Here is a 57,671-nt window from a genome sequence, read left to right as displayed (position 1 = left end):
CGACTGGTCGCCGTACAAGGGCGAGAAGGTGGCCGAGGCCATCACGCTGCAGCAGGGCAACCGCTGGTACGACAACGCGTACGTCGGCCCCTGGACCTTCGTCGCGCACGACCCCAGCGGCGTCCTGACCTTCAAGAAGTGGCAGGGCAAGCCCTACGGGCAGGACGCCGGCAGCACCCTGCGCGCCAAGGGCGGTGACTGACATGACCCATGGAACCCGTGTGGACGACGCGCAGCCGGCGACCGCGGCGCATTCGTCCGGGCCGCCGCGCACCGTCGGAGTGGTCTGGGGCCTGCTGATCCTCAACACCCTCGGCTCCGCGGGTGCGCAGACCATCGTGCCGCTGCCCCGTTCGCTCATCCAGATGGTCACGATGGGTTCGCTGGTGCTCGCGTTCGTCCTGGCGCTCGCCCTCAACCCGCGGATCCGGCTGCGGCCCAGCGCCTACGTCCTGCTGCTCACGCTGCTGCTCGTGCCGAGCGTGATCTCCAGCGCCGAGCTGGAGTCCGGGTTCGGCGCGCTGTTCCGCTGCGGCCGCTTCGCGCTCTTCGTGGCCACCCTGTGGCTGCTCACGCGCTGGTGGGACGGCGGCCTGACCTTCGTGCGCAGTCACATCCGGATGTACTTCGCCGTGCTCGGCTCGGTGGCCGCCGGTCTGCTTCTGTCGCCGGGGGCGGCGATGCCCGACCTGTACGGGGGACGGCTCGTCGGCGCGTTGTGGCCGCTGACGCCCCCGCAGATCGGCCAGTACGCGGCCGTCATCACCGGCCTCACCGTGCTGCTGCTCATGGGCCGGCGCACCGACCGGGCGAGCGCGGCCGTGATCGTCGTGCCCTCGCTGGCGCTGCTCGCCCTGACCCACACCCGCACCGCCACGCTCGGGCTGCTCATCGGACTCGTCCTGGCGATCGGCTCGCTCCTCCTGACCAGCGCGGCCGCCCGCCGCTTCTTCGCCTGGGCCGTGGTGTGCGCCGTGGTGGCCGTGCTGGGGTTCGCCTCCGCCCTGGAGGCGTGGTTCCTGCGCGGCCAGACCCAGGAGTACTTCACCAGCCTCACCGGCCGCGCGAAGGTCTGGGACGCCCTGCTCGCCGAGCCGCGCACCGTCTCCGAGCAGCTCTTCGGCGTGGGGCTCGGCGACAAGTCCTTCGGCGGGCTGCCCATCGACAACAGCTGGCTGTCCGTCTACCACGAACAGGGCCTGACGGGGGTCACGCTCGTGGCCGCCTTCCTCCTCGTCCTCGGCGGGGTCGCGCTGCTGCGGCCGCCCTCCCTGGAGCGGGCCTGCGCGATCTTCCTGATCAGTTACTGCGCCATCGCCTCGTACACGGAGGCGGGACTCGGTGACGCCTCGCCGTATCTGCTCCATCTCGCCCTGGCGGCCTCGCTGTTGGCGACTCCCGTGAAGCGCACGGACCTGCCCCTCACGGCTGCCGCGCCCGTATCTGCTCGCCACCGGGTCCCGCGCTGGGCCCGCGATCGGAGGCGGCCATGAGCCTGCATGTCCTCGTCGTGCACAACCGCTACTCCTCCGGCCAGCCGAGCGGCGAGAACCAGGTCGTCGACCAGGAGACGGCGCTGCTGCGGGCGGCCGGCCACCGCGTCGAGATGTTCGAGCGGCGCAGCGACGACATCGCAGGCATGAGCCTGCCCGCGAAGGCCGCGGTGCCGCTGCTCGTGCCCTGGAACCCGCGCGTGCGCAGGGAGTTGGCCGCGCGGCTGCGCGCGGACCGGCCGGACGTGGTGCATGTGCACAACGTCTTCCCGCTCCTGTCGCCCGCGGTGCTCGCCGCCTGCGCCGACGTGGACGTGCCGGTCGTCGCCACGCTGCACAACTACACGCAGATCTGCCCGCCGGGCACGCTCCAGCGCGACGGCCGCCCCTGCACCGCCTGCGTGGGCAGGGCGCCGCTGCCCGCCGTGCGCCACGGCTGCTACCGGGACTCGCGCGCGGCCACCGTGCCGCTCGCGCTGAGTCTCCAGCTCAACCGGCGCCGCTGGTGGTCGGGGGTGGACCGCTTCTTCTGCATCTCCGCCGCCCAGCGCGACGTGCTCGTGCGCTCCGGGATGCCGGCCGGGCGCCTCGCGGTCAAGCACAACTTCGTTCCCGAGCCCGGCCGTTCGCGCACCGGTGAGGGGGAGTACGTGCTCTACCTCGGCCGGCTCGCCGAGACCAAGGGCGTACGGCTGCTCATGGCCGCGTGGGACGAGGTCGCCGCGCGTGGGGGAGCGGGCGTCCCGCTGGTGATCGCCGGAACCGGCCCGCTGGAGGCGGAGGTGACCGCCTGGGCGGCGGGTCGCGAGGACGTGCAGTACGCGGGCCTGCTCGACCGGGACGGATGCCGCGAGGCGGTCGCGCGCGCCGTGGCCGTGGTGGCGCCCTCGACCTGGCTGGAGGCCTTCGGCCTGGTCGTCGTGGAGGCGATGGCGGCGGGCGTCCCCGTGGTCGCCGCCGGACACGGGGCGTTCGCCGAACTCGTCGAGGACGGCAGGACAGGGCTGCTCCACCGGCCGGGGGACGCGGCCTCGCTCGCCTCCTGCCTGCGCCGGATCACCGCCGACGAGGACACCAACAGGGAGCTGGGCGAGGCGGCCCGGCGCCGCTACGAGCAGGGCTTCAGCCCGGCCGTCGGCCTGGCGCGCCTGGAGGAGGGGTACCGCGCGGCCATCGCGGGCCGCGCTCAGCAGTCAAGCGCTCAGCAATGAAGCGCTCAGCAGTGAACCGAACAGCAGTGAACCGAACAGCAGTGAACCGAACAGCAGTGAACCGAACAGCAGTGAACCGAACAGTGGGGGACGGAACCAATGGGGGGCAGTAGATGACTCGATGCCGACTGTGCGGCTCGGCCGCGCTCGCGAGCGTGGTCGACCTGGGGGCGACCCCGCCGTGCGAGAGTTTCCTCGCCGCGGACGAGCTGGACCGGCCGGAGCCCGCGTACCCGCTGCACCTGCGGGTCTGCACGGAGTGCTGGCTGGCCCAGATCCCGCCGCTGATCACACCCGAGGAGACCTTCCAGGAGTACGCCTACTTCTCCTCGTACTCGACCTCCTGGGTGGAGCACGCTCGCACCTTCGTCACGGAGGCCGTGGACCGGCTCGCGCTCGGACCCGAGGCCTTCGTGGTCGAAGTGGCCAGCAACGACGGCTATCTCCTCAAGCACGTGGTGGACCGCGGGATGCGCTGCCTGGGCATCGAACCGTCCGTGAACGTCGGGGCCGCGGCCCGCGACAACGGCGTGCCCACCCTCACCGCCTTCCTCGGCCCCGAGACGGCCGCGGCCGTGCGCGCCGAGCACGGCCCGGCCGACCTGGTCGTAGCGAACAACGTGTACGCCCACATCCCCGACGTCATCGGCTTCACTCAAGGCCTGCGCGCCCTGGTCGCCGACGACGGCTGGGTCTCCGTCGAGGTGCAGCATCTCCTCACGCTGATCGAGGAGAACCAGTACGACACGATCTACCACGAGCACTTCCAGTACTACACGGTCGCCTCCGCGATCCGGGCGCTCGCCAGCGGCGGACTCGCCCTCGTGGACGTGGAGTTGCTGCCCACGCACGGCGGCTCGATCCGCCTGTGGGCCCGGCCTGCCGAGACGGCCGGTGAACCGAGCCGGCGCGTGGCCGACGTACTCGCCCGGGAAAAGGCCGCCGGACTCCAGGAGTTGACCGGGTACGCGGAATTCTCCGCCCGCGTCGCCAAGGTCAGGCGCGACCTGCTCAAGTTCCTGATCGAGGCCGCCGAGCGCGGCGAGACGGTCGTCGGCTACGGCGCCCCCGGCAAGGGCAACACCCTGCTCAACCACTGCGGCATCCGGCCCGACCTGCTCGCGTACACGGTCGACCGGAACCCGTACAAGCACGGCCGGTACACGCCCGGCACCCGCATCCCGATCCTGCCGCCCGAGCGGATCGCCGACGACCGGCCGGACTACGTGCTCGTCCTGCCCTGGAACCTGCGGGCCGAACTCACCGAACAGCTGGCATACGTGCACGAGTGGGGCGGCCGTCTCGTGTTCCCCGTACCGGAACTGATTGTGGTGGAGGCGTCGCGATGAAGGTCGTTCTGTTCTGCGGCGGTTACGGCATGCGGATGCGCAACAGCGACACCGACGACGTGCCCAAGCCCATGGCGATGGTCGGGCCCCGCCCGCTGATCTGGCATGTCATGCGCTACTACGCGTACTTCGGGCACACCGAGTTCATCCTCTGCCTCGGCTACGGCGCCCACCACATCAAGGACTTCTTCCTCAACTACGAGGAGACCACCTCCAACGACTTCGTGCTGCGCGGCGGCCGCACCGAGCTCCTGTCCACCGACATCGCCGACTGGACCATCACCTTCGCGCAGACCGGCATCGAGTCCCCGATCGGCGAACGGCTGCGCCGGGTCCGCCACCACCTCGACGGCGACGAGATGTTCCTCGCCAACTACGCCGATGTGCTCACCGACGCACCCCTGCCGGAGATGATCGAGTCCTTCGAGAAGCGGGACGCCGGCGCGTCGATGATGGTCGTGCCCCCGCAGTCCTCGTTCCACTGCGTGGACCTCGGCGAGGACGGCCTCGTGGGCGGCATCACCGCCGTGAGCGAACTGCCGCTGTGGGAGAACGGCGGCTACTTCGTGCTCCGCCAGGAAGTCTTCGACCACATACCGGAGAACGGCGACCTCGTCGCCGACGGCTGCGCCCAACTCGCCAAGCGCGGACGGCTCGTGGCCCACCAGCACCGCGGCTTCTGGAAACCGACCGACACCGTGAAGGAACGGGCCGCGCTCGACGCCGCGTACACGCGCGGCGAGCGCCCCTGGGCCCTGTGGGAGCAGGACCACGCGGGGGTGGGCGCGTGATCCGGCTCGGCGCCGCGGGCGGCGTGGACCGCGTGGTGGCGGTGGGCGCGCACTGCGACGACATCGCCATCGGTGCCGGCGGCACCCTCCTCGCGCTGTGCCGCGCACGGCCCGGGCTGCGCGTGGACGTCCTGGTGCTGTCCGGCGGCGGCAGCGCGCGCGAGCAGGAGGAGCAGGCCGCGCTCACCGCCTTCTGCCCGGACGCCGAACTCGCCCTGACCGTCCTGAAGCTGCCCGACGGACGCATGCCCGCGCACTGGGAGGAGGCCAAGTCCGCCGTCGAGGAGCTGCGCCTGCGGACCGCACCCGACCTCGTCCTCTCCCCGCGCACCGACGACGCCCACCAGGACCACCGCGGCCTCGCCCGGCTGATGACCACGGCGTTCCGCGACCACCTCGTCCTCGGCTACGAGATCGCCAAATGGGACGGCGACCTCGGCCGCCCGGTGGCCTACCAGCCCCTCACGCCCGAGACCGCCGAGGAGAAGGTGCGGCTCCTGGAGGAGCACTACCCCTCGCAGCACCACCGGTCCTGGTACGACCGGGAGGCCTTCCTCGGGCTCGCCCGGATCCGCGGCATCGAATGCCACGCCCGCTACGCCGAGGCCTTCGCCGTCACCAAACTCGTTCTCAACCTGGGGGGTTGAACCGTGCGCGTACTGCTCACCGGACACCAGGGCTACCTGGGCACCGTCATGGCACCCGTCCTCGCCGCCGCCGGACACGAGGTCACCGGCCTCGACGCCGGACTCTTCGCCGACTGCGTCCTCGGACCCGCGCCCGACGACCCGCCGGGCCACCGCACCGACCTGCGGGACATCACCGCCGAACACCTGGCCGGGGTCGAGGCCGTGATCCACCTGGCCGCGCTCTCCAACGACCCGCTCGGCTCGCTCGCCCCCGAGCTCACGTACGACATCAACCACCACGCCTCCGTACGGCTGGCGCGGCTGGCGCGGGACGCCGGAGTGCGGCGCTTCCTGTACGCCTCCACCTGCTCCGTGTACGGCGCGGCGGGCGGCGACGACCTCGTGACGGAGGACGCGCCGCTGCGCCCCGTGACCCCGTACGCCGAGTCCAAGGTGCGCGTCGAGGACGACCTGCACGCCCTCGCCGACTCCGACTTCACCCCGGTCTACCTGCGCAACGCCACCGCCTTCGGGTTCTCGCCCCGGCTGCGCGCCGACATCGTGCTCAACAACCTGGTCGGGCACGCCCTGCTGACCGGCGAGGTGCGTGTGCTCTCCGACGGCACCCCGTGGCGGCCGCTGGTGCACGCCGCAGACATCGCCCGCGCGTTCATGGCCGCCCTCGACGCGCCCAGGGAGGCCGTGCACGACCGGGCGTTCAACATCGGCAGCGAGACCAACAACGTCACGGTCGCCGAGATCGCCGACCAGGTCGCCGAGGCGGTGGCCGGCGCACAGGTGGTGATCACGGGCGAGACGGGCGCCGACCCGCGCTCCTACCGCGTGGACTTCTCCCGGTTCCGCGCCGCGGTCGAGGGCTTCGACTGCACGTGGACGGTGAAGCAGGGCGCACTCGAACTCGCCGACGCCTACCGCGAGTTCGGCCTGACCCGCGAAGGCTTCGAGCAGCGGTTCACGCGCCTGGCCGTGCTGCGCCGGGCCGCGGACGCCGGATCCGTGGACGACACCCTGCGGTGGCGCCGATGACCTCTCCCGGTGAGCAGATGCACGCGCTGGTGGAGCGGCTGTACCCGATCTGCCGCTCCCTCACCGGCGACGGCGTACGCGCCACCCTGGACATCGTGGGGGAGTACCTGCCGCTGCGGGTGCACGAGGTGCCGACCGGCACGCAGGTGCTCGACTGGACCGTCCCGCAGGAGTGGAACATCCGGGACGCCTACGTCGCCGACGCCACCGGCCGCCGCGTCATCGACTTCGCCGCGTCCAGCCTGCACGTGCTCGGCTACAGCGTGCCCGTCTCGGCCACGATGCCCCTCGCCGAACTGCGCCCGCACCTGCACACCCTGCCCGACCACCCCGAGTGGGTCCCGTACCGCACGAGTTACTACCAGCCCGACTGGGGCTTCTGCCTCGCGCAGGAAACCCTGGACGCGCTGCCGGACGGGGACTACGAGGTCCGTATCGACTCCACGCTCGAGGACGGCCATCTCACCTACGCCGAGCACGTGATCCCCGGACGGACCGCCGACGAGGTGATCGTCTCCTGCCACGTCTGCCACCCCTCGCTCGCCAACGACAACCTCGCCGGCATCGCCGTCGCGACCTTCCTGGCACGGGAGTTGGCCGCGACCACCCCGCACTACACCTACCGGTTCATCTACGCACCCGGCACCATCGGCGCGATCACCTGGCTGGCCCGCAACCAGGAACGCATCGACCGGATCAAGCACGGGCTCGTCCTCGCCTGCGCCGGCGACCCGGGCCGGCTCACGTACAAGCAGAGCAGACGCGGCGACGCGGAGATCGACCGCGCCCTGCGGCACGTGCTCAGGGAATCTCAACGCCCCCACCGCGTCGCCGAGTTCACCCCCTACGGCTACGACGAACGGCAGTACTGCTCGCCCGGGTTCGACCTGGGCGTCGGCTCGCTCAGCCGTACCCCGTACGCCGGCTACCCCGAGTACCACACCTCCGCCGACAACCCGGCCTTCGTCTCGCCCGAGGCGATGGCGGACACCCTCGCCGTCTGCCGCGAGGCCTTCGCCCTGCTCGACCGCAACCGCCGCTACGTCAACCTCAGCCCGTACGGCGAACCGCAGCTGGGCCGGCGCGGACTGTACGACGCACTCGGCGGCCGCAGCGACGCCAAGGAGGCGCAGATGGCGATGCTGTGGGTGCTCAGCCTCGCCGACGGAGACCACACCCTCCTCGACATCGCCGAGCGCTCCGGGCTGTCCTTCGCCGTCGTCGCCGCCGCGGCCGATGCACTGCACCGCGCCGAACTGATCAAGGAATGACGGCGATGACCACCGAGGAGGAGCAGGCGGTGCCGGCGGCACGGGCCCGGCACGCCCGGCCCACGGCCTGGCGCGCCGTCGCGGGCCGGCTGTCCTGGGGCCTCGCCGACCAGGCGGCCTCCAGCCTGACCAACTTCGCGGTGGGCATCTACGTCGCCCGCTCGCTCGGCCTGACCGCCTTCGGCGTGTTCAGCCTGGCCTGGGTGACCTACGGGGTCGTGCTCAGCGTCTCTCGCGGCATCGCCACCGACCCGCTCGTGGTGCGCTTCAGCGGCGTACCGGAGCCGTCGTGGCGCGAGGCCTCGGCCCGCGCGACCGGCACCGCTCTCGGCACAGGACTCGCCCTCGGCGCCCTCAGCCTCGGCGTGGGCCTGGCGGCCGGCGGCCGGCTCGGCTTCGCCTTCGCCGGACTCGGCCTGGTGCTGCCCGGACTGCTCCTCCAGGACGCCTGGCGCTTCACGTTCTTCGCCGCCGGCGATGGGCGCAAGGCGTTCGTCAACGACCTCGCGTGGGGGATCGCGCTCGTCCCGGCCCTGGTGCTCGCGGCGCGTGTGGGCAGCGTCACCGCGTTCGTGCTCGCCTGGGGCGGATCCGCCGGGGCGGCCGCCGCCTACGGCTGCCTCCAGTCCCGTATCCGGCCCCGCGTCACGGGGCTGCGCACCTGGCTGCGCGAGCACCGCGACCTCGGCTACCGCTACCTCGTCGAGAACGTCGGCGTCAGCGGCGCGGCCCAGCTGCGCGCCTACGGACTCGGCGCGATCGTCGGGGTCGGCGCCGTGGGCGTGGTCCGCGGCGCCGAACTGCTCCTCGGCCCCTTCCTCGCCGTGGTGATGGGCCTGTCGCTGGTCACCGTCGCCGAGGCGGCACGCGTCCTGCGCCAGGCACCCGGGCGGCTCGGCACCTTCTGCCTGTGGCTCAGCCTCGGCCAGGCGGTCGCCGCGCTGCTGTGGGGAGCCGCCCTCCTCTTCGTACCGGACGGACTCGGCGAACTCGTCCTCGGCGACGTCTGGCCCGCCGCCTCCGAACTGATCGTGCCCGCCGCCCTCGGCGTCGCCGGCGTCGGACTCGGCATCGGCGCCGCGTCCGGCTTGCGCGCGCTCGCCGCCGCGCGCCGCAGCCTGCGTTGCCAGCTGTTCGCCTCCGCCTGCTACGTCGGCGGAGGACTCGGCGGTGCGGCCCTGGGCGGCACCGTCGGCTCGGCCTGGGGCGTCGCCGCCGCCACCGTCTGCGGCTCGGCCGTGTGGTGGTGGCAGATGCGCTCCGCCCTGCGGGAGTACCACCCACCCCCCATCAGCAAAGTGAGGACGCCATGACCACCCACCCTCGGCTGAGCATCGGCCTGCCTGTCTACAACGGCGAGCAGTACCTGGCCGAATCGCTCGAGGCCCTGCTCGGGCAGACCTACGACAACTTCGAACTGGTCATCTCCGACAACGCCTCGACGGACGGGACGCGGGAGATCTGCCGCAGCTACGCGGCACGCGACTCCCGTATCCGCTACATACGGCTGCCGGAGAACATCGGCGCCGCACCCAACCACAACTACGTGTTCACCGAGTGCCGCGGCGAACTCTTCAAGTGGGCCTCGCACGACGACCTCTACGCCCGCGACCTGCTCAAGCGCTGCGTGGAGGCCCTGGACGAACGCCCCGACATCGTCCTCGCACACTCCGGCCAGGCGGTCATCGACGGCGACGGCCGCGTCAAGGTGCCCTACGCGTACGGTCTCGACACCGACTCGCCCAGCGCCCCCGAGCGCTTCCGCAGCCTGCTCTTCGAGCCCGGCGGCGACGACTTCTACGGCGTCATGCGCGCCGACGTGCTGCGGCAGGTGAAGCCGCACGACAGCTACCACCACGCCGACCGCACCTTCGTCGCCGAGATCACCCTGCACGGCGCCTTCCACCAGGTGCCCGAACTCCTCTACTTCCGCCGCGACCACCCCACCCGCGCCGAACGGGCCAACCCCTCCAAGCGCTCGCGCTGCGTCAACCTCGACCCGCGCCGGGCCGGCCGGCTGCACCCGACGCCCCGTCTGCTCGCCGAGTACGTCTGGGGCTTCGCCTCCGCGATCCGCCGCGCACCGCTCACCCCGGCGGATCGCCGCGCCTGCTACCGGCACCTGGCCGTATGGATGGCCAGCCGGCTGCGGCCGGGGGCGGGGGAGCGGGTGGAGGACCGCGCGCCGGTGGACGCCGACCGGTTCGACGTGTCCATCGACGCGCTGGTCGCGGGCCGCGAAGGGAGGCAGGCATGACGGCCGGATCTCCTTTACGGGTCGGGGTGTTCGGGCTCCTCGGCTCCGGCAACCTCGGCAACGACGGCTCCCTGGAAGCCGTCCTCGGATACCTGAGGGCCCAGCACCCCGAGGCGGTCGTGGACGCGCTGTGCGGCGGACCCGAGAACGTCTCCGCGCGCTTCGGGATCCCCGCCACTCGACTGCACTGGTACCGCGGCGAATACCGGACCGCGTCGCGGGCGGGTGCCGTCGCGGGCAAGGGACTCGGCAAGCTCGTCGACGCGGTCCGCACCGCCGTCTGGGTGCGCCGTCACGACGTGGTGATCGTGCCGGGCATGGGCGTCCTGGAGGCCACCCTGCCGCTGCGGCCCTGGGGTTTCCCGTACGCGCTGTTCCTGCTCTGCGCGAGCGGCCGGCTCCTCGGCACGCCCGTGGCCCTGGTCGGCGTCGGCGCGGACACGATCCGCGACCGGCCGGTGCGCGCCCTGGTGCGCCGGTCCGCACGCCTGGCCGCGTACCGCTCCTACCGCGACACCCTGTCCCGCGACGCGCTGCGGTCGATGGGCGTGGACACCGCGCGCGACAAGGTCTTCCCCGACCTGGCCTTCGCGCTCCCGGCGCCGCCGCCTGCGGAGCCGGGGGGCCTGCCAGGACCGGTGTGCGTGGGCGTCATGGACTTCCACGGCGGCAACGACGACCGCGCCCGCGCGGCCGTACTCCACCGACGTTACGTGGACGGGGTGACCCGGTTCGTCCGGGTGCTGGCCGAGGAAGGCAGGACGGTACGGCTGCTCACCGGCGACACCTGCGACACACCCGTGGCGGCCGCGATCCGCGACGCCGTGGACTCACCGCTGGTCAGCCTGGCCGAAGTTGTCTCGCTCGCCGACCTGATGAAGGAGACGGCGGCCGCGGACGCGGTGGTGGCGACCCGCTACCACAACCTGGTCTGCGCCCTGCACACCGGAACCCCGACGCTCGCCCTCGGGTACGCCGCGAAGAGCCGCGCGCTCATGGACCGCATGGGCCTCGCCGCGCACTCCCACCCCGCGGGCGAGCTGGACGCCGAGCGACTGCTCGACCAGTTCAGGGCCTTGGAGAAACAGGCGCCCGACATCCGGCGGACCCTCGCCGAGCGCAACGAGACCGTCGTACGCCAACTCGACGCCCAATGGGCGGAGTTGACCGCCCTGCTCACTCGGACCCACACCCGCCGGGAGGCCCCGTGAAAGCACTCGAAGTCCCGGAGATCGACGGGGCGTTCCAGTTCGAGCCCACACCGCACACCGACGAACGGGGCTTCTTCTGCCGTACGTTCGACGCCGAGGTGCTGCGCTCGGTGGGCCTCGACCCGGGCGCCTTCGTCCAGGACAGCCTGTCCCGCTCGACACGCGGCGTCCTGCGCGGACTGCACCTGCGCTCCGGCGCGGGCGAGGCCAAGCTGGTGCGCTGCTCGTACGGGCGGATCTTCGACGTGGTCGTCGACCTGCGGCCGCACTCGCCCACGTACCTGGGCCGCGCCTTCTTCGAACTCACCGGAGACACCCAGACCACCCTCTACATCCCGGCCGGCTGCGCCCACGGCTTCCAGGCCCTGACCGCCACCGCCGACACCTCCTACAAGATCGACCGGCCGCACGACCCGGCCGAGGACGTGACCATCGCCTTCGACGACCCGGAGCTCGCCATCCCCTGGCCGCTGCCCGCCGCCCTGATGTCGCGGCGCGACCGTGAAGCGCCAGGGCTGGCCGAAGTCCTCAAGCGGCAGGGGAGTTGAGACTCGGCATGGACGAAGCGAACACCCACGCAGACCTCGACCTGCCCAGGTCCCGCGCGGCGAACGAACGGCTGCACACCCTGATCCCCGGCGGCGCGCACACCTACGCCAAGGGCGAGGACCAGTACCCCGAGCATCTCGCCCCGGTCATCAGCCACGGCCGCGGCGCCCACGTCTGGGACGTCGACGGCAACGCCTACATCGAATACGGCTCCGGGCTGCGCTCGGTCAGCCTCGGGCACGCCCACCCCCGCGTCCTCGAGGCCGTGCGGCGCGAACTGGACCGCGGCAGCAACTTCGTACGGCCCTCCCTCCTGGAGGCCGAGGCCGCGGAACGCTTCCTCGCCACCGTGCCCACGGCGGACATGGTGAAGTTCGCGAAGAACGGCTCCGACGTCACCACCGCCGCCGTGCGCCTCGCGCGCGCCGTCACCGGCCGCCCGCGGGTGGCGGTCTGCGCCGACCAGCCCTTCTTCTCCACCGACGACTGGTTCATCGGCACCACCCCGATGTCCGCCGGCATCCCGCAGGCCGTCACCGACCTCACGGTCTCCTTCCCGTACGGGGACCTCGCGGCCACCGAGGACCTGCTCATCCGGTACGAGGGCGAGGTGGCCTGCCTGATCCTCGAACCCGCCGGCCACACCGAGCCCCCGCCCGGATATCTGCAAGCGCTGCTCGAACTGGCCCACCGGCACGGCAGTCTGCTGGTCTTCGACGAGATGATCACGGGTTTCCGCTGGTCCGAGGCCGGCGCCCAGGGCCTGTACGGGGTCACCCCCGACCTCTCCACCTTCGGCAAGGCGCTCGGCAACGGCTTCGCCGTGTCCGCCCTCGCCGGCCGCCGCGAGCTGATGGAACGCGGCGGACTGCGCGACTCCCGCGACCGCGTGTTCCTGCTGTCCACCACGCACGGCGCGGAGACCCACTCCCTGGCGGCCGCGATGGCCGTGCAGACCGTCTACGCCGAGGAGGGCGTCACCGCCCGACTGCACGTCCTCGGACAGCGGTTGGCCGCCGGGGTCCGCGACGCGGCGGCCGCGATGGGTGTCGGCGAGCACGTCCTCGTCCGGGGACGCGCCAGCAACCTGGTCTTCGCCACGCTCGACGGCGAAGGCCGGCCCTCACAGGAGTACCGCACCCTGTTCCTGCGCCGGCTGCTCGCCGGCGGGGTGCTCGCCCCCTCCTTCGTGGTGAGCAGCGCGCTGACGGAGGCGGACATCGACCGGACCGTCGATGTGGTCGGGCAGGCATGTGCCGTGTACCGCAAGGCACTTGACGCCGCGGATCCCTCGCCGTGGACGGGAGGACGGCCCGTGAAACCCGTGTTCCGCCGCTTGGCCTGACCGGCGGCGGGGCGCGCATCCGGTGTCAACGGCGTTCCTCACCACCGCCGTTGACACCGGCCCGGGCCGCCACCCGGTCGATCAGCCACGCCACGGCCGGCACCACGGCGAGCGCGGTGCACCACCCGCCCAGCACATCCGTCGGATAGTGCGCCCCGAGCCCCACCTGCGCCCAGCCCATCGCGGCCCCGGCGACCAGCGCGGCACCGAGCGCGAGCACCGTGACGCGCACGCCAGGCTGTCCGGCCTCGCGCGCACCGCCGTGCCGCCCGGCCACGATCAGCGCCAGGGCGAGGGCGACCGCCGTGACAAAGGCGGTGTGCCCGCTCGGGTACGACAGGAACTCGCCGTGAATGGTGCGCCCCACCACGGACTTGAGCGCGCTCGTGACCCCCACCGACAGTGCGGCACCGGCCACGACGAGCACCGCGCCACGCGGACGCCGCAGCACCAGGCAGACCACCACGGCGACCGCACCGAGCAGCGCAGCCCCGGCGGGCTCGCCCCAGAAGTCGAGGAACAGCGCGACCCCGCGCCACGGCGCCCGCACCGTGTCGTCCGTCGGATCGACGAACCAGCGATCCACGCGGCCGGGCTCACTGTGGCCCGCGTACAGAATCCCGACCACGGCCACCAGCGCGGCCGCGATTACCGCCGTCACTGCCAGAGGCGCGCGCAGGCGCGGGGGCAGCAGCGCGGCAGCCGACCGGTCTCCCCGCGCGCAGGACCGACCTACGGTGTCCAACGCAAGCCCCCCGTCGCCCCGGTGCCCCCACCCCGGACCCGCCTGGCACGCCACGCGTCAGGCGGCGGGCCCGGGTCGGATCCGACTTGTCACCCTAGCCAACCCTCCGCCCGGAGAGGGGCGTTCCGTCCCGTTCAGGGTGGCGGGCGACCTCGGGGGGCGTGCCCTCAGCCCGGCGCCCCACCGCGCCCGAGAGCCTGGAGGATCTCGCGGACGTTGCCGTAGCGGTGGTCGGTCGGCGGCAGGTCCGCCGCGATGTCGATGAGCCGGTCCGGCGCGTGCGTCTCGCGGAGCAGGCCGATGACCGTTCCGCGGTCGGCCGGGAAGACGCTGCGGCCCAGGTGCTGCGCCAGCTCGGTGCGCAGCTCCACGTCCGCGGGGGTCATGCCGGGCGGCGTGGAGCCCCTGCGCTCCGTGCTCGGCGAGCGGTCCATGCGCGGCTGGTCCTCGCCGGACGGCTGGAGCTCGAACTCCTCCTGCGCCCGCGTGGAGTGCCCGCCCTTCAGCTCACCCTGCATGCGCTTCTTGATCTCGTCGTCGCGCAGGGGTCCGGTCTTGTCGCGTCCGTGCTCGCTCATGTTCCACCTCGCGGTCGGTGCTCTTGCGGGCCCGCCGTGTGCTGCGGCCCCGCGGTCGTGCTGGTGCCGCGGCTGTGCCGTTCCGCGGCCGTGCGCTTTGCGGTCGTGTGCAGTACGGGCCTTTTCCTCCTCGGGCCGAGCGGGGTCGCACGCCGGGTAGCCCGATCCGGTGCGGCCGAAACGGTGCGCCTCGGTGTCCCGCGCCGGCCGGCGTTCAGGCGGTTGCGTGGAAGGGCCGCAGAAGGGTGGTCACCTCGGCGTCGGAGAGCTGGTCGAAGCGGTCGTAGCGCTCGCTGATCCCGCGCATCGCCTCGGGCTGGTCGAGGCAGACCACGTCGTCCGTGTGCCGGCGGATCTCCGCCACCGCCCGCGGACTGCCCACGGGCACCGCGAGGACGATCCGCCCTGCGCCCAGGCGCCGCAGGAAGGCGAGCGCCGCGGTGGCGGTCAGGCCGGTCGCGAGTCCGTCGTCGACCAGGATCACGCTGCGGTCCTTGACGGCCGGGAGGGTCCGCCCGGCCCGGTAGAGGTCCTCGCGCCGGTACAACTCGGCGCGCTCGCGGGCCACGTCGTCGACGAGGTCGTCCTCCGTCAACTGAAGGAACTCCAGGGCACGTCGGTCGAACAGCGGCGGCTCGTCCGCGACCAGGGCGCCGATCGCCGTCTCCCGCCGGCCGGGCGCACCGATCTTGCGGGCGACGAGCACGTCCAGCGGCGCGTGCAGCGCGCGTGCGACGGGGGCGGCGACCGGGACGCCGCCCCGCGGCAGTGCGAGCACCACGGGATCGACGAGGTCGCCCGAGCCCGCCCATTCGAGCATCCGTAGGGCGAGTTCCTCGCCGGCGTGCGTACGGTCGCGGAACGCCATGGCGCCTCCTTCGCACCGCGACGCGCCGTGACGGCCGCCGCGCCGGTCACTCAAGTCCGGCGGGTTCCCTCCCGTCGCACCTCCGAAACCGGAACCATGGCGAGGTGGTCACGGGGTGCCGCCGCCGATGTGGCCGGGTGTCCCGCCCAGCGTCTCGCGCAGCTGCTCCGCCTCCTGTTCGAGGTGGTGGAGCAGCGCCTGGAGGGCCGGGGTGCGCGTGCGGTGGGCCGCCTCCGTGGTGCCCACCGTGCGGCCCACCGAAGGGAGCTCGACCGGCAGGGCCGCGAGGCGCTCGTCGTCGTGCAGCACCAGTTCGGGCAGCACCGCCACCATGTCGGTCTGCCGCAGCAGCGCCCGCATCGTGAGGATCGAGGTGCATTCGACGCGGTCCACCGGGAGCGCGAGGCCGCGGTCCACGAAGAGCGCACCGAGTTCCTGGCGCAGCGCGGTCCGCTCCACCGGCAGGATCCAGGGGAAAGCGAGGGTGTCGGCCAGCGTGACGTCCGCGGCGTCGAGGAGCGGGTGGCCCGCCCGGACCGCGAGCCGGATGGGCTCGCGGTACAGCATCCGCTGCCGCAGACCGTCCCCCTCCGCGGGCGCCGCGCCCACCCGCCCCACGACCACGTCCAACTCCCCGGACAACAGCGCCGGATGGAGGAGGTCGAGCGTTCCCTCGCGTACCACCACCGTGAGCCGCGGCCGCTCCCGTTTGAGCGCCGCGACCGCCCGCGGCAGCAGCACATTCGCGCCGGCGAGCAGGGTGCCCACGGTCACGGTGCCGTCCTGGCCCTGGCGGAGCGCGGTGAGGTGTTCGCCCGCCCGGCGCATCTCCGCGACCACCGCGCGGGCGTGCTCGGCCAGCGCCTCGCCGTAGACCGTGGGCCGCATGCCGCGGGGGACCCGGACGAACAGCGGCAGGTCGGCCAGCGTCTCCAGTTCGCGCAGCGTGCGGGTCGCGGCGGGCTGCGTCAGGTGCAGCGACTCGGCCGCCCGTACGACGCTGCCGTGCTCGTGCACGGCGATGAGCAGCGTCAGATGCCGGAACTTGAGCCGGCCGTCGAGGAGGTCCAACGCGGGGCTTCCCTTCAGAGGGGCGGGTGTCCGAGGTCCGTGGAGACGGGCGATTGAGGCCCGGGGGAGCGGGTGGTCGAGGCCGAGGGGGCGGGTGACTGACGCCGTACGACCTGCGGTATACCAGCTTCGCTATGCCTTGCGCATCGATCGGCATTGGATCGGCATAGCGGAGTGGGCGCACTATACCGGCACACCCCGGGGCGAGTTTCGGACAGCCCCTGGCTCAACAGCGGAGGTCTGCAAGGTGAGTTCGCCCGTACGGCATTACGTGGGAGGCCGGTTCGACCCGACCGGCGAGCCGCTCCCGCTCGTCGACCCGGCCACCGGACGGGTCGTCGGCGAGGCACCGCAGGCCTCCCGCGACCTGGTCGACCGTGCCGTGCGAGCGGCACGTGAGGCACTCGCGGGCCCCTGGGCCACGTGGACGGCGGCTCGGCGGGCGAGCCTGCTGCACCGCATCGCCGACGGGATCGAGAGCCGCTTCGAGGAGTTCGTCTCGGCCGAGTGCGCCGACACGGGCAAGCCCCGCGCGCTGGCCTCGACCATCGACATCCCGCGGGCCGTCGCCAACTTCCGCTCGTACGCCGACCTCCTGGCCGGCCGCGCCGAGCGCTCCTGGCACACCGCCACCGAGGACGGCCGCGGCGCACTCAACTACACCGTGCACAAGCCGCTCGGCGTCGTCGCGGTGATCTCGCCCTGGAACCTGCCGCTGCTGCTCCTGACCTGGAAGGTCGCGCCCGCCCTCGCGACGGGCAACACGGTGGTGGCCAAGCCCTCCGAACTCACCCCCGCCACCGCGTGCCTGCTGGCCGAGGTGATGGCCGAGGCGGAGGTGCCGGACGGTGTGTTCAACCTCGTCCACGGACCGGGCGCGGACGCGGCCGGCCAGTGGCTGACCGAGCACCCCGGCGTGGACGCCGTCGCCTTCACGGGGGAGTCGCGCACCGGCTCCACGATCATGCGGGCGGCAGCCGCCCGCCTCGCACCGGTCTCCTTCGAACTCGGCGGCAAGAACGCCGGACTCGTCTTCGACGACGCCGACCTGGAACAGGCCGTCGAAGGCACCCTCCGCTCCGCCTTCACGCACAGCGGCCAGGTCTGTCTGTGCACCGAGCGGCTGTACGTGCAGCGGCCGGTCTTCGAGGCGTTCGCGACCCGGCTTGCCGCGGGCGCCAAGGAGTTGACCGGCTACGGCCCCATGATCTCCGCCGCCCACCGGGACAAGGTGCTCGGCCACCTGGAGCGTGCGGGCGCCGACGGCGAGGTGCTTGCGGGCGGCGGGGTGCCGCGGTTCGGGGACGAGAGGGACGGCGGCTTCTGGGTGGAGCCCACCGTGCTCACCGGACTGCCCGAGGACCATCCGGCGGTACGGGACGAGATCTTCGGACCCGTCGTGCACCTGGCCCCCTTCGACACCGAGGAGGAGGCGCTGGCCCTCGCGAACGCGAGCCCGTACGGCCTCGCCGCCACCGTGTGGACCGGCGACGTGAGCCGCGCGCACCGGGTCGCCCCGGCCCTCGACGTGGGCATCGCCTGGGTCAACACCTGGAACCTGCGCGACCTCCGTACGCCCTTCGGCGGCGTGAAGGCCTCCGGGATCGGCCGCGAGGGCGGCGACCACTCCCTCGACTTCTTCTCCGAGCCCATGAATGTGTGCGTGAAGCTGTGAACAGCACTGCTGCCACCAGGAGCGACGCCGTGACGAAGGCGGCCGAGCGGATCGAAGCGGCACACCGCACCGGCGTCCCCTGTGCCCCGGTCCGTGACCTGCTGCCGCCCGGGGACCTGGACACCGCGTACGCCGTCCAGACCGTCCTCACCGACCGCCGCCTCGCCGCAGGCCGCCGCGTGACCGGCTGGAAGATCGGCCTGACCTCCGCCGCGGTCCAGAACCAACTGGGCGTGGACACACCGGACTTCGGCGCCCTCCTCGACGACACGGCCGTACCGGACGGCGCCGACATCCCCTGGGGCTGCGTGCTCCAGCCCCGGGCCGAGGCGGAGGTCGCCCTCGTCCTCGAACACGACCTCCCGCACGAGCGGCACACGGTGGCCGACGTGATCCGGGCGACCGCCTTCGCCCTGCCCGCCATCGAGGTGGTCGGCAGCCGGATCGGCGACTGGGACATCACCGCCGTCGACACCATCGCCGACAACGCCTCCAGCGGCGCCTACGTCCTCGGCACCCGCCCCGTGCCGCTGCACCGGCTCGACCTGCGCACCGCCGGCATGGTCCTCGAACGCCGCGGCGAGCCCGTCTCCACCGGCGCCGGCGCCGCCTGCCTGGGCAACCCGCTGCACGCCGCCGTCTGGCTGGCCGACACCCTCGTACGGCTCGGCCGGCCGCTGCGGGCCGGCGACACCGTGCTCACCGGCGCACTCGGCCCCATGACGGCCGTGGCACCCGGTGACGTACTCGAAGCCCGGATCGCCGGACTGGGCTCCGTCCGTGCGGCCTTCGGTCCCGCCACACCCGAAGCCCCCGCAGGACCGGAAGGACGCGCAGAACCGGAAGCCCCCGCAGGACAGCAGCGGCCCTCAGGACCGGAAGGAGACGCCCGATGAACCTCGCGGCACTGGCCGAATCCCTCGACACCGCGGCGCTGACCAGGCGCCCGCTGCCGGGCGGCGGCACCGGACTCACCGACACCGTGCAGGCGTACGCCGTCCAAGAGGCCCTGATCGAGCGGCGGTTGGCCCGCGGGGAGCGGCTCACCGGCTTCAAGCTCGGCTTCACCAGCCTCGCGAAGATGCGGCAGATGGGCGTGCACGATCTCATCCACGGGCGGCTCACGCACCGCATGGAGATCCGCGACAGCGGTTCGTACGACGCCTCGGGCCTGATCCACCCCCGGGTCGAACCCGAAGTGGCCTTCCTCCTCGGCGACACCCTGCGCCCCGGTGGCGATCCGTTGGCGGCCGTCGCGGCCGTGGCACCTGCGCTCGAAGTGATCGACTCCCGCTACGACGGCTTCCGGTTCTCGCTGCCGGAGGTCATCGCCGACAACACCTCGGCCGCGGCCTACGCGGTGGGGCCCTGGACCGCTCCCGGCGACCTCGACAACCTCGGGGTGCTGCTCGAACTCGACGGCCGCGTGGTCCAGTCGGGCTCGAGCGCGGCGATCCTCGGACATCCGTTGCGCGCGCTTGCCGCCGCGGCCCGGCTCGCCGGGACGCTGGAGGCAGGCACCGTGATCCTCGCGGGCGCGGCGACCGCCGCCGTCCCCCTGAAGCCCGGCACCTGCGTACGGGCGACGGTGGAGACCCTCGGCACCGTCCAGTTCACGACGCGAGAGGCAGCGGATCTTCCGGGGGCCGCCCCCGCGGAGGCTGCGGACTCGCCCGGGTCCGCCCCCGCTCCCGAGGGGGCCGCGTGATCGTCCCCGGTGCCGCCGTACCCCGCGGCCGCTTCCCGCACCTGAGGCGCGCGGGCGATTTCGTCTACGTCTCCGGGACCAGCTCACGCCGCCCCGACGGCAGCTTCGCCGGTGCGAGCGCCGACGCCATGGGCGTGACCGACCTCGACATCCGGGCCCAGACCCGCGCCGTGCTCGACAACATCGCGCGGCTCCTCGCCGCGGCCGGCGGTGAGCTGAAGGACCTCGTGTCGGTGACCGCGTACCTGGTCAGCATGAACGACTTCGGCGGTTACAACGAGGTCTACGCCGAGTACTTCGACGAGGCCGGCCCGACCCGCACCACCGTCGCCGTCCACCAACTGCCCCACCCGCACCTGCTGATCGAGATCAGCGCCGTGGCCCACATCCCCGTGCGGCCCGACTCCGCACCCCGCCACCCCCTGCCGCACAGCGAGGACCAGCACCGATGACCATGCGACCGTTCAACCTGCACGCCTGGATCGAGGAACACCGCCACCTGCTCAAACCGCCGGTCGGCAACGTCCAGATCTGGCAGGACGCCGACCTGATGGTGACGGTCGTCGGCGGCCCCAACCGGCGCACCGACTTCCACGACGACCCGATCGAGGAGTTCTTCTACCAGCTCAAGGGCGACATGGTGCTGCGCGTCATGGACGAGGAGGGCAGCCCGCCGCGCGACCTCCACATCCGCGAGGGCGATGTGTTCCTGCTGCCGCCCCACGTACGGCACTCGCCGCAGCGGCCCGAGGAGGACAGCATCGGCCTGGTCGTCGAGTTCGCCCGCCCGCAGGGCAGCCTGGACGCCTTCGAGTGGTACTGCATGGAGTGCCACCACCTGGTGCACCGCAGCGAGGTGCAGCTCACCTCCATCGTGGACGACCTGCCGCCGGTCTTCGGCGCGTTCTACGCCGACGAGGCCGCCCGCACCTGCGCCCACTGCGGCGCCGTGCACCCGGGCCGCGACTGGCCCGAGGAGCTGCGCCCGCGCACCCGCCGCGACGAGGAGGCCGGCGCGTGACCGTGGTCGACGTGCACGCCCACGTCTTCCCCGAGATAGGCCGCGCCGAGTCCCGGCTGCTCACCGGCCGCGACGACGGCCCCTGGCTGCGCACCACGGACGGCCACGGCGCCGGGATGATGATGGCCGGCGGCACCGAATACCGGCCCGTCCGCCGCACGTTGTGGGACCCGGCCGAACGCGTCGCGGACTTGGACCGGCTCGGCGTCGACGTACAGGTCCTCTCCAGCACCCCCATGCTGTTCGGCTACGGCCTCGATTCCGAGCGCGCGGCCGACTGGTGCCGGATGGTCAACTCCCGGCTCCTGGAGTACGCCGCGTACGCCCCCGACCGGCTCGCGCCCCTGTGCCAGGTGCCGCTCCAGGACACCGAAACCGCCTGCGCCCTGGTGGACGAGGCGATGCGGCAGGGCTTCCACGGCGTGCACATCGGCAACCACCTCGGCGACCACGACCTCGACCACGGTGCGCTCACCGAATTCCTCACGCACTGCGCCGAGCGGGACGCGGCCGTCCTCGTGCACCCCTGGGACCTGCCCTCGGGACCGCGGTTCTCGCGGTACATGCTGGCCTGGCTCGCGGGCATGGCGGGGGAGACCCATCTGACGATCCTGTCGCTGATCCTGTCCGGGGCCTTCGAGCGCCTGCCGGCCTCGCTGCGGCTGATGTTCGCGCACGGCGGCGGCAGCTTCCCGTACCTCCTGGGACGCGCCGACAACGCCTGGCACCGCCGCGACCTGGTGCGCGCCGACAGCCCGCACCCGCCCTCGCACTACACCGACCGCTTCTCCGTGGACTCGGCCGTCTTCGACCCGGGTGCTTTGCGGCTTCTGGTCGATGTCATGGGCGCGGAGCGCGTGCTGCTCGGCTCGGACCACCCGTTCCCGCTGGGCGAGGAGCACATCGGGCGGCTCGTACGGGAGAGCGCGCTCGCCCCCGAGGAGCAGACGGCGATCCTCGGCCGCAACGCCCTCGCGTTCTTCGGCCTGGCACCGCTGGTGAAGGAGGCCGTGCGATGAAGACAGCAGTCGGTGGAGCAGGCCGTGCGATGAAGGCGGCCGTGATCGGATCGGGCAACATCGGCACCGATCTCCTCATCAAGATCATCAGAGGCGCGGGGACCGTCACCGCCGCCGCGATGATCGGCATCGACCCCGCCTCGGACGGGCTCGCACGGGCCCGCAGGCTCGGCGTCGAGACCAGCGCCGACGGGGTGGCCGGGCTCATCGGCCTCGACTGCTTCGACGAGATCGACCTGGTCTTCGACGCCACCTCCGCCGCCGCCCACCACCAGAACGCGGCCGCGCTCGCCCCGTACGGAAAGACCCTGATCGACCTCACGCCGGCGGCCATCGGCCCGTACGTCGTCCCGCCCGTCAACCTCGACGAGCACCTCGACGCCCGCAACGTCAACATGGTCACCTGCGGCGGCCAGGCCACCGTGCCGATCGTCGCCGCCGTCTCGGCCGTGGCCCCGGTGCACTACGCGGAGATCGTCGCCTCGATCGCCTCGCGCTCGGCGGGCCCCGGCACCCGGGCCAACATCGACGAGTTCACCGAGACCACGTCGCGCGCCCTGGAGCGCGTCGGCGGCGCGGCCCGCGGCAAGGCGATCATCGTGCTCAACCCGGCGGAACCCCCGCTCCTGATGCGCGACACCGTGCACTGCGTCGTCGACGACTGCGACCCTGCGCAGGTGACTGCCTCCGTGCACGCGATGGTTTCGGCCGTCGCCGCGTACGTGCCGGGCTACCGGCTCAAGCAGGAGCCGCAGTTCCGCACCCTGGCCGCCGACGACCCGCTGGCCGGCCTCGGCGGCGGGGGACGGCTGCTCGTCTCCGTCTACCTGGAGGTCGAGGGCGCCGCCCACTACCTCCCGGCCTACGCCGGAAACCTCGACATCATGACCTCCGCCGCGCTGCGCACCGCCGAGCGCCTGGCCGAACGGAGCCGGGTCCGATGACCAAGGTCTACGTCCAGGACGTCACCCTGCGCGACGGCATGCACGCCGTCTCGCACCGCTACACCGTCGATCAAGTCCGGGCGATCGCTGCCGCCTTGGAGGCGGCCGGCGTCGACGCGGTCGAAGTCGCCCACGGCGACGGCCTGTCCGGCTCGTCCGTCACCTACGGCCCCGGCGCCCACACCGACTGGGAGTGGCTCGAAGCCGCCGCCGACGTACTCGACCGCGCACGGCTCACCACGCTCCTGCTGCCCGGCATCGGCACCGCCGACGACCTGCGCCGCGCCCACGCACTCGGCGTCACCTCCGTCCGCGTCGCCACGCACTGCACCGAGGCCGACATCGCGGCCCAGCACATCGGCCTCGCCCGCGAGCTGGACATGGACGTGGCGGGCTTCCTGATGATGTCCCACCTGGCCCCGCCCGCCGAACTGGCCGCCCAGGCCCGCCTGATGGAGTCCTACGGCGCCCACTGCGTCTACGTCACCGACTCCGGCGGCCGCCTCACCATGGACGGCGTACGCGACCGGGTCCGCGCCTACCGGGACGTCCTCGACCCGGCCACCGAGATCGGCATCCACGCCCACCACAACCTCGGCCTCGGTGTGGCCAACAGCATCGTCGCGGTGGAGGCCGGCGCCCGCCGCGTCGACGCCTCCCTCGCCGGCCAGGGCGCGGGCGCCGGCAACGCACCGCTGGAGCCCGTGATCGCGGTGTTCGATCTCATGGGCTGGGAGCACGGCTGCGAGCTCTTCCCGCTGATGGACGCCGCAGAGGAGCTCGTACGGCCCACGCAGGACCGGCCCGTACGGGTCGACCGCGAGACGCTCACGCTCGGATACGCCGGTGTCTACTCCAGCTTCCTGCGGCACGCGGAGAGCACGGCCGCCCGCCACGGACTCGACACCCGCGACCTGCTGGTCGAGGCGGGGAGGCGGCGCCTGGTCGGCGGGCAGGAGGACCTGCTCACGGACATCGCACTGGACCTCACCCGCGACGCCGGGCCGGCCGCCGAATCCGACGCCCAACCCACCGCTGAATTCGCGGATGCCGTCGCCGAACGCGTCCGTTCCGCGGCCGGATCCGCCGCCCATTCCTGTCAGGGAGACACCCCATGCTGACCGAACACCCGTCCGCCGCACCGGACTTGGACACCCTGACCGCACGCGCGGCCGCCCTGGACAACGCCGACCCGCTCGCCCACACCCGCGAGCGCTTCCTGCTCCCCGAGGGCGTCGTCTACCTCGACGGCAACTCCCTCGGCGCCCTGCCCGCCGCCGTACCGGCCGCCCTCGAGGACGCTGTGCACCGCCAGTGGGGCACCGACCTGATCCGGTCCTGGAACGGCAACGGCTGGTGGGAGGCCCCGGCCCGTACGGGCGATGCCCTCGGCCGGCTGATCGGCGCGGCTCCCGGGCAGGTGGTGGCGGGGGACACCACCAGCGTCCAGTTGTTCAACACCCTGCTGGCCGCGGCCCGTCTGCGGCCCGGCCGCCGGCTGCTGCTGACCGACCCCGACCATTTCCCGACCGATCAGTACATCGCCGACTCGGTCGGCCGCCTGCTCGGTCTGGAGGTCCGCCGCGTCCCCGCACGGGAGGCTGCCGCGGTCCTGGCGGCCGAGTCCGGGAACGTCGCCGTCGCCGCCTACGCCCCGGTCGACTACCGCACCGGCGGGCTCCACGACATGGCCGCCCTCACCACCGCCGCCCACGAAGCCGGCGCCCTGATGCACTGGGACCTGTGCCACGCGGCGGGCGCCCTGCCCGTGCAACTCGATGCGCTCCAGGCCGACTTCGCGGTCGGCTGCGGCTACAAGTACCTCTCCGGCGGACCGGGCGCCCCGGCCTTCGCCTACATAGCCCGTCGCCACCAGCAGGACTTCGACCACCCCCTCACCGGCTGGCACGGGCACGCGGAACCCTTCGCCATGTCCGGCACGTACACCCCGGCCGAGGGCATCGGACGGGCCCGCATCAGCACCCCGCCCCTGCTCTCCCTGCTCGCCCTCGAAGCGGCGCTCACCGCCTTCGACGGCGTGGAGATGACGGCCGTACGGGACAAGAGCCTGTCCCTTACCGGGTTCTTCCTGGAGTGCGCCGACGCCCTCCTCGACGGGCTCGGCTTCACCGTGGCCACCCCGCGCGACCCGAAGCGCCGCGGCAGCCAGGTCGCCCTGCGCCACCCCGAGGCGTACCCTCTGGTGGCCGCACTGACGGCCCGCGGCGTGATCGGCGACATGCGCGCCCCCGACCTGCTCCGCTTCGGCTTCAACGCCCTCTACGTCACGCACGCCGAAGTCCTGCACGCCGTACGGGAGTTGCAGGCCGTCGTGACGAGCGGCGCCCACCGGGCCCCGGAGTTCCAGGAGCGCCCCACCGTCACCTGACCCGACGCCGGCGCCCGTCGGCGGCACCCCGCACCCCACCGCACAGCTCCCCCCTTCGTACGGCCCTGTCCCCATGGCCTCCTTCGGCCATGCCCTCTTCCGAATGGATCGTCAGATGCGTTCCTTGCGTACGAATGCCGCTCTGGCCGCGGTGGTCGCGGCCGCCGCCACGGCCACCCTGCTCGCCCCCGGCACCTCCGGCGCGGACACCGCCACCGCCCCCGTGGCGGCCGCCGACCCGAACGTCCGCGCCGTGTGCGAGGACCGCCGCCCCGGCCCCGCCGCCCCCGGCTCGTACGGCATGCAGCTGGACGGCACCTTCCGCCACCCCGCCCTCACCCCGGTGGACGAGGAGTCCGAGCACCCCTTCCCGGGGCGCAACGCGGAGTACGACACCCGCTCGTACATCAAGAACATGAAGGTCGAAGCCGCCTACGAGGGAAGCGAGTTCACCCCCGACTACTTCCACACCTGGCAGAACATCGTCGACTTCGACGGCCGCCGCTACCTCTTCCAGTACGACCGCTCCGCGGGCCGCGTCTACGACATCACCGACGTCAAGAACGTCAAGGTCGTCGAGAAGCTCGGCCGCGACGACGTGGACGGCGACGAGACCCGCGCCAACGGAGACTGGGACGCGCACGACTACTGGGGCGCCTCCACCATCCAGTGGAACAAGAAGCTGAACGCGTACGTCATGGTCCAGAGCTTCGAGAGCAAGCGGCAGATCGAGGAACTGTCCGACCACCCGCCGCACGACAAGTACAACAACCCCGACGGCGTACGGAAGTTGAGGGAGAAGCCCGGCCTCAAGGGCTTCAAGGTGTACCGCCTGGACGGCCCGCGCAAGAAGGACTGGAAGCTGCTCGCCACGGTCTCCACCGACGCCACCCAGAAGAACCCCCTCGCCAGCGACCCGGCGAGCGCGCAGCAGGGCTCCGGCTCCATCGACGTGCCGTACTGGACCGGCGAGAAGTACATGTTCATCGCCGCCGCCCCCGACGACACCTACTCCGGCACCGAGTATCCCACCAACCTCCACTCGGCCGGCTACCAGTCCTGGGACATGTCCGACCCGGCCCGCCCGAAGCTCCTGGACACCTGGCACCTGCCCGGCCAGCGCACCGGCGAGGACGCCGCCTACCGCGCCAACCCGCGCTGCGGGAACCGGACCAGCTGGATGGGCGCCCGCATGCCGCTGTTCCTGCCCAAGCCCGTGGAGCAGGGCGGCCGTTACGCCTTCGCCGCGATGGGCGGCTACGGCCTCACGGTGCTCGACGTCTCCGACCCCTCGGACATGAAGACCGTCAGCCACCTGGACCTGCCGCCCTCGGTATCGGGCACCGAGGGGGACAACATCGACGTCTCCCAGTACGAGAAGACCGGAATGATCTACTACTCCGGCTACCCGCTCACCGAGGACTGCTACGAGCCGTACAAGGACGTCTACCAGATCGACGCCAAGGACCCCGAGAACCCGCGGATCGTGGGCGTCCTGCCCCGCCCGACCCCGCCGAAGTCCTCGGGAATCACCGACTACTGCCAGCGCCGCGGCAGCTTCGGCCCCAAGCGCACCGGTTACTACACCAACCCCGGGCAGCACACCCCCGGCGTCCTCGGCTACGGCTTCTACAACGCGGGCGTGCAGTTCTTCGACGTGTCAGACCCCGCGGATCCGGAGATCTCCGCGTACTTCGTGCCGAAGGCGTACGGCCCCGAGACCGCCGAGTACGCGTACGGCAACCAGACGCACGGCGTCTACGTGGAGTGGGACCGCAACATCGCCTGGACGCTGACCAACCACGGCATCTACGCGCTGTCCTCGCGCAAGGTCCTCGGCAAGCCGGACCTCGACGCGCCCGCGAAGCCGTTCCGCAACAGCGAGTTCTGACCCACCTCGGCGAGTTCCGACTCACCCACGCACCCCGTCCCCGCGCACGGCCACCCCCGACCTTCCGCAGAAGGGCTCCACAGCCATGTCCACACCCAGCGAATCCGCACCACCCGCCCCGGCCGGCTCCGACACCGAAGCCGACGGCGCCAGACCGGCTTCCGCCCCGGCCTCCGGTGAGGGCCTGGTCCGCTCCCTGACCCACCGCCAGACCACGATGATCGGCCTCGGCTCCGCCCTCGGCACCGGTCTGTTCCTCGGTTCCGGATCCGCGATATCCATCGCCGGGCCCGCCGTGATCGTCTCGTACGCGATCGGCGCGGTCCTCGTCGCCATCATCGCCGTACTGCTCGGCGAGATGTCCGCCGCCCACCCGGTCCAGGGCTCGTTCGGCACCGTGGCACACCGCTACCTCGGGCCGTGGGCCGGGTTCCTCAGCCGCTGGCTGTACTGGTTCAGCGCGGTCGTCGTCATCGGCACCGAAGTGGTGGCCTCGGCGCTGTACATCCGCTGGTGGTGGCCCGAAGTGCCCATGTCGGCGGCCATCCTCGCGATCGCCGCGGTGGTCCTCGCCGTCAACGTCATCAGCGTGAAATCCTTCGGCACCACCGAGTTCTGGCTCTCCACCGTCAAGGTGGTGGCCCTGTGCGCCTTCATCCTCTGCGCCGCCCTGCTCGTCTTCTTCGGGCTGCCGGACACGGAGGCCACCGGCCTCGCGCACCTCACCGACGACGGCGGCTTCGTCCCGCAGGGCGCGAGCGCGATCTGGGTGGCCATGGCCGTGGTGATGTTCGCGTACGCCGGCTTCGAGGTGGTGGCCATCGCCTCCGCCGAAGCGGCCGATCCGCAGCGCACCATCCGCACCGCGATGCGCCAACTGGCCTGGCGGCTCAGCTTCTTCTACCTCTTCGCCATCACCCTGGTCCTCGCCCTGATCCCGTGGCGCAAGATGGCGGACAGCGACGGCAGCGTCGAGGCGAGCCCGTTCGTGCGGGTCTTCACCGAGGTGGGCGTGCCCGCCGCGGCCACCCTCACCAACGCGGTCGTGCTCATCGCCGCGATGTCCGCCGCCAACGCCCACCTGTACGGCGCCTCCCGCCTGCTGCACTCGCTCGGCGGCGACGGCCTCGCCCCCGCGCCCATGGCCAGGCTCAGCCGGCGCGGCGTCCCGGCCGTCGCCCTCGCGGCCTCCACGCTCGGCATCGCGGCGGCGGCGCTGCTCGCCTTCTACGACGTGGGCGGACTCTTCGGCATCCTGATGTCCATCGCCCTCTTCGCGGTACTCCTCGTGTGGCTGCTGATCCTCGCGACGTACATCGCCTTCCGCCGCCACCGCGCCGCCCACCCGGGGGAGTTCACCGGCTTCAGCGTGCCGGCCGGCGGCAAGCTCGCGGTGCTGGCCGCGGCCGGGGTGCTCGCCGTGGCCGCCACGGCGGTGGAGGTGCCCGACATGCGGCAGGCGGCGGGCGTCGGCCTGGCGTTCACGGCCGTCCTGGGCGTCTGCTACTGGCTGACCGCGCAACGGCGGGCACGACAGAAGTAGCCCTGCGGCAAAGCGCCGAGCTCTGTCCCTGTGGCGGTCCGTGGTTCCTTCACGGCCCGCCGCAGGCGCGCGTCCGCCGAAGCCCCGCGGCCGTCCGGAGCCGCGCGATCCGGTAAGTCTCCTACACCCGTGAGGGGTTGACACTCCCGCGATCCACAATATGTTGCATGCAATATGAAGTCCGGCCGAGACCTTGGAGGCTCCGTGGGCTCCGTATCAGCTGTGCATTCCCCGCGCCCCTGCGACCTGCTCCTGACGGGCGGGCAGGTGCTCACCGTGGACGACGAGCGGAACGTCTTCGCGTCCGGAGCCGTCGCCGTGGCCGACGGACGCATCGTCGCCGTGGGCCCGGCGGCCGAGATCGAAGCCGCCTGGCGGGCCGAACGGACCGTGGACTGCCGCGGCAAGGCCGTCCTGCCCGGCTTCGTCGACGGCCACAGCCACCTCTTCCAGGCCCTGGCCCGCGGCCTCGGCGAGGGCCGCCCGATCTGGCCGTGGCTGTGCGAGTTCATGTGGCCGTACTCGATCGCGGTGGACGCCGAGGACGCCCGGGTCGCCGCCACGCTCGCCGCCGTGGAGGCGCTCCGCTCCGGCATCACCACGGTCGTGGACAACCACTACGCGCCCACCGATGCCGAAACGGTTCTCTCCGTGGCGGACGCCATCGAGCAGGCCGGCCTCCGCGGCGTCGTCGCCCGCGGAATGATCGGCCACAAGACCGCCGTTGCCGCCGCGCGCGGGCTGCCCGACGACCTGTTCCGCTACTCCGTCGCGCAGGAACTGGAGATCACCCGCGAGTGCATGCGCCGCAGGCCGCGCGGATCGGCGGTGGAGGTGTGGCCGGCGCCGCTCAACCTCGCCTACGTGGACCAGGAACTGGTGCGCGGCGCCGTGGAGTTGGCGCGCACGTGCGACACGAAATGGCACACCCACTGCAGCGAGGGCGCGAAGGATCCGGCGAGCTATCTGGAGGCGTACGGGATCCGGCCCGTCGAATGGCTCGCCCGTGAAGGCCTGCTCGACGCACGCACCACCCTCGCGCACGCGGTGTGGCTGGACGACGCCGAGATCAAGGCCGTCGGCGAACACGCCGCGGGCGTCGCGCACAACCCGTCCTCCAACGCCTACCTGGCCTCCGGTGTAATGCCGCTGCGCGCCCTGCGCGAGGCCGGTGCCGTCGTGGCGCTCGGCACCGACGGACCGAGCGCCGGGCACCGTCAGGACATGTTCGAGGTGATGAAGCAGACCCTGTTCGCGCAGCGCCAGCACACGCTCGATCCCGCGGTGGCGCGCTGCGAGGAGGCCTTGGAGCTGGCCACCCGCGAGGGCGGCCGGTACACCGGCTCGGGCGCGGGCGTGCTCGCGCCGGGCGCGCCCGCCGACCTCGCGGTGGTGGCGCTCGACCGGCCGCATCTGCGCCCGCTGCACCGCGCGGTGGCCGCCCTGGTCTACTCGGCGCGCGGCGGTGACGTGGAGCTGACCGTGGTCGGCGGCCGGATCGTGTTCGAGGACGGCCGCTGCACCCTCGTCGACGAGGAAGCGCTCCTCGAAGAGGCCCAGGAGCGGGCCGAACGGCTCGTACGGAGGGCCGGGTTCCAGGCCCTCACCCCCGCCTGGCACCACTGACACCGACGGACCGGTCCGGCCGGCCCGGCGCCGTGCGGCCCCGCCGGCGCCGGGATCGGACCCGGTCCGCACACCCTTCCGTGGCGCGCCGCCCTCCGTGCGGCCGGGCCACGGCCTCCTGCGTCCTGGCGGCCCCGGCGCCGCAGACACCCGCCGGCGGCAGCACTGGTCGCCGCCCGGCCCGGCCGTCCGTCCACGGCCCCGGTAAGTGCGCACGAGTCAACACCCGCCGAGCGGGTGGAGGGAGAACGCACATGTCCGACAAGGAAGTTCAGGGCGGGGCGGGGCAGTCCGCGGCCCACAGGGAGAAGGGCCTCGCGGCCCACAAGGAGAAGGGCCCCGCGGCCCACAGGGAGAAGGACCCGGTCGAGGCCGTGCCGGCGCCGTGGCGGCTGGCCGTCTACGGGCTCCAGCACGTGCTGGCCTTCTACGCCGGGGCGGTGGTGATGCCGCTCCTGGTCGCCGAAGGACTCGGCATGCAGGGCAAGGACATCGCCCTGCTCGTCAACGCCTCACTGCTCACCTGCGGTCTGGCCACGCTCCTTCAGTCCGTCGGGCTGCCCGGGATCGGAATCCGGCTGCCCGTCGTCCAGGGCACCTCGACCACCGCCGTGCCCTCCCTGGTGTCGGTGGGACTCGCGGCCGGCGGCGCGAAGGCGGGGCTGCCGACGGTGTTCGGCGCGGTGATCGCGGCAGGCCTCGCGCTGTTCGTCGTCGCCCCGGTGTTCAGCAAACTCGTCCGCTTCTTCCCGCCGCTGGTCACCGGCACGATCGTGACCATCGTCGGCATCACGCTGCTGGCCGTCGCCGCACGCCAGGTCGGCGGCGGCGACCCGAGCCAGGACTCGTTCGGCTCGCCCGCGCACCTGGGGCTCGCCGCCGTCACGCTCGTGGTCATCCTGTTGCTGCACAAGATGTCCCGGGGCTTCCTCGCCACGGTCGCGGTCCTGGTGGGCCTGTTCATCGGCACGATCGTGGCGGCCGTCGCCGGCTTCACCGACTTCTCGCGGATCGGCGACGCACCCTGGCTCGGCACGGCTTCGCCGCTGCACTACGGGGCGCCCCGCCTCGACGCCATCGCCGTGCTCTCGCTCTTCCTCGTGATGGTCATCATCGCCGTGGAGTCCATCGGGCAGTTCTTCGCCGTGGGGGAGATCGTCGACCGGCGCGTGGAAGGGAAGGACGTCACCCGCGCCCTGCGCGCCGACGGGCTGGCCACGGCCGCCGCGGGGGTGCTCAACTCCTTTCCCAGCACGGTCTATTCGCAGAACATCGGCCTGATCCGGCTCACCCGCGTGAAGTCCCGGTGGATCGTGGCCTCCTCCGGCGTGATCATGATGATCCTCGGGCTCGTGCCGAAGGTCGGGGCCGTTGTCGCCGCCATGCCCTCGCCGGTACTCGGCGGTGCGACCATCGTGCTCTTCTCGACCATCGCCGTGGTGGGCGTGCAGATCCTGGTCCAGGCCGACCTGACCGACCAGCGCAACACCATCCTGGTCGCCGCCAGCATGGGCATCGGCTTCCTGCCCACGGCCTTCCCGCAGTTCGCCGAGCAGATGCCCGGCCGCCAACTGCACGCCCTGTTCGAGAGCGGCATCATCCTCGGGACGATCACGGCCGTCCTGCTCAACCTCTTCTTCCACCATCTGCGGATCCCTGCCCTCCGCTCGCGGAGGAATCACACGCGGGACGACGGGCCCATTGACCCGCCCGAACATTACATGCAACATGTAAGTCCAACGGGCAAGCAGTGAGGGGGAGTTGGAGATGAGCGCACAGCGCGCGGTGAATCCGGTCGCGGCCGGCAGCCTGCTCGCCGACCAGGCGTACGAGGAGCTCAAGAGCGCCGTGCTCGCCAACCGGCTGCGGCCCGGCGACGCTCTCTCCGTGCCCGCCCTCGCGGCCCAGCTGAACATCAGCCGCAGCCCGGTCCGCGAGGCCGTCCAGCGCCTCATCCACGACGGCCTGGCCACGCACGTGCCGCACAAGGGCGCGGTCGTTGCCACCGTCGACGTGGAGGACGTACGCCAGCTGTACGTGGTCCGCGAGGTGATGGAAGGCTTGGCGGCGCGCCTGGCCACCGAGCGCCTCGACGCCACCCGCGTCGCCCAGCTGCGCGAGCTCCTGGAGCGCCACGAGCAGGAGATCGGCACGGGCGTGGACGAGCGCACGCACATCGAGATGGACATGGCCTACCACCGCACGATCCGCGAGGTGGCGGGCAATGACCACCTGACCGCGGCCCTGGACGCCATCCAGGGCAAGGCCCACCTCGCGCTGCACCAGCTGTGGCGCGGCCAGGAGGCCTCGCGGCTCGCGGTCGCCGAGCACCGCCGCATCTTCGAGGCGATGACCTCCGGCGACCCGGACGCGGCGGACCTCGCGGCCCGCGACCACATCCGCAAGCTGCGCATCCGCCTCTCGCAAGGGGTCGCCTCCGGGCCCTCGGCGCCGCAGTCCGGCCCGGCGTCCGGGCGCGGACGCGGTGGGGTCCGGCCCGTCGACTAGGGCGCGCGGGACGCCTTCGCGGCGTCCCGCGCACGGCTCGCACCACGCTCGACTCCCGTTCGGCAGAAGGGAAGTGAACGACCGTGAGCACCGCCACCACCACCTCGGGCAGCCGGGTCCGCGACGGAGTCGGCAGCAGCACCCGCCGCCCCGACGCCCGCCTCAAGGTCAAGGGCGACTTCGCGTACTCCTCCGACCTCCAGGCCGACGGCATGGTGTGGGGCGCGACCCTGCGCTCCCCGCACCCCAGCGCCCGTATCGTCCGCATCGACGTGACGCCGGCGCTGCGGCTGCCCGGGGTGGTGGCGGTGCTCACCCACGAGGACGTACCGGGACAGCCCCGGTACGGCATGAAGGTCGCCGACCAGCCCGTGCTCGCCGCGGACGTGGTCCGCTACCAGGGCGAGCCGGTGGCCCTCGTGGCCGCCGACCACCCCGAGACGGCGCGGCGGGCCCTCGCGCTCATCGACGTCGCGTACGAGGAACTGCCCGCCCTGACCGACCCGGAGGAGGCGCTGCGCGACACGGGCCTCCTCGTGCACGCCGAGCGCGTGGACGGCAAGCAGGGCAATGTCGTACGGCACGTCCGCATCCGCCACGGCGACCCCGACCGCGCCCGCGCCGAGGCCGAGGTCGTGGTCAGCGGGTACTACGAGGTCGGCATGCAGGACCAGGCCTTCCTCGGTCCCGAGTCGGGCCTCGCGATCCCGGCCGAGGACGGCGGCGTCGACATGTACGTCTCCACCCAGTGGCTGCACGACGACCAGCACCAGATGTGCGCGGCCCTCGGCCTGCCCCCGGAGAAGGTGCGCCTGACCCTGTCCGGCGTGGGCGGCGCGTTCGGCGGGCGCGAGGACGTGTCCGTGCAGATCCACGCGGCGCTGCTCGCCCTGCACACCGGCCGGCCCGTGAAGATGAGCTACGACCGCGAGGAGTCCTTCTTCGGCCATGTGCACCGCCACCCGGCGCGCATGTGGTTCGAGCACGGGGCCACCCGCGACGGCCGCATCGTCTTCGTGAAGGCGAAGCTGCTCTTCGACGGCGGGGCCTACACCTCCACCTCACAGATCGTCATCGCCAACGGCTCGTACTTCGCGGCCGGCGCCTACGAGGTGCCGCACGCCGAGATCGACGGCTACTCCGTGTTCACCAACAACCCGCCCTGCGGCGCCATGCGCGGCTTCGGCGCCGTCCAGTCCTGCTACGGGGTCGAGTCCAACCTCGACAAGCTGGCGCGCGAACTGGGCATGGACCCGGTGGAGTTACGGCTGCGCAACGCGATGACCACCGGCACGGTCCTGCCCACCGGCCAGGCGGTCGACGGCCCGGCGCCCGCCGCCGAACTCCTGCGCAGGCTGCGCGACCGCCCGCTGCCGCCCGCGCCCGAGGGCACCTTCGGACTGCCCGGCGGACTGAACAACACCAGCCGGGGCGAGGGCGTGCGGCGCGGTGTCGGTTATGCGATCGGCGTCAAGGCCATCGGATTCTCCGGCGGCGTGGACGACCGCTCCGTGGCCCGGGTGCGCCTCGCCCTCGCGGGCGGCGAGCCGGTGGCCGAGGTGCACACCGCTGCCGCCGAGTGCGGCCAGGGCATCGTCACCGTGCAGGCCCAGATCGTACGGACGGAACTCGGCGTGGAGCGGGTCGTGGTCCTCCCCGCCGACACCCAGGTCGGCGACGCGGGCTCGTCCTCCGCATCGCGCATCACCTGGATGAGCGGGGGAGCGGTGCAGGGCGCCTGCAAGGCGCTGCGCGAGCGGCTCGACGCACTCGGCGACGCACCGCTCGCCGAACTCCTGGACCGGCACGGCCCGTTGGAGGAGGAGTACGAGTACGCCCACCGCCGTACCCACCCCATCGACGATGAACGCGGCCAGGGCGACGCCCACATCGCGTTCGCCTTCGCCGCCCACCGCGCCGTGGTCGACGTGGACACCGAACTCGGCCTGGTCAAGGTGGTCGAACTCGCCACCGCCCAGGACGTCGGCAAGGCGATGAACCCGCTCGCCGTCGAGGGCCAGATCGAGGGCGGCAGCGCGCAAGGGCTCGGCCTCGCGGTCATGGAGGAACTGCGCGTCGTAAACGGCCGGGTGCGCAACCCGTCGTTCACCGACTACCTGATCCCCACCATCGCCGACATGCCGCACGTCCCCATCGACCTGCTCGAACTTCCGCACCCCGACTCGCCCTACGGCCTCAACGGCGTCGGCGAGCCGCCCACCCTGTCCTCCACGCCGGCCATCGCGAACGCCCTGCGGGCCGCGACCGGCCTGGAGCTGCCGAAGGTGCCGGTGCGGCCCGAGGACATCGTCCAGACGGAGAGGGGGTGAGGCGGGCCCTGCCCTGGGTCCCCCAACGGTCCACCACAGCACACGGTTGGCACCAGATGGGAAGGAAGCACGACCTTGATCATCGACACCCACATGCACCCGACGAACATCGTCGACCAGGCGTGGCGGCACGACGGCTCCCCGTTCACCGGTGAGCGCACGCTGGAGATGATGAACGGCCCGTACATGATCAACGGCAAGCCGCGCCGCATCGACTACGGTTGCATCATGCCGCCCCCCGGCAACTCGGTCTGGCAGGACGGGATGCGCACGGGCCGCGAGGGCATCCGCGACTACATGTCGTACATCACCGAACTGGTCACCACCTACCCCGACCGGTTCATCGGGAACTTCATGTACAACCCGCGCTTCGGGCCCGAGAACGGCGCGAAGGAGCTGGAGTTCCACGTCAAGGAGTACGGCTACAAGATGGTCAAGCTGCATGCCAACATGCACGCTTACCGCCCGGACCGGGCCCTCGACTGGCTCCGGCCCGTCCTTCGGGTCTGCGACGAACTGGGTGTCGTCGTCCTCATCCACACCGGCGACGGGCCGTACTCGATCCCGACGCAGTTCTATCCGATCATCCGCGAGTTCAAGGACGTCAACTTCATCCTGGCGCACTTCGGGGTGCAGACGGGCGGCGTCTACTGCTTCGAGGCGCTCTACATGATCCTCGACTCGCCCAATGTGTACGGGGAGTCCGGCTGGCTGCTCCAGTCGCGGATCGTGGAGTTCGCGCAGCAGATGGAGCGGCACCAGCTCGTCTTCGGCACCGACTCGCCGCCGAACGAACCCGGCATGTGGGCCCGCGAGCTCGAGGTCCTGTGCGGCCCGCCGCCGCAGGGCATGCACCTGTCCGAGGAGGACTTGGAGGGCTACCTCGGCAACAACATGGCCAAGCTCCTCGGCCTCAAGCCCACACCGCCGCCGCGTAACCAGGAGGAGGCGCAGCTGCGCCTGAAGGACACGTACGCGTCGCTGGACACGGTCGCCCGCACCTGACGCGACCGCACCGGGGTGCGGGTGGCCGGCCGGGGGGACCGGCCGCCCGCACCCAGCCCCGTGACCGTCCCTTCTCCTGGAGCCCACATGCAGCGCATCGGACACCTCCTGCCCGCCACTTCGCTCGGCGCCGACCGCTGGACCGGCCAGATCTGCGCACCGGTCCAGGTCGACATCGCCCACCCCGGAGCCCGCGCGTCCCTGCCCGAGATCCAGTACGGCCCCGGCCTCACGCCCCGGCACGCGGCCGAACTCCAGCGCGGCGCCGCACAGTTGGCGCAGGCCGGCGCCGACGTCATCGTGTGGCACGGCACCTCCGCCGGACTCGACGGCTCCGCGCACGGCCGCGCCGTGGCCCGCGTCATCGAGCGCACCGCCGGTGTGCGGGCCTCCACCGTGACCCTCGGCCAGATCGACCTGCTCGCCCGCGCGGGCCTGCACTCGATCGCCCTCGTCACCGCGGGCTCCCCGGAGACCGCGGGCCGGATCGCGGACACCTACCTCGCCGCGGGCCTGCGCATCGCCTCCGTCACCGCGCTCGGCCTCACCACCCCGCGTCAGGCCGCCGAACTCCCGGTCTCGCGCGTACGTCGCCTGCTCCTCGACGCGGACACGGCCGACGCGCAGTGCCTGGTCGTCGCGGGCACCGAGCTGCCGGTCGCGCCCGTCGCCGCCCTGGTGGAGCGCGAACTGGGCAAGCCCGTCCACGACGGTGCGCGCATCGCGGTACGCACCGGACTCGACCTCCTCGGCACGGCGGTCGAATCGCCCGCCTGGGGCGGCCTGTTCACCGGCGGGGTGCACGCGGGGGTCTGCTGTGACACCCACTGAGTCCGCCCGGCGCACCGGCCAGGACCTGCGCGCCCACCTCGCCGCCTACACCGCGGAGCACCCCGAGGACGTGCTGACCGTCGAGGAGGAACTGGGCGGGCCCGACGTCGCGGCCCTCGTCGCCGAACTCGCCGCGCGCGGCCGTGACCCGCTGCTCGTCTGCCGGAAGGTGGCGGGTCTGTCCGGCACCCCGCTCGTCACCAACCTCTTCGCCTCGCGGCGCCGCGTCGCCCGTCTCCTCGGCACCGACCCGGCCGGACTGCACCGCGCCTACCAGGCCGCTGCCGCCCGCCGCGTGGAGCCGCGTGTGCTGCCGACCGGGCCCGTGCTCGACACGGTCACCGAGGGCGAGGCCGTCGACCTCACCGCGCTGCCGCTGCTGCGCCACTTCGACTCGGACCGCGGCCCCTACCTCACCAGTGGAGTCATCACCGCTGAGGCGCCGAAGCAGACGCCGGAGCAGACCCCGGCGCAGGCACCGGAACAGACCCTGGCGCGGACTCCGGCGCGGGCCGGCAACCTCAGCTACCACCGGGCCCTGGTGCACAGCCGCACCGAACTCGCCACGAGCCTGCACTCGCGCGGCCACCTGTGGCAGCTGCTCCGCCTGGCCGAGGAGCGCGGGGAGGTGCTGCCCGTGGCCATGGTCGTCGGCGCACACCCGCTGTTCCACCTCGCCGCCTCCGCCCGCGTCGGCCCCGACGTGGACGAACGCACCCTGGCGGGCGGCCTGTTGGGCGAGCCCCTGGACGTCGTACGCACCCCACGGCACGGCATCCGGGTGCCCGCGAGCGCCGAACTCGTCCTCGAAGGCGTCATCGACCCCGCGCGGTCCGCGCCCGAGGGCCCCTTCGGCGAGTTCTCCGGCTACTCCTCCGACCGGTCGACGAACAATGTCCTCACCGTGCACAGCGTGCTGCGCCGCCGCGACCCGCTCCTGTTCGACATCGTGGGCGGCAACAGCGACGAACACCTCAACCTGGCCCGGATCCCGCGCGAGTCGGAGATGGCCGAGCAGCTCATGAGCCGCTTCCCCGAGGTCACGGCCCTGCACTACCCGACCTCGGGCACACACTTCCACGCGTACGTGGCGCTGCGCCGGACCCGCCCCGGCCAGGCCCGGCAGATCCTTCTGGCGCTGCTCGGCTGGGATCCGTATCTGAAGACGGTGGTGGCGGTGGACGAGGACGTGGACGTGACCCGGGACGAGCAGGTCCTGTGGGCGCTCGCCACCCATCTCCAGCCGCATGCCGACGTGTTCACCGTCGACGGCCTGCCCGGCAGCCCCCTCGACCCCTCGTCGACCCCGGACGGCACGACCTCGCGCATGGGCCTCGACGCCACCCGCGGACCGCACTTCGACGCCGTGCGCATCCGCACCGACCCGTCCCGCACGGACCGGGCCCGGGCCCTGCTCGACCGGATCGCCTCATGCGCCTGATCGTCGGGATGACCGGCGCCACCGGAGCCGTCTACGGGGTGCGGCTCCTGGAGGCGCTGCGCGCGCAGCCCGACGTGGAGACCCACCTCGTCCTCACCCGCTGGGCCCGCACCACGATCGAGCTGGAGACCGGACGCAAGGTGGCCGAGGTCCTGAAACTCGCGGACGTCGTGCACCGGCCCGGCGACCAGACGGCCGCCGTCTCCTCGGGCTCGTTCCGCACCGGCGGCATGGTGATCGTGCCGTGCAGCATGAAGACGCTGGCCGGGATCCGGGCGGGCTACGCCGACGGCCTCGTGGGCCGGGCGGCAGACGTGGTGCTCAAGGAGCGCCGCCCCCTGGTCCTGGTCCCGCGCGAGAGCCCGCTGCACGAGATCCACCTGGAGAACATGCTGGCCCTCGCCCGCATGGGGGCCCGCATCGTGCCCCCGATGCCGGCGTTCTACCAGCGCCCGCGCACGGTCGACGACCTGGTCGACCACACGGTCGCCCGGATCCTGGACCAACTCGGCCTGCCCGGCCCGGAGGTGGAGCGATGGGAGGGCGGGTAGCCGCGCGGCTACCCGTGCGGGGGTTTCACTTCCACACGGCGTACGCCTCGTCCTCGCTGCTGCGCACCAGCCCGCCCTTGTTCCACTCGACCTTCTTGGGCTCCGCCGTGGAGCCCGTGTCGGAGAGGTAGATGGTGCATCCCTCGTAGCTCGCTCCGGCCGGTGCCTTCCCGAACTCGGCGGCGGCGGGCTCGTCGATGCACTTCTCGAACTTCGGAGCTTCCTTGTAGCGGGGCTTGCCGTCCGCGCCCACCTCGATCTCGGGGAAGCTCGCCATGATGTTCAGCTGTGTCAGCAGACCGCCGTCAGCCGTGACGTCGAAGGAGGGCCCGTCCACCTTCCCGGCCTCCGTCTTCGTCACCCGGTAGCGGACGTAGTACGGCGTACGGCCCTGGTACTCGGCGGCGTCCTCCAGGACCGACAGATCCCCGGACGTCCCGGCCTCCACGCGCAGGACGCTGACTTCCAGGTTGTCCTTCGTCGCCTTCTCGCCGTAGGAGAGCTCCTCCGTGTCGGAGCCGGAGCACCCGGTGAGCGCCGCGGCGGCGAGAGCGGTGGTGAGGAGGGCGATTGCGGTACGGGTGTTCACGGTTCTCCCAGGGATAGGTCCTGTGCCGGCCGTACGCCGAGGCGCGGCATCCGCCGGCCGGTCGGGCAAGCGCTCCAACCGGCTCACCAGACACGGACGTTGATCCCTGCCGCGCAGTTCCCCCCCCGCCTGCTCAGCGGCCCGTCGGTACCGGTGCGGACGAGGCCGGTGCGCCCGCCGGGCGCGGCACGGACGCGTGCAGCACGGCCTGTTCGGCCGGGGTGGCCTGCCGGATCCACTCGGGCGCAAGCGCCGCGTACGTCGTGACGTCGTGCCACCGGCCTTGGGTGTGGAACAGCTCCCGCAGCGTGGCCTCGGGCCGCAGCCCGGCCGCGAGCATCACCTCCCGCATCCGGGTGTGGTCGGCGCGGTGCCCGGCCCAGATGCGGTGCAGCCCCAAGTGCCCGAAGCCGTACGCCATGAGGAGCCGACCTGCCTCGTGCCCGTGGCCGCGCACGGGGGCGTCGGGCAGCAGGACCAGGCCCGTGAGCATGGCGTTGCGCCCGTACTCCTCGACCAGCAGGCCCATGGTGCCGACCATGACGTCCTGGCCCGGCGGGCAGACTGCCAGGGTGTGCTTGCGCCGCGGATACGTGTAGGGCTGGGCCAGGTGCTGCGCGAAGGCGTCCTGGGCCTGCCGGGAGTCCATCCGGTCGATCCCGAGGTAGCGGGTGAGGACACGGTGGGTGTGGATGCGTTCGAAGGGAGCGAGGTCGGTGGCGCGCAGTTCGCGCAGCCACAGGTGTTCGCCGTGGAGTTCGGGGAGGTGGTTCACCGGCCCGCCCCCGCCGGGACGAGCGCGGCATCGACGGCGCCGACGAGCTGCTCGAGATCCACGTAGAAGCGGCCCGAGGACACCGGCGCGCCGAGCAGGATGCGGCGCGCGGCGTCGGTGACGAGGGCGCCGCCCAGCATCACCCCGCTGGCCAGCTGCGGCCAGCTGGACAGGCTGTGCCCGATCCGGCCGAGCGCGTCCTGCATGGCGGGGCTCAGCCGGTGCTCGTCGCACAGGCGCAGCAGGAGGGCGAGCGCGTCCGCCGGGGCGAGCCGCCGGACGTCCTCGGCGGTCAGATCGCCGCCGCGGCCGTGGAACAGCGGCCGGTCCGGCTCGAGGTCGAAGCGCTCCACGTCCACGAGCCCCCGGTCGTTGGTGTCCATGAGCACGGGGATACGGCGGCGCCGCGCCGCCTCGCGTGCGGCCACCTTCACCCAGAGCGTGTCGCACTCCTCGATCACCAGGTCGAGCCGGCGGTCCGCGGGGCCGAAGAAGGAGTCGATCGTGTCCTCGGTCAGGCCCTCGTGCCACAGCTCGATGTCGAGATAGGGATCGATCTCGTACATCTGCCGTGCGCACAACACCGTTTTGGGCAGGCCCAGTTCGTGCACGCCGGCCCGCAAGCGGTTCAGATTGCTCAGGCCGAGGGTGTCGAAGTCGGCCAGGCGAAACGATCCTGCGATGCCTTCCATTGCGCAGGTGAGCGCCGCGCTGTTGCCCACGGACAGTCCGATCACGCCGATGCGGCGCGTGAGCAGTCGCTGCTGCTGGGCGGCGGTGATCTTGTCCCGGTTGCGGTCGGTGCGCACCCGCCGGAACTCCTCGCGGGGCAGCACGTGCACCAGCCGCCCGGACCACGGGTACCAAACCCAGGTCCCGTAGCGGCTCGGCTCGACGCCACCGGTGAACTCGGCGACAGCTCGCTCCAGTTGGCGGCCCGTCAGAGATTCGTGCGGGCGCAGGCAGCGCACCAGCTCCGCCAGTTGCTCGTCGATGCGGTCGTGCCGCTCGCGTACGGACCCGGAATCGAGCAGGGCGTCGAGGACGGCGCGGTCCTCCCGCTCGGCGGGGTTCAGCAGTGCGGGCCGGACGGAGTCCTCCGGCCCCGTAGGAATCGGCAAGGGCGACTCGGGGTCTCCCGGACCTTCGGGAAGCGCATTGATCACGAGGCCGGAAGCTACCAGCGCGCGCCCTTTGAAACCCTTTGTCGCGGACGGTGCGCGCAGTCGAAATCCTGCGCGGCACTTCACTACCGCGCGCCCCCCTGTGCCGACGCGCTCCCGAAGGCGACTTCGCCCAGGCGGCACAAGGCTTCACGCACCCGCACACCCGTACCTGTGAAGATCACACCGGCGGAGCAGACGGGTGACCGCCCGGAAAAGTCGTCTCGTAGGCCCGCGTCGCGCCGCAGGGGTGAACGCGAACGCCTGCTCCCCGGCTGCGCGTTCGAGCGCGCGCCGCTCCCTACAGCGGTGACTCGCCCCCTGCCGCCCAGGCGAGCATCTCGCCCGGGTCGGCGTGGGCGGCCTCGCTGCGGTACGACTCGTAGGTGCCGGCGCCCACCAGCCTGCGGGCGAGGTCCTCGCCCGCCTCGCGCAGCGGCGCCACGTCCGGCGCGCCCCGCTGCGGGTGACCCACCGCGTCCCACAGCCGCTGTCCGGCCCCGGAGGCGAGCGCCGCGGAATGACCGTCCCCGTTGGCGGAGAACGCCGCGGCCAGCATGTCGAGCCCGAGGGCGATGCCGAAGGTGTCGCCGATCTGCTGCTTGGCGTGCAGCATGGAACGGGCGTATTCCAGGGAGAGTTCGCTCTTGCGCTCGCGCAGGGCGATAACGCACATCTGGTAGTCGGCGTACGAGCGGATCCAGTGCTCGCCCATGGCCACGCACTCCGCGCGCAGCGAGGTGGCCGCCGCCAGGCTCTCCTCCAGCCGCCCGAGCCCGGTGAGGGCGAACAGGCGCAGCATCCGGCACATCATCACGGCCTGGGCAGCGGGCTCCTCCTCCGCCGCATGCTCCTGGGCGCCCGCCCCGGCCCCCCGGCCCTCCGCGCCCTTCGACCGCGCGTACTCCAGCGCATGCTCCAGGAGGTCGAGACTCGGCTGCGGATTGCCCTGCAACAGATCGCTCATCGCCTGCAGATAGGCGGCGCGCAACAACGCCGTCGCGTCCTCCGTGGCGCGCGCACCGGCCAGGCACTGGCGGGCCATGTGTGTCCCGGTGGCGTGATTGCCCTGGAGCAGATGGGTCAACCCCAGCGCCCACACCGCCCGTTGGCGCACCGGACCCTGCCGGTCGCTCGCCTTCAGGGTGCGCGAGAGGTAGAGCTGCGCGGTGTGCGCGTGCCCGCAGCAGGTCCAGTAGAAGCCGGTCAGCGTGGCCAGTTCGAGTGCCGCGTCGGTGTCGTGGGCGAGGAAGTGGTCGAGGGCCGCGCACAGATCGGGGTGCGCCTCCTTGATGGTGCGGTACCAGCCGGTCTGCTCGGCGCTGGTCCACGTGGCGTCCGCCTGCCGCGCCTGCGCGAGGAAGTACGAGGCGTGCGTCTGCGCCATCGTGTCCAGCTCACCGAGCTCGGCGAGCCACAGCCGACCGTACTCGCGCACGGTGTCGAGCAGCAGATGGCGCCCGCGGCGCTCGGTCACGACGGACTTGTCCACCAGACCGGCCAGGGCCTCCTGCACGTCCAGCGGGGACAGCGGCCCGCCGGAACACAGGGCCACGGCCAGGGGTTCGTCGAAGTGCCCGTGCACGATGGAGAGCCGGGCCCACAGCAGGCGCTCCGCCGGGGTGCACAACTCGTGGCTCCAGCCCAGGGCGGTGCGCAGCACGTCGTGCCGGCGCGGCATCAGTGGGCGCACCTCGTCCGCCGCCCGGCTCAGCTCGTGCCGCGGGCGACGCAGCAGCTCCTCGATGCTGCTGTGCCGCAGCGCCCCCGCGGCCAGCTCCAGCGCCAGCGGCAGCCCGTCGAGATAGGTGCACAGCTCGGTGACCTGGTTCAGATCCCCGGGCTCGGGAACATGACCGGACTCCGTGGCCCGCCGCAGAAACAGCTCGGCGGCATCCGTGGCACAGGGCAACGGCTGGACCGCGGCGACGAACTCCTCTTCGAGATGCAGCAGTTCACGGCTGGTCGCCACGATCCGCAACTGCGGGCACTGGTCCAGCAGAACCCGCACCAGATTGCGGGCCGCTGCGAGCACATGCTCACAGGAGTCGAGCACCAGGAGCAGCTCGCGCTCGCCGATCCAGTCGCAGATCACGTCCAGCGGCATCCTGGGGGTGTGGTCCGACAGCCCGCACGCGTCGGCCACCAGCGGCGCGAGCAGCCCTTCGTCCCGTAACTGCCACAGATCCGCCCAGCAGGCGTTCGCCGCATCCGTCACCAGGCCGAGGTCCACCAACTGCCGCGCCAGCCGCGACTTGCCGACCCCCGCGACACCGGTCAACGTCACCAGCCGCTGCGACTTCAACGCATCCTGCAACTCGGCCAGTTCACGCTCGCGCCCTACGAACACAGCCCCATCCTTTCCGTACCCCACACGAGGCTCCCGTCCCGGCGCACCTGCCTCCGTGAACGAAAGCGTGCAGGCATCCTGGCAGCCTCGGGGCCGTCGTGGAATGGCAATGGCGGATGGGGCGGGGAGGGGGCTTTCCGTCCGGAGGGCGTCGGCGAGGTGCCAAATGGCTTTGCATGGCATCACGTTGGTCCGCGCCTCGTCCCGGATCAGGGTGCAGCCGGTGCCTGACGGTGAGGCCGTCGCCGCATCAGACGGCAGATGCGGCCGAGGGGGAGTGGCGCCCGTTGACCCTCGCCTCCACATCGTCGGCCTGCGGCATGCCCAGCTCCCGGTAGATCACCAGCGCCTGGTGCCAGAATTCCCGGCTCGCCTCGCGGTCGCCGAGTGCGGAGTGGAGGTCACCGATGCCCGCAAGTGCGTGGGCCCGAAGGTCGCGCTGAGCGGACCCGACGTCGACGGTCAGCGCCTCCTCGTGGAGCCGGAGCGCCTCGATCGGGTCGCCCGCAGCATCGTGCGCCTCGGCCAGCGCGCTGAGTGTTGCCATGACCTCCTCCAGGTCGCCCACGTCCCGAGAGATCTGCAGTGCGGTGTCGAGATGGCGTAGCGCCGACTCGTGATCCCCTTGGCGGCGGTGCACGACGCCAAGCGTCCGCATCGCGGTGCCTTCGAGGCTGCGGTGACCGGCGTTGCGCGCCGTCACCAGGGCGCGATGTGCGTAGTCCAGTGCCTCTCGGTGACGACCGGCCGCGGCATTCACATCCGCCAGACCGCACAGCGTGTTCGACTCGCTCGCTTGGTTCCCGTTCTCCCGCGCGATGGCCAGCGCCTGCTCGAACAGTTCGAGAGCCTCGTCGGACCTGCCCAGAATGTGCAGGATACGTGCGAGGTTGTTCGTGGCCGGCGCGCGCAGGCGCTGGTGGACGCTGTACTCCTCGTAGAGGGTCAGTGCCTGGCGGAAGCAGTCCGCCGCTGCCGACAGGTTCGACTGCCGCCAGTTGCCGACGCCGAGGTTGTTCAGGGTCGCTGCCTGCAACGATCGGTCGCCGACCTGCCGGTACAGGGCCAGTGCCCGCTCCAGGTGATCAATCGCCGGTGACAGGGCTCCCGTTCTGAGTGCCGCGGCCCCGAGCACCCGTCGGGCATTGGCCTCGGCCTTGATATCGCCCAGAGCCTCGGCGGCATGGAGTGCGCGTGTGTGCAATACCATGGCGTCGTCGTGGAATCCGCCGATGTTGAGGTAGCGCCACACCGTGTCGGACATTCTGATCACGTAGTCCGGCTCGGCGTGCTGTGTGGCAGCGAGCAGGTGGGCGCGTTCGCTGTCCAGCCAGCCGAACGCCGCGTGGTAGTCGCCGAATGCCGGTGTCTCGGCGTCCGCCGCGGGGGCTTCGGGCCGACGTTCGGCCTCGTGCGGGGCGATGGCGTCCATCGCGGCGGATGCGGTGGCGAGGTAATAGGCGAACAGCCGGTTGAGCGGTCCCTTGCCGTCGCCGGCGGTTTCGGCGAGTTCGGTGGCGTAGACACGCAGCAGGTCGTGCAGCTGGTAGCGGCCCCCGGGAGTCTGCTCCACGAGATGGGCGCGTACCAGAACATCGAGAGCCTTGCGCGTGTCCCGCAGCCCGGTCCCGGTCATCGCCGCCACCGCGTAGGCGTCTGTGTCGTGTCCGGGATGCACACCGAGCAGCCGGAAGGTCCGCGCTACGGGTGGCGAGAGCTGCTGGTACGACCAGGAGAACACCGCGCGCACCGCCGTCTGTGGGTCTCCCTCGACGTCCAGCAGGTCCAAGGCGGCCTGCTCGGCCAGCTCCTCGGCCAGGTCGGCGACGGTACGGGCCGGTCGTGAACGGACCAGCTCCGCCGCGATCCTCAGGACCAGCGGCAGTCTTGCGCACCGCTCGGCCAGGGAGTCGATCGCGGCCTGTTCGGTGTCGGCGTACGCGCCGAGCAAAGTGCGCAGCAGGCCGGCGGCATCGGCCTGCGGCAGCCGGTCGAGCCCGATGCGGTGCGCGCCCTCCCTGGCGACGAGCCCCGCCAGCGAGTCACGACTGGTCACCAGGGTGAAGCAGGACACGCCGGCCGGCAGCATCGGACGCACTTGGTCCACGGTGCGGGCGTTGTCCAGCAGCACCAGCATGCGGCGCCCGCTGACCAGCGAGCGGAAACGGGCCGCGCGCTCGGCGAGATCTTCGGGGATCGCGGCGCCGTCCAGCCCGAGCGCACGGAGAAAGCCGGCCAGCGCATCGGCCGCCGACACCGGGGCGTCCGGCCCGTAGCCACGCAGGTCCACATAGAGCTGGCCGTCCGGGAATCGGTCGCGCATCAGATGCGCCCACCGCACCGCCAGCGCTGTCTTGCCGACCCCGGCGGTGCCGACCACGATGGCGATGACCGCGGTTGAGCCGGCGGACAGCAGACCGTCCAGTTCGTCGAGCTCAGCGTTCCGGCCGACGAAACCCCGGACGTCGAGGGGCAGATGGGACGGGATCGCACCGGCGCGGTCGGCGGCGGCGCCCATGCCGGGCGAGACAGGGGCAGGCGCAGGTGCCGCTGCCGACACGAGCGCCGGTGCGGGCCCCGGGCGCATGGCGGGGCTCAGCTCTGTGTCCCCGGCGAGGATTGCCTCGTGCAGCTGCTGCAGGTCACGGCCGGCATCGACGCCCAACTCCTCGCTGAGGATGCCGCGTACGTGCCGGTAGTGGGCGAGGGCGTCGGCCTGCCGGCCGCAGCGGTACAGGGCGAGCATGTATTGCGCGGCCAGCCGCTCATCCATCGGATGCGCTGCGCAGTGTTCGGCCAGTGCGGGAAGCAGTGCGGCGTGTTCGCCGAACCGCAGTCGCAGGTCGTTGCGGTCCAGTTCGGCCGCCCACCGCTCCTTGCGGAGCGTGTTACGGGCCGTGTTGAACCACGGGGTGTCGGCACTCGCGAACGGCTCTTCCCGCCACAGGGCCGCCGCCTCATCGAACAGGGCCAGAGCTTGCGCGTCCTCCTCCGCCCGCCGCGCCAGCACGAGCAGCCGGCGGAATCGGTGCAGGTCGACGTTCTGCTCGTCAGCGGTGAGCACGTACCCTCCGCCCGACCCCCGGGCGATCACCCCCGGCAGGAGGCGGCGCAGCCGGGACACGTACCCGTACAGGGTCTGCGTCGCACACTGCGGTGGCTTGTGCCCCCAGACCCGCTGCACGAGCTGTTCGACCGTCACCGGTCGGTTGACGTCCACGAGAAGGGAAGCCAGCACCGTCTGCTGCCGTGCAGGTCCGAGCTCGACCGGTCCGGTCGCCGTCCGTGCCTCGACACCGCCCAGCAGCAGAAACTCCACACCCAGCCCCCCGCCTGTGCCGCTCGGCCGAGACACGGCCGTACCTGCGGATTCTAGGTTTCCTGCAGGGTTGTTGCACGATGGCTCGTCAGGTTTGTGCCTGCCGCCGCGACACCGGCAGCCGTCCATGGCCTGCCTGCACGGGGGGCAGGCAGGCCAGTGGGCCCCGCGCGGCACGTACTCAATGGACAAAGCCGAGGAGTTGATTCGTTGTGCGCACTCAATCGAAGGTGGCCAAGCGGACGGCGGTGACGGCGGCTGCGGCGGCCGCGCTCATCGCTGCTGGGCTGGCCACCGCCCCCACTGCCACAGCCGGGAACTACAACGGATGCGGCTGGCCTCGAGTCTGCTTCTACCTGACCGACAGTGACTGGAACAACGGCCGGCCCACAGCCGCGTACCAGGACGTCACCAGCTCCTACCAGGACCTCGGCTCCAAGAGCTACGGCGCCAACTATGTCCGCAACACCCGCAACGACGACCGGGTCTACCTGCGCGTTCACGACAAGTACAGCGTGACCTACTACTGGTGTCTGCCCCCCAACAGTACGTTCCACTTCAGCGACGACGTCAGGGTGAGCGGCATCAAGATCCAGACCCAGTCCGCATGCCCTTCGACCTGAAACTCAGGCTCAACAGAGCTCCAGGCTGTCCGGACACTTCTGCCGCACCCGCGGCACGCACACCAACCATGGGGGAGCACGTGAAGAAGAAGATCCTTGCCGGCCTTGCCGCCCTGGGCATTGCGCTGACCGCATCCACTGTTCCTGCCGAGGCCAAGACATCGGACGGATGGATCCGCGGATACGACGGGTACGGCGACGATCTGGACGACGAGGGGATGCTCAACATGTCCACCTTCGCGAACTCGAACGCCACCTGCTTCTGGCAGAAGATCCTGTGGGCCGAGGGCGCCGAATACAACAGCGACGGCGACAAGTTCACGTTCCGCATGGTCGACGGCATTTTCGGCCCGAAGACCGCGCAGGCGACCGAGGATCTGAACTTCCGGATTCGGAAGGTGAGCAGCACCTCCGCAACGAAGGAGATCTTCTTCTATATGGGAAACAAGCTCGTCCAGACCGGAGGGTCAACCGCTCGCGGCAAGGATCTGTACCTGGAGTTCCGGGGCGAATCCTATACATTCAGGATCAAGCGGAACTCGGAAGGCAAGTACACCTTCGATGACCGGAACGGGAATCACGTACAGGCGGGATACCGGTATCGGACCTGCCAGTAGGCCGCCGGTACGGTCTCGCTGCTGTCGGTGAGGTGCGCCTCGCCTTGCCCGGCGGGAGGGTGAGCGCAGGGTGCCCGCCGGGGGAATTCCCGGGCGGGCACCCTGTGTCGTGGTTCTAAAAGAAGCCCAGCCTCTCTGCCGAGTACGACACGAGAAGGTTCTTCGTCTGCTGGTAGTGGTCCAGCATCATCTTGTGGTTCTCGCGGCCGATGCCCGACTGCTTGTAGCCGCCGAAGGCCGCGTGGGCCGGGTACGCGTGGTAGTTGTTCACCCAGACGCGGCCCGCCTGGATCGAACGGCCCGCGCGGTAGGCGGTGTTGGCGTCGCGGGTCCATACTCCCGCGCCGAGGCCGTACAGCGTGTCGTTGGCGATCTTGATGGCGTCGTCGTAGTCGTTGAAGGACGTGACCGAGACGACCGGGCCGAAGATCTCCTCCTGGAAGATCCGCATGCGGTTGTCGCCCTCGAAGATCGTGGGCTGCACGTAGTAGCCACCTGCCATGTCGCCGGCGTAGTCGATGCGCTGGCCGCCCGTGAGGACCTTCGCGCCCTCGCGCTGGCCGATGTCCAGGTAGGAGAGGATCTTCTCCAGCTGGTCGTTGGAGGCCTGGGCGCCGATCATCGTGTCCGTGTCCAGCGGGTGGCCGGTCTTGATCTGTTCGGTGCGGGCGATGGCCGCGTCCAGGAACTCGCTGTAGTGGCCGCGCTGGATCAGGGCGCGCGAGGGGCAGGTGCAGACCTCGCCCTGGTTGAGGGCGAACATCGTGAAGCCCTCGAGCGCCTTGTCGCGGAAGGCGTCGTCCTGCGACCAGACGTCGTCGAAGAAGATGTTGGGGGACTTGCCGCCGAGTTCGAGGGTGACGGGTTTGATGTTCTCGGAGGCGTACTGCATGATCAGGCGCCCCGTCGTGGTCTCGCCCGTGAAGGCGACCTTCGCCACGCGCGGGCTGGAGGCCAGGGGCTTGCCGGCCTCCGCGCCGAAGCCGTTGACGATGTTCACCACGCCCGGCGGCAACAGGTCGGAGATGAGCGAGAGCCAGTAGTGCACGGAGGCCGGGGTCTGCTCGGCCGGCTTGAGGACCACCGCGTTGCCGGCCGCCAGGGCCGGGGCCAGCTTCCAGACCGCCATCAGGATCGGGAAGTTCCAGGGGATGATCTGCGCGACGACGCCGAGCGGCTCGTGGAAGTGGTACGCGATGGTGTTCTCGTCGATCTCGCTGAGCGAGCCCTCCTGCGCGCGGATCGCCCCGGCGAAGTAGCGCAGGTGGTCCACGGCGAGCGGGATGTCGGCGGCGAGTGTCTCGCGTACCGCCTTGCCGTTCTCCCAGGACTCGGCGACCGCGAGCTTCTCCAGGTTCTCCTCGGTACGGTCCGCGATCTTGTTGAGGATGTTGGCGCGTTCGGTGGTGGAGGTGCGGCCCCACGCGGCCGCGGCGGCGTGCGCGGCGTCCAGGGCGCGCTCGACGTCCTCCGCGGTGCCCCGTGCCATCTCCGTGAAGGGCTGTCCGTTGACCGGGCTGGGGTTCTCGAAGTACTGGCCGCGGGCGGGCTTCACGTACTCCCCGCCGATGAAGTGCTCATAGCGCGACGCGTAGTCGACGATCGCTCCGTCGCTGCCGGGTGCGGCATAACGGGTCATCTCGGTGGCCTCCCGGATCTCCTGCCGACCGCCGTCGGACGGCAGTACCGCGCTGCCCTCGTCGGACAGCACCGCGCCGTCCGCCGTCGGACGGCGCTGCCCGGGACGCTAGGGGTGCGGAGGTTGCAACCACGTTGCGGAGGACCGGCCGCGGTCGCCGGATGCGGCGGACTGCCCGCGGTATGGTGCGGCCGACTGCCCGCGGTCATACGGTCAGGCCGACTGCTCGCGGTCGAGCGCCCGCACCTCGGCCTGGACCCCGGCCCGCGCGGACCGCGGACTGGCTCCCGCGAGCGCCTGCCACACGTCGAGGTCCTCGCCGCCCCACGGGCTGCGCACCCAGTCGGTGAGCAGCTGCGGATCCGCCCGGTCCACCAGGGCCGCCCGCAGACCGCGGTCGAGCCGCTCGCGCAGCCGTACGATCTCGGGCGCGCTCGACGAGGGCAGCAGCGGACCGCCGTACGCGCCCATCGCCCCCGACACCGCACCCGCCCCGAGCCGCCGCTCGACCAGCAGGAAGTCGGCCTCGACGGGCGAGGTGAGGCGGTAGGGGCGCGAGGCCAGGAGATCCGCGCCCAACAGGGCGCGCAGGCGCGAGAGTTCGGCCCGCAGGGTGACGGGTGACATCGACTCGTCCTCGTAGAGCGCGAGCAGCAGCTGGTCGCCCGTGAGCCCTTCGGGGTGGCGGGCGAGCAGGGTGAGGAGTTCGCTGTGGCGTCGGCTCAGGCGCAGTTTGCGGCCGTGGGCCACGAGCAGCGCCTCGTCGCGGCCGAGGGCGTGCAGCGTGATCGTCTCGGGGGACTGCGGGGGCTGTTCCAGGGCCAGTTGGGCCTCGGCGGCACGCGCCACGGCCTGGACGAATGCGAGGCTGTGCGGGTGGGCGAGGGGCGTCCCGCCGGTGATGTCGACGGCGCCGAGTAGCCGCCCGGTGTGCGGGTGGTGGACCGGTGCGGCGGCGCAGGTCCAGGGCTGGACCGGCCGGCTGAAGTGCTCGGCGGCGAATACCTGCACCGGCCGGTCCACGGCCACCGCCGTCCCCGGCGCGTTGGTGCCCATCGCGGACTCGGCCCAGCGGGCACCCGGCACGAAGTTCATCCGCCCGGCCCGTCGCCGCGTCAGCGCATGTCCCTCGACCCAGAGCAGCCGGCCCTGCGCGTCGCACACCGCGAGCAGGTGCTCGCCGTCCATCGCGTACGTCGAGACCAGCTCGCGCATCAGCGGCATCACGCGGGCCAGCGGATGCTCCGCGCGGTACGCGCCCAAGTCCGCTTCGGCCAGCTCGACTTCGGCGGTGCACTCGGGGCTGACGTGGGCGCGGGCGGAGCGCCGCCACGAGTCGGCCACCACCTGCCGCACCGGGCGCTCCACCCGCCCGGCCGTGGTGAACGCCGTATGGGCGCGGCGCAGCGCACGCGTCCGCTCGGCCGGGTCGGTGCCCGGCGCGAGGGCCACCCAGGGATCGGTCAACTCGGCCTCCGTGGCGTACCGGTGCGGTTGCCGCCATCGTCGCCCCGACCGGGGCAACCGGCAACAGGTCGCGCGCACGGGCAACCGGCAACTGGTCGCGCGTACGCGGGTAACCGGCAACTGGTCGCGTGCACGCGGGTAACCGGCGTCGCACACGCGGGCAACTTGCAACGGGTCGCACGCGCGGACAATCGGCAATGGGTCGCAGCACAGGCCGGCAACCGGCAACCGGTCGCACACGCGCGGAACGACCCCCTGGTCAGGCGAAGTTGACCATCCGTATGTACCGCGTCCAGTCCCACAGCGGCCCCGGGTCGGTGTGCGTGGCGCCCGGCACCTCGTGGTGCCCGATGATGTGCTCGCGGTCGCGCGGGATGCCGTACGTGGCGCACAGGTGCGCAGTCAGCCGTGCCGAGGACTCGTACATCGCGTGCGTGAACCACGCCGGCTGGTCGACCCAGCCCTCGTGCTCGATGCCGATGCTGCGGGTGTTGTACGTCCAGTTGCCCGCGTGCCAGGCCACGTTCCGGTCGCGTACGCACTGCGCCACGTTGCCGTCCGAGGACCGCACGAGGTAGTGCGCCGAGACCTGCTTCGCGGGGTTCTGGAAGATGCCGAGCGTGTCGGCGTACGTCTCCTGCGTGACATGGATGACGACATGCGTGATCGGATATGTGGCGGGGCGGTTGGCGGCCGTCTGGTTGGAGGGGCTCGCGGGCACCCAGTCGGCGTCGGGGTAGTCGGCGACGGCGATGGGGCGTGCCTCGCTGGTGGTGCCGGACAGCACGGCGGCAGGCAGGGCGAGAGCGGCGCCCTGAAGAAGGCGTCGTCGGCTGGGGAGGGCGCGGGCCGGGTCCATGGGTCTCCTTGACCGGTCGATTCGGCTGAGGGGCGGGGTGTGGGCCCACGCGTGGTAACGACGGTACGGCGCAAGCCGGTTGGGCCGGAAGGGGGCGGGCCCGCGCCGTTGACGGAGAGCGGGCGGTGGCCGACTCTCGTCAGGGGATCGGGCACGAATCGGCAACGGGGGGTCATCGTGCGGCGAATACGGCGTGCCGGGAGGAAAGCGGCTCTGCGGACGGGGGCCGTGGTGGCGGCGGGGGTGCTGCTCGCCGCCGGGTGCAGTTCGGGGTCGTCCGGCGACGGCGACTGGCTGCGCGGCCTCCAGTCCGCCGAGGCCACCCCGGACGAGAAGGAGCCGCCGCCCTCGCCCAGCACCACGCCGCCGCTGACCGACAGCGAGTACACCGCACTGCTGGGGGACACGGCCGACCCGTTGAACGAGGCGCTGCGCACCCTCCAGAAGGCGCGCTCCGACGAGGCCGTCGACGGGGCTCTCACCGCGGCGGCCGACGCGGCCGTGCAGGCGCAGAGCACCCTGACGGAGGCGGACGCCCCCGAGCGCATCACCGCCGAGCACAGCTCCTACGCCACCGCGCTCGGCGCGCTCGCCGCCGACCTCGGCACCGCCCGGCAGGGCCGCGACGACGGGGCGTTGTGCACCGGCACCGCCGCCACCGCCCGCTTCGGCAGCGGCAAGAGCCTCAAGGCCTTACGGGACGCAGCTCGCGCCCTGGACGACAACGGCTATCCGACGGGCCTCGCCCTGCCCGCGTTCCCCAAGGAGACCGACCGCCGCCTGAAGAACGGCAAGTTCGTGAAGGACGGCTCTCGCGGCGGCCGCGGTGTGCTCAAGATCGACGGCGCCGCCACGGACGCCGTGGTGACCCTGGCGCGCGGCGGCAAGGCCGTGTTCTCCGTGTACGTGCGCAAGAACTCCAAGGCCCAGGTGCAGCGGGTCTCCGACGGCGACTACACCATCTACTTCACGGCGGGCTCGGACTGGAACGGCAAGGCCCGCACCTTCAACCGGAACTGCTCGTTCGACAAGTTCGAGAAGAAGGCCCGCTTCACCACGCGGACCAGCGCGACGCAGATCACGTACACCATTTTCACGATCGGCCTGAAGACCTCGCTCACCGGGAACTCACCCGTCACGCCCGTCGATCCGGGCGAGCTCCCGAAGTGAGACGCGCACCGGGCGGGCCGGGCGAGTTCCCGAAGCGAGACGCGTACCGGGCGCACCGGGCGAGTTCCCGAAGCGAGACGCGTACCGGGCGCACCGGGCGAGTTCCCGACGCGAGACGCGCAAGGCCGACTCGCGCGGCTCAGCGCACCGCGCCCGCGACCGACGCCGGATCGTCCAGGACCGCCTGCACCACCGAGTGCGCCGCGCCCAGGAGCGGACCCTCCGAACCGAGCCGCGACACCGTGACGGTGCCGCCCTTGGGGCGTGCGGGATCGGCGGTGCGGCGGGCGAGTTCGCGCTCGAGCGACGGCAGCAGCCACGGCGCGAGCCGGGACAGGGCGCCGCCGAGGATCACGGTCTGCGGATCGAGCAGGTTCACCGCGCCGGACAGGGCGATGCCGAGCGCCGAACCGGCCCCGCGCAGCGCACGGCGCGCCTGCGCGTCACCGTCCTCGGCGCGGGCGGCAAGAAGTCCGATGCCCTGCTCGCCGTACGGGATGCCGGCCGCGCGCAGCACCGCCTCCTCACCCGCGTACTGCTCCAGGCAGCCGCGCCCGCCGCATGGACAGGCGGGGCCCTCCGGGCGCACCGGGACATGGCCGAGCTCGCCCGCGAACCCGTGCGTCCCGCGCAGGAGCCGGCCGCCCACCACTACTGCGGCACCGATGCCGATCTCCGCCGACACGTGCACGAAGTCCTGCGGCGCCGGATCGCCGCCGATCCAGAGCTCGGCCAGCGCGCCGAGATTGGCCTCGTTGTCCACGCTCAGGGGCAGTCCGTCGAGCAGGAACGGGCCGAGATCCAGCTCGCTCCAGCCGAGGTTGGGGGCGCGCACGACCGTGTGCGAATCGCGGGCGACCAGGCCCGGCACGGCGACCGCGAGGCCGGCCGGACGCAGGCCCGCGGCGCGGCTCGCGCCGGTCACCTCCCGTACCAGACGGGCCAGTTCCTTGAGGACCGGCTCCGGCGGGCGGCCCCGGTTGTCGCTCTCAAGGGTCGCCCGGGCCCGCACCTTGCCGTGCAGATCGACCGCGCACACCGCGAGGTGGTCCACGCCGATCTCCGCGCCGATCCCCACCGGGCCGCGCTCGCCCACGGTGAGGGCGCTGCCGGGCCGGCCCACGGTGCCGGGCCGCTCCGGCCCCAGTTCGACGAGGAGTTCGGCCCGGATCAACTCGTCCACCAGCGTGGACACCGCGGCCCGCGTGAGCCCGATCCGGGTGGCGACCGCGGCACGCGAGAGCGGCCCGTGCGCCGTGATGGCCTGCAAGACCAGGGAGAGGTTGCGCCGGCGGATGCCCTGCTGGGTGTTGGGCAGGAACGCCGGATCGCCGAAACCGCCGCCCTGGGGGAGCTCAGTGGTCATGAGGGTGCTCCTCAGAGGGTGTCGGGGGAGGTGCCGGAGTCGGAGGAGGTCAGGAGAGGGGTGGCATCGTCGAGCACGGCGGCGATCCGCGCCAGGGTCCGGTCGTCCCGCTCCACCGGATCGAGGACCGGGCCCTCGGCCGTGCCCCAGCGCCTGGCCACCGCCGCCGGGTCCTCGCCGGTCAGGAGACCCGCGGCCTGGGCGGCCGCGCCGAGCGCGACCAGTTCGGCGGCGCGCGGCACCTGGACCGCGCGGCCGCTCAGCCGCCGTACCGTCTCCTGCCAGGCCCTGCCCCGCGCGCCGCCGCCGATCAGGAGCAGCGGCTCGTCCGCCGGGTCCCCGTCCACGGCCAGTACGAGGTCGAGGGCCCGCAGCAGCGCGAACACCGCGCCGTCGTACGCGGCTTGGAGCAGCTGACCGCCCGTGGTGTCGTGCCGCAGGCCGTGCACGAGTCCGGAGGCGGCCGGCAGATCGGGGGTGCGCTCCCCGTCGAGGAACGGGAGCACGGTGGCCGTGCCGCCCGGCTCCACGGCCTCGCGGCCGAGCCCCAGGAGCGTGGCGACGCGGTCCACGGCGAGCGTGCAGTTGAGGGTGCAGGCCAGCGGCAGCCAGTCGCCGCGGGCGTCCGCGAACCCCGCGACCGTGCCGCTCGGATCCGCGGGCCGGCGCCGGGCGACCGTATACACCGTGCCCGAGGTGCCGAGGCTCAGGACGGGCGCGCCGGGGCGCAGGCCGAGTCCGAGCGCGGCGGCCGCGTTGTCCCCGGTTCCGGGTGCCACCAACACGCCCTGCGAGAACGGCAGTTCCGGCAGTGCGCGCGTGGTCCCGGCCACTTCTCCGGGGCCCACGACGCGGGGGAGAAGCGCCGGGTCGAGCCCGACGAGGTCCAGGATCTTCTCGTCGTACGCCTGCGTGGGCGCCGCCCACCACCCCGTGCCCGAGGCGTCGCCGCGGTCGGTGGTGCCCTGACCGGTCAGGCGCCCTGTGAGGTAGTCGTGCGGCAGCCGCACTGCGGCCGTCGCCGCCACCGCCGCGGGCTCGTGCTCGGCCAGCCAGGCCCACTTCGACACCGTGAAGGACGCGCCCGGCACGCTGCCGATCCGCTCGGCCCAGGCCTTCGGGCCGCCGAGCTCCGCGACCAGGCGCTTGGCCTGCGGCGCCGACCGCACGTCGTTCCACAGCAGCGCCGGGCGCACCGGGCGGCCCGCGGCATCGAGCGTCACCAGGCCGTGCTGCTGTCCGCCCACCGAGACCGCGGCCGCCTCGCGCGCCGCCGGGCCGCAGGCGGCGACCGCCGCGCACAGCGCCTGCCACCACTGCTCCGGATCGCTCTCGCGGCCGGCGCCGCCCGACACGACGTGCGGCGCCTGGCCGCTCGCCACCACGCGGCCCGTGGCCGCGTCCACGACCAGGGCTTTCGTGGACTGCGTCGAGCTGTCCACGCCGACGACCAGCGGTCCTTCGGCTGCTGTCATGGCGGTCTCCGTCCGCGTGCGGGGTGGTCGTCCATGGTCCGACGAACGACTGGGGGGTTTCCAGGCGCGTCCCCGGATACTAATTTGTCAATCGGCATGACGAAATAGGTCTGCACGCCGACGTAACCAAGGTGTGACCGCCGCCGCGCGCTTCCGGGAGCGATACCTCCGGGCCCGCGGACGCGGATCCGCCGCCGTAGGACGAAGGAGCAGGGGCGATGACGTATCAGCCGGTGCGCGAGGACAAGTTCAGCTTCGGTCTGTGGACCGTGGGCTGGCAGGGCAAGGACCCGTTCGGCGACCCGACCAGGGCCGCGCTGGACCCCGTGGAGGCGGTGGAGCGGCTCGCCGGGCTCGGGGCGTACGGCATCACCTTCCATGACGACGACCTGATCCCCTTCGGATCCTCGGACGCCGCACGCGAGCAGCACATCAAGCGCTTCCGCCAGGCCCTGGACGACACCGGCCTCATCGTCCCCATGGCCACCACCAACCTCTTCACGCACCCGGTCTTCAAGGACGGCGGCTTCACCGCCAACGACCGCGACGTGCGCCGCTACGCGCTGCGCAAGACCATCCGCAACATCGACCTCGCCGCCGAACTCGGTGCCAAGGTGTACGTGGCCTGGGGCGGACGCGAGGGCGCGGAGTCGGGCGGAGCCAAGGACATCCGCGCCGCGCTCGACCGGATGAAGGAGGCCTTCGACCTGCTCGGCCAGTACGTCACCGAACAGGGCTACGACCTGAAGTTCGCCATCGAGCCCAAGCCCAACGAGCCGCGCGGCGACATCCTGCTGCCGACCGTCGGCCACGCCCTGGCCTTCATCGAGCGCCTGGAGCGCCCGGAGCTGTACGGGGTCAACCCGGAGGTCGGCCACGAGCAGATGGCCGGGCTCAACTACCCGCACGCCATCGCCCAGGCCATCTGGTCCGGCAAGCTCTTCCACCTCGACCTCAACGGGCAGAGCGGCATCAAGTACGACCAGGACCTGCGCTTCGGCGCCGGAGACGTGCGCCAGGCGTTCTGGCTGGTGGACCTCCTGGAGACGGCGGGTTACGAGGGTCCGCGGCACTTCGACTTCAAGCCGCCGCGGACCGAGGACTACAGCGGGGTGTGGGCGTCCGCCGAAGGCTGCATGCGCAACTACCTGATCCTGCGCGAGCGTTCGGCCGCCTTCCGTGCCGACCCCGAGGTGCAGCAGGCGCTGCTCGACGCCCGCCTCGACGAACTCGCCCGGCCCACCGCCGAGGACGGCCTCGCCGGACTCCTCGCGGACCGGGGCGCGTTCGAGGACTTCGACGTGGACGCCGCCGCGGCGCGGGGCATGGCCTTCGAGCGCCTCGACCAGCTGGCGATGGACC

50 protein-coding genes (2 of these 50 only partly in view) are annotated in these 57,671 nt (G+C 72.2%); 36 read left to right on the top strand and 14 right to left on the bottom strand.

Annotation, left to right across the window (positions count from 1 at the left end):
* The 13 genes from BLT97_RS01810 to BLT97_RS01750 form a co-directional block, all read left to right on the top strand.
* Nucleotides 1–202, top strand: partial view of a right-handed parallel beta-helix repeat-containing protein gene (locus BLT97_RS01810; RefSeq protein WP_245769090.1) — the final stretch only. It extends 1,364 nt beyond the left edge of the window; the window shows 202 of its 1,566 coding nt (coding positions 1,365–1,566); its start codon lies beyond the left edge, outside the window; it ends in the stop codon at nt 200–202.
* A 1-nt stretch (nt 203) separates the two neighbouring features.
* The gene (locus tag BLT97_RS01805; RefSeq protein WP_245769089.1) at nt 204–1,493 is read left to right on the top strand and encodes an O-antigen ligase domain-containing protein; all 1,290 of its coding nucleotides are present in this window, start codon (nt 204–206) and stop codon (nt 1,491–1,493) included.
* 2 nt (nt 1,494–1,495) lie between these two features.
* The gene (locus BLT97_RS01800; RefSeq protein WP_093607695.1) at nt 1,496–2,704 is read left to right on the top strand and encodes a glycosyltransferase; all 1,209 of its coding nucleotides are present in this window, start codon (nt 1,496–1,498) and stop codon (nt 2,702–2,704) included.
* Nucleotides 2,705–2,817: 113 nt separating this feature from the next.
* On the top strand, nt 2,818–4,053 hold the full coding sequence (locus tag BLT97_RS01795) for a class I SAM-dependent methyltransferase (protein WP_093606848.1): 1,236 nt from the start codon (nt 2,818–2,820) through the stop codon (nt 4,051–4,053).
* Complete coding sequence (locus BLT97_RS01790) at nt 4,050–4,844, top strand: sugar phosphate nucleotidyltransferase (RefSeq protein ID WP_093606847.1); 795 nt, start codon at nt 4,050–4,052, stop codon at nt 4,842–4,844. The genes BLT97_RS01795 and BLT97_RS01790 overlap by 4 nt, the downstream gene beginning before the upstream one ends.
* The gene (locus BLT97_RS01785) at nt 4,841–5,491 is read left to right on the top strand and encodes a PIG-L deacetylase family protein (RefSeq protein WP_093606846.1); all 651 of its coding nucleotides are present in this window, start codon (nt 4,841–4,843) and stop codon (nt 5,489–5,491) included. The genes BLT97_RS01790 and BLT97_RS01785 overlap by 4 nt, the downstream gene beginning before the upstream one ends.
* A gap of 3 nt (nt 5,492–5,494) precedes the next feature.
* Entirely contained in the window at nt 5,495–6,520 is a 1,026-nt protein-coding gene (locus BLT97_RS01780; protein WP_093606845.1) for an NAD-dependent epimerase/dehydratase family protein, read from the top strand.
* Nucleotides 6,508–7,791: a DUF4910 domain-containing protein gene (locus BLT97_RS01775; protein WP_176953598.1), complete on the top strand. Its 1,284-nt coding sequence runs from the start codon at nt 6,508–6,510 to the stop codon at nt 7,789–7,791. The genes BLT97_RS01780 and BLT97_RS01775 overlap by 13 nt, the downstream gene beginning before the upstream one ends.
* Nucleotides 7,788–9,104, top strand: a complete 1,317-nt coding sequence (locus tag BLT97_RS01770; RefSeq protein ID WP_093606844.1) for an MATE family efflux transporter — start codon at nt 7,788–7,790, stop codon at nt 9,102–9,104. Before BLT97_RS01775 ends, BLT97_RS01770 begins: the two co-directional genes overlap by 4 nt.
* Entirely contained in the window at nt 9,101–10,048 is a 948-nt protein-coding gene (locus BLT97_RS01765) for a glycosyltransferase family 2 protein (RefSeq protein ID WP_093606843.1), read from the top strand. Before BLT97_RS01770 ends, BLT97_RS01765 begins: the two co-directional genes overlap by 4 nt.
* Nucleotides 10,045–11,259: a polysaccharide pyruvyl transferase family protein gene (locus BLT97_RS01760; protein ID WP_093606842.1), complete on the top strand. Its 1,215-nt coding sequence runs from the start codon at nt 10,045–10,047 to the stop codon at nt 11,257–11,259. Before BLT97_RS01765 ends, BLT97_RS01760 begins: the two co-directional genes overlap by 4 nt.
* Entirely contained in the window at nt 11,256–11,807 is a 552-nt protein-coding gene (locus BLT97_RS01755; RefSeq protein ID WP_093606841.1) for a dTDP-4-dehydrorhamnose 3,5-epimerase family protein, read from the top strand. The genes BLT97_RS01760 and BLT97_RS01755 overlap by 4 nt, the downstream gene beginning before the upstream one ends.
* 8 nt (nt 11,808–11,815) lie before the next feature.
* Complete coding sequence (locus BLT97_RS01750; RefSeq protein WP_093606840.1) at nt 11,816–13,153, top strand: glutamate-1-semialdehyde 2,1-aminomutase; 1,338 nt, start codon at nt 11,816–11,818, stop codon at nt 13,151–13,153.
* A gap of 25 nt (nt 13,154–13,178) precedes the next feature.
* Here the strand turns inward: BLT97_RS01750 and BLT97_RS01745 are convergent, their stop codons facing one another.
* The 4 genes from BLT97_RS01745 to BLT97_RS01730 form a co-directional block, all read right to left on the bottom strand.
* The gene (locus BLT97_RS01745) at nt 13,179–13,814 is read right to left on the bottom strand and encodes a phosphatase PAP2 family protein (protein ID WP_425442628.1); all 636 of its coding nucleotides are present in this window, start codon (nt 13,812–13,814) and stop codon (nt 13,179–13,181) included.
* 251 nt (nt 13,815–14,065) lie between these two features.
* Nucleotides 14,066–14,476 (bottom strand): DUF2795 domain-containing protein, encoded by a 411-nt coding sequence (locus BLT97_RS01740; protein WP_093606838.1) that lies wholly within the window; start codon nt 14,474–14,476, stop codon nt 14,066–14,068.
* Nucleotides 14,477–14,690: 214 nt separating this feature from the next.
* Entirely contained in the window at nt 14,691–15,344 is a 654-nt protein-coding gene (locus tag BLT97_RS01735; RefSeq protein ID WP_093606837.1) for a phosphoribosyltransferase, read from the bottom strand.
* 108 nt (nt 15,345–15,452) lie between these two features.
* On the bottom strand, nt 15,453–16,415 hold the full coding sequence (locus tag BLT97_RS01730; RefSeq protein ID WP_093606836.1) for a LysR substrate-binding domain-containing protein: 963 nt from the start codon (nt 16,413–16,415) through the stop codon (nt 15,453–15,455).
* A 247-nt stretch (nt 16,416–16,662) separates the two neighbouring features.
* Between BLT97_RS01730 and BLT97_RS01725 the strand changes: the two genes are divergently transcribed.
* The 19 genes from BLT97_RS01725 (at nt 16,663) to BLT97_RS01635 (ending at nt 38,897) form a co-directional block, all read left to right on the top strand.
* The gene (locus BLT97_RS01725) at nt 16,663–18,090 is read left to right on the top strand and encodes a 2-hydroxymuconic semialdehyde dehydrogenase (RefSeq protein WP_176953597.1); all 1,428 of its coding nucleotides are present in this window, start codon (nt 16,663–16,665) and stop codon (nt 18,088–18,090) included.
* Between the two features lie 29 nt (nt 18,091–18,119).
* On the top strand, nt 18,120–18,986 hold the full coding sequence (locus BLT97_RS01720; RefSeq protein ID WP_176953596.1) for a 2-keto-4-pentenoate hydratase: 867 nt from the start codon (nt 18,120–18,122) through the stop codon (nt 18,984–18,986).
* Nucleotides 18,983–19,798, top strand: coding sequence for a 2-keto-4-pentenoate hydratase (locus BLT97_RS01715; protein WP_093606833.1), 816 nt, complete (start codon nt 18,983–18,985; stop codon nt 19,796–19,798). The genes BLT97_RS01720 and BLT97_RS01715 overlap by 4 nt, the downstream gene beginning before the upstream one ends.
* Nucleotides 19,795–20,250 carry a RidA family protein gene (locus tag BLT97_RS01710; protein ID WP_093606832.1) on the top strand — a complete coding sequence of 152 codons (456 nt, stop codon included), beginning with the start codon at nt 19,795–19,797 and terminating at the stop codon, nt 20,248–20,250. Before BLT97_RS01715 ends, BLT97_RS01710 begins: the two co-directional genes overlap by 4 nt.
* Nucleotides 20,247–20,819, top strand: coding sequence for a 3-hydroxyanthranilate 3,4-dioxygenase (locus BLT97_RS01705; RefSeq protein ID WP_093606831.1), 573 nt, complete (start codon nt 20,247–20,249; stop codon nt 20,817–20,819). The genes BLT97_RS01710 and BLT97_RS01705 overlap by 4 nt, the downstream gene beginning before the upstream one ends.
* Nucleotides 20,816–21,838 (top strand): amidohydrolase family protein, encoded by a 1,023-nt coding sequence (locus tag BLT97_RS01700; RefSeq protein ID WP_093606830.1) that lies wholly within the window; start codon nt 20,816–20,818, stop codon nt 21,836–21,838. The genes BLT97_RS01705 and BLT97_RS01700 overlap by 4 nt, the downstream gene beginning before the upstream one ends.
* Nucleotides 21,835–22,782: an acetaldehyde dehydrogenase (acetylating) gene (locus tag BLT97_RS01695; protein ID WP_281251109.1), complete on the top strand. Its 948-nt coding sequence runs from the start codon at nt 21,835–21,837 to the stop codon at nt 22,780–22,782. Before BLT97_RS01700 ends, BLT97_RS01695 begins: the two co-directional genes overlap by 4 nt.
* Entirely contained in the window at nt 22,779–23,903 is a 1,125-nt protein-coding gene (dmpG, locus tag BLT97_RS01690; protein WP_245769088.1) for a 4-hydroxy-2-oxovalerate aldolase, read from the top strand. The genes BLT97_RS01695 and dmpG overlap by 4 nt, the downstream gene beginning before the upstream one ends.
* Nucleotides 23,897–25,171, top strand: coding sequence for a kynureninase (kynU, locus tag BLT97_RS01685; protein WP_093606828.1), 1,275 nt, complete (start codon nt 23,897–23,899; stop codon nt 25,169–25,171). The genes dmpG and kynU overlap by 7 nt, the downstream gene beginning before the upstream one ends.
* 115 nt (nt 25,172–25,286) lie before the next feature.
* Nucleotides 25,287–27,062, top strand: a complete 1,776-nt coding sequence (locus BLT97_RS01680; RefSeq protein WP_093606827.1) for an LVIVD repeat-containing protein — start codon at nt 25,287–25,289, stop codon at nt 27,060–27,062.
* Between the two features lie 85 nt (nt 27,063–27,147).
* Nucleotides 27,148–28,605, top strand: coding sequence for an amino acid permease (locus tag BLT97_RS01675; protein ID WP_093606826.1), 1,458 nt, complete (start codon nt 27,148–27,150; stop codon nt 28,603–28,605).
* Nucleotides 28,606–28,809: 204 nt separating this feature from the next.
* On the top strand, nt 28,810–30,231 hold the full coding sequence (locus tag BLT97_RS01670) for an amidohydrolase family protein (protein ID WP_245769087.1): 1,422 nt from the start codon (nt 28,810–28,812) through the stop codon (nt 30,229–30,231).
* A 254-nt stretch (nt 30,232–30,485) separates the two neighbouring features.
* The gene (locus BLT97_RS01665; protein WP_093606824.1) at nt 30,486–31,985 is read left to right on the top strand and encodes a nucleobase:cation symporter-2 family protein; all 1,500 of its coding nucleotides are present in this window, start codon (nt 30,486–30,488) and stop codon (nt 31,983–31,985) included.
* Between the two features lie 13 nt (nt 31,986–31,998).
* Nucleotides 31,999–32,739 carry a GntR family transcriptional regulator gene (locus tag BLT97_RS01660; protein WP_093606823.1) on the top strand — a complete coding sequence of 247 codons (741 nt, stop codon included), beginning with the start codon at nt 31,999–32,001 and terminating at the stop codon, nt 32,737–32,739.
* An 83-nt stretch (nt 32,740–32,822) separates the two neighbouring features.
* Nucleotides 32,823–35,069: a molybdopterin cofactor-binding domain-containing protein gene (locus BLT97_RS01655; RefSeq protein ID WP_093606822.1), complete on the top strand. Its 2,247-nt coding sequence runs from the start codon at nt 32,823–32,825 to the stop codon at nt 35,067–35,069.
* Between the two features lie 75 nt (nt 35,070–35,144).
* A complete protein-coding gene (locus tag BLT97_RS01650; RefSeq protein WP_093606821.1) occupies nt 35,145–36,074 on the top strand; it encodes an amidohydrolase family protein in 930 nt (309 codons plus the stop codon).
* 87 nt (nt 36,075–36,161) lie between these two features.
* Complete coding sequence (locus tag BLT97_RS01645; protein ID WP_093606820.1) at nt 36,162–36,905, top strand: aspartate racemase/maleate isomerase family protein; 744 nt, start codon at nt 36,162–36,164, stop codon at nt 36,903–36,905.
* Nucleotides 36,892–38,346: a UbiD family decarboxylase gene (locus tag BLT97_RS01640; protein WP_093606819.1), complete on the top strand. Its 1,455-nt coding sequence runs from the start codon at nt 36,892–36,894 to the stop codon at nt 38,344–38,346. The genes BLT97_RS01645 and BLT97_RS01640 overlap by 14 nt, the downstream gene beginning before the upstream one ends.
* Nucleotides 38,337–38,897, top strand: coding sequence for a UbiX family flavin prenyltransferase (locus BLT97_RS01635; protein WP_093606818.1), 561 nt, complete (start codon nt 38,337–38,339; stop codon nt 38,895–38,897). The genes BLT97_RS01640 and BLT97_RS01635 overlap by 10 nt, the downstream gene beginning before the upstream one ends.
* 25 nt (nt 38,898–38,922) lie before the next feature.
* On the opposite strand, the gene BLT97_RS01630 is transcribed toward BLT97_RS01635, so the two are convergent.
* The 5 genes from BLT97_RS01630 to BLT97_RS01610 all read right to left on the bottom strand — a co-directional run bounded on the left by BLT97_RS01630 (nt 38,923) and on the right by BLT97_RS01610 (nt 47,093).
* The gene (locus BLT97_RS01630; RefSeq protein WP_093606817.1) at nt 38,923–39,486 is read right to left on the bottom strand and encodes a hypothetical protein; all 564 of its coding nucleotides are present in this window, start codon (nt 39,484–39,486) and stop codon (nt 38,923–38,925) included.
* A gap of 133 nt (nt 39,487–39,619) precedes the next feature.
* Nucleotides 39,620–40,261 (bottom strand): GNAT family N-acetyltransferase, encoded by a 642-nt coding sequence (locus BLT97_RS01625; RefSeq protein WP_093606816.1) that lies wholly within the window; start codon nt 40,259–40,261, stop codon nt 39,620–39,622.
* Nucleotides 40,258–41,427 (bottom strand): ThiF family adenylyltransferase, encoded by a 1,170-nt coding sequence (locus BLT97_RS01620; RefSeq protein WP_245769086.1) that lies wholly within the window; start codon nt 41,425–41,427, stop codon nt 40,258–40,260. Before BLT97_RS01620 ends, BLT97_RS01625 begins: the two co-directional genes overlap by 4 nt.
* A gap of 298 nt (nt 41,428–41,725) precedes the next feature.
* On the bottom strand, nt 41,726–43,774 hold the full coding sequence (locus BLT97_RS01615; RefSeq protein WP_093606814.1) for an ATP-binding protein: 2,049 nt from the start codon (nt 43,772–43,774) through the stop codon (nt 41,726–41,728).
* Nucleotides 43,775–44,024: 250 nt separating this feature from the next.
* Nucleotides 44,025–47,093, bottom strand: a complete 3,069-nt coding sequence (locus tag BLT97_RS01610) for an AfsR/SARP family transcriptional regulator (protein ID WP_176953595.1) — start codon at nt 47,091–47,093, stop codon at nt 44,025–44,027.
* A gap of 212 nt (nt 47,094–47,305) precedes the next feature.
* On the opposite strand from BLT97_RS01610, the gene BLT97_RS01605 reads away from it, so the two are divergent.
* Nucleotides 47,306–47,716, top strand: coding sequence for a hypothetical protein (locus BLT97_RS01605; protein ID WP_143041299.1), 411 nt, complete (start codon nt 47,306–47,308; stop codon nt 47,714–47,716).
* A gap of 80 nt (nt 47,717–47,796) precedes the next feature.
* Nucleotides 47,797–48,333: a Tat pathway signal protein gene (locus BLT97_RS01600; protein WP_143041298.1), complete on the top strand. Its 537-nt coding sequence runs from the start codon at nt 47,797–47,799 to the stop codon at nt 48,331–48,333.
* Nucleotides 48,334–48,448: 115 nt separating this feature from the next.
* Here BLT97_RS01600 and exaC read toward each other — a convergent pair whose 3' ends face one another.
* The 3 genes from exaC to BLT97_RS01585 form a co-directional block, all read right to left on the bottom strand.
* A complete protein-coding gene (gene exaC / locus BLT97_RS01595) occupies nt 48,449–49,972 on the bottom strand; it encodes an acetaldehyde dehydrogenase ExaC (protein WP_093607693.1) in 1,524 nt (507 codons plus the stop codon).
* Nucleotides 49,973–50,185: 213 nt separating this feature from the next.
* Entirely contained in the window at nt 50,186–51,439 is a 1,254-nt protein-coding gene (locus BLT97_RS01590) for a GAF domain-containing protein (protein ID WP_093606810.1), read from the bottom strand.
* 259 nt (nt 51,440–51,698) lie between these two features.
* The gene (locus BLT97_RS01585; protein ID WP_093606809.1) at nt 51,699–52,298 is read right to left on the bottom strand and encodes an N-acetylmuramoyl-L-alanine amidase; all 600 of its coding nucleotides are present in this window, start codon (nt 52,296–52,298) and stop codon (nt 51,699–51,701) included.
* A 231-nt stretch (nt 52,299–52,529) separates the two neighbouring features.
* Here BLT97_RS01585 and BLT97_RS01580 point away from each other — a divergent pair, with 231 nt between their 5' ends.
* Nucleotides 52,530–53,468: a hypothetical protein gene (locus BLT97_RS01580; RefSeq protein ID WP_143041297.1), complete on the top strand. Its 939-nt coding sequence runs from the start codon at nt 52,530–52,532 to the stop codon at nt 53,466–53,468.
* A gap of 139 nt (nt 53,469–53,607) precedes the next feature.
* On the opposite strand, the gene BLT97_RS01575 is transcribed toward BLT97_RS01580, so the two are convergent.
* Both BLT97_RS01575 and xylB read right to left on the bottom strand, forming a co-directional pair.
* Nucleotides 53,608–54,834 carry an ROK family transcriptional regulator gene (locus tag BLT97_RS01575; protein WP_093606807.1) on the bottom strand — a complete coding sequence of 409 codons (1,227 nt, stop codon included), beginning with the start codon at nt 54,832–54,834 and terminating at the stop codon, nt 53,608–53,610.
* An 11-nt stretch (nt 54,835–54,845) separates the two neighbouring features.
* Nucleotides 54,846–56,309 (bottom strand): xylulokinase, encoded by a 1,464-nt coding sequence (gene xylB, locus BLT97_RS01570; protein WP_093606806.1) that lies wholly within the window; start codon nt 56,307–56,309, stop codon nt 54,846–54,848.
* 218 nt (nt 56,310–56,527) lie between these two features.
* Here xylB and xylA point away from each other — a divergent pair, with 218 nt between their 5' ends.
* Nucleotides 56,528–57,671, top strand: partial view of a xylose isomerase gene (xylA, locus tag BLT97_RS01565; RefSeq protein WP_093606805.1) — the 5' portion only. The gene runs 23 nt beyond the window's last position; 1,144 of the gene's 1,167 nt are visible here — the first part of the coding sequence; its start codon is at nt 56,528–56,530; its stop codon lies off the right edge, out of view.

The sequence above is a fragment of the Streptomyces indicus genome (genome assembly GCF_900100315.1).
GTDB lineage: Bacteria > Actinomycetota > Actinomycetes > Streptomycetales > Streptomycetaceae > Streptomyces > Streptomyces indicus.
The sequence above is the reverse complement of the archived record's forward strand: the minus strand, read 5'-3'. Positions and strand labels throughout refer to the sequence as shown.

What these genes read in the sequence shown, in the direction of transcription:
- BLT97_RS01795 (WP_093606848.1), top strand. Translation starts at nt 2,818, where the DNA reads ATGACTCGATGCCGACTGTGCGGCTCGGCCGCGCTCGCGAGCGTGGTC.
- BLT97_RS01575 (WP_093606807.1), bottom strand. Translation starts at nt 54,834, where the DNA reads ATGACCACTGAGCTCCCCCAGGGCGGCGGTTTCGGCGATCCGGCGTTC.
- BLT97_RS01675 (WP_093606826.1), top strand. Translation starts at nt 27,148, where the DNA reads ATGTCCACACCCAGCGAATCCGCACCACCCGCCCCGGCCGGCTCCGAC.
- exaC (WP_093607693.1), bottom strand. Translation starts at nt 49,972, where the DNA reads ATGACCCGTTATGCCGCACCCGGCAGCGACGGAGCGATCGTCGACTAC.
- kynU (WP_093606828.1), top strand. Translation starts at nt 23,897, where the DNA reads ATGCTGACCGAACACCCGTCCGCCGCACCGGACTTGGACACCCTGACC.
- BLT97_RS01585 (WP_093606809.1), bottom strand. Translation starts at nt 52,298, where the DNA reads ATGGACCCGGCCCGCGCCCTCCCCAGCCGACGACGCCTTCTTCAGGGC.
- BLT97_RS01770 (WP_093606844.1), top strand. Translation starts at nt 7,788, where the DNA reads ATGACGGCGATGACCACCGAGGAGGAGCAGGCGGTGCCGGCGGCACGG.
- dmpG (WP_245769088.1), top strand. Translation starts at nt 22,779, where the DNA reads ATGACCAAGGTCTACGTCCAGGACGTCACCCTGCGCGACGGCATGCAC.
- BLT97_RS01645 (WP_093606820.1), top strand. Translation starts at nt 36,162, where the DNA reads ATGCAGCGCATCGGACACCTCCTGCCCGCCACTTCGCTCGGCGCCGAC.
- BLT97_RS01765 (WP_093606843.1), top strand. Translation starts at nt 9,101, where the DNA reads ATGACCACCCACCCTCGGCTGAGCATCGGCCTGCCTGTCTACAACGGC.
- BLT97_RS01635 (WP_093606818.1), top strand. Translation starts at nt 38,337, where the DNA reads ATGCGCCTGATCGTCGGGATGACCGGCGCCACCGGAGCCGTCTACGGG.
- BLT97_RS01735 (WP_093606837.1), bottom strand. Translation starts at nt 15,344, where the DNA reads ATGGCGTTCCGCGACCGTACGCACGCCGGCGAGGAACTCGCCCTACGG.
- BLT97_RS01760 (WP_093606842.1), top strand. Translation starts at nt 10,045, where the DNA reads ATGACGGCCGGATCTCCTTTACGGGTCGGGGTGTTCGGGCTCCTCGGC.
- BLT97_RS01665 (WP_093606824.1), top strand. Translation starts at nt 30,486, where the DNA reads ATGTCCGACAAGGAAGTTCAGGGCGGGGCGGGGCAGTCCGCGGCCCAC.
- BLT97_RS01715 (WP_093606833.1), top strand. Translation starts at nt 18,983, where the DNA reads ATGAACCTCGCGGCACTGGCCGAATCCCTCGACACCGCGGCGCTGACC.
- xylB (WP_093606806.1), bottom strand. Translation starts at nt 56,309, where the DNA reads ATGACAGCAGCCGAAGGACCGCTGGTCGTCGGCGTGGACAGCTCGACG.
- BLT97_RS01680 (WP_093606827.1), top strand. Translation starts at nt 25,287, where the DNA reads ATGCGTTCCTTGCGTACGAATGCCGCTCTGGCCGCGGTGGTCGCGGCC.
- BLT97_RS01790 (WP_093606847.1), top strand. Translation starts at nt 4,050, where the DNA reads ATGAAGGTCGTTCTGTTCTGCGGCGGTTACGGCATGCGGATGCGCAAC.
- BLT97_RS01805 (WP_245769089.1), top strand. Translation starts at nt 204, where the DNA reads ATGACCCATGGAACCCGTGTGGACGACGCGCAGCCGGCGACCGCGGCG.
- BLT97_RS01750 (WP_093606840.1), top strand. Translation starts at nt 11,816, where the DNA reads ATGGACGAAGCGAACACCCACGCAGACCTCGACCTGCCCAGGTCCCGC.
- BLT97_RS01705 (WP_093606831.1), top strand. Translation starts at nt 20,247, where the DNA reads ATGACCATGCGACCGTTCAACCTGCACGCCTGGATCGAGGAACACCGC.
- BLT97_RS01740 (WP_093606838.1), bottom strand. Translation starts at nt 14,476, where the DNA reads ATGAGCGAGCACGGACGCGACAAGACCGGACCCCTGCGCGACGACGAG.
- BLT97_RS01695 (WP_281251109.1), top strand. Translation starts at nt 21,835, where the DNA reads ATGAAGACAGCAGTCGGTGGAGCAGGCCGTGCGATGAAGGCGGCCGTG.
- BLT97_RS01660 (WP_093606823.1), top strand. Translation starts at nt 31,999, where the DNA reads ATGAGCGCACAGCGCGCGGTGAATCCGGTCGCGGCCGGCAGCCTGCTC.